The 57671-nt window shown below is 65.6% G+C and carries 50 protein-coding genes and 1 tRNA gene (2 of these 51 cut by a window edge); 27 read left to right on the top strand and 24 right to left on the bottom strand.

Annotated elements, in window-relative coordinates; all coding sequences use genetic code 11:
- The 4 genes in view from JOE66_RS16905 to JOE66_RS16890 are tightly spaced (at most 18 nt apart) and all read right to left on the bottom strand, a layout consistent with a single transcriptional unit that may run on beyond the window.
- Window positions 1-987 carry the 5' portion of an FtsW/RodA/SpoVE family cell cycle protein gene (locus JOE66_RS16905; RefSeq protein WP_372435499.1) on the bottom strand. It extends 426 nt beyond the left edge of the window, so 987 of the gene's 1413 nt are visible here — the first part of the coding sequence; the start codon lies at window positions 985-987; its stop codon lies beyond the left edge, outside the window.
- Window positions 980-2308 carry a Stp1/IreP family PP2C-type Ser/Thr phosphatase gene (locus JOE66_RS16900; RefSeq protein WP_205111408.1) on the bottom strand — a complete coding sequence of 443 codons (1329 nt, stop codon included), beginning with the start codon at window positions 2306-2308 and terminating at the stop codon, window positions 980-982. Before JOE66_RS16900 ends, JOE66_RS16905 begins: the two co-directional genes overlap by 8 nt.
- 18 nt (window positions 2309-2326) lie before the next feature.
- Window positions 2327-2998: an FHA domain-containing protein FhaB/FipA gene (locus JOE66_RS16895; protein WP_205111405.1), complete on the bottom strand. Its 672-nt coding sequence runs from the start codon at window positions 2996-2998 to the stop codon at window positions 2327-2329.
- Window positions 2995-3837 (bottom strand): FHA domain-containing protein, encoded by an 843-nt coding sequence (locus JOE66_RS16890; protein WP_205111403.1) that lies wholly within the window; start codon window positions 3835-3837, stop codon window positions 2995-2997. The genes JOE66_RS16895 and JOE66_RS16890 overlap by 4 nt, the downstream gene beginning before the upstream one ends.
- Before the next feature lie 208 nt (window positions 3838-4045).
- Here JOE66_RS16890 and JOE66_RS16885 point away from each other — a divergent pair.
- Window positions 4046-4132 (top strand) — tRNA-Leu (locus JOE66_RS16885).
- Between the two features lie 180 nt (window positions 4133-4312).
- Window positions 4313-4615, top strand: a complete 303-nt coding sequence (locus JOE66_RS16880) for a helix-turn-helix domain-containing protein (RefSeq protein WP_205111401.1) — start codon at window positions 4313-4315, stop codon at window positions 4613-4615.
- A 63-nt stretch (window positions 4616-4678) separates the two neighbouring features.
- Here the strand turns inward: JOE66_RS16880 and JOE66_RS16875 are convergent, their stop codons facing one another.
- Window positions 4679-5356, bottom strand: coding sequence for an HAD hydrolase-like protein (locus JOE66_RS16875; protein WP_205111399.1), 678 nt, complete (start codon window positions 5354-5356; stop codon window positions 4679-4681).
- A 90-nt stretch (window positions 5357-5446) separates the two neighbouring features.
- Here JOE66_RS16875 and JOE66_RS16870 point away from each other — a divergent pair, with 90 nt between their 5' ends.
- The gene (locus JOE66_RS16870) at window positions 5447-6613 is read left to right on the top strand and encodes an SLC13 family permease (protein WP_205111397.1); all 1167 of its coding nucleotides are present in this window, start codon (window positions 5447-5449) and stop codon (window positions 6611-6613) included.
- A gap of 12 nt (window positions 6614-6625) precedes the next feature.
- Here JOE66_RS16870 and nucS read toward each other — a convergent pair whose 3' ends face one another.
- Both nucS and JOE66_RS16860 read right to left on the bottom strand, forming a co-directional pair.
- On the bottom strand, window positions 6626-7321 hold the full coding sequence (nucS, locus tag JOE66_RS16865) for an endonuclease NucS (RefSeq protein ID WP_205111395.1): 696 nt from the start codon (window positions 7319-7321) through the stop codon (window positions 6626-6628).
- Between the two features lie 9 nt (window positions 7322-7330).
- Window positions 7331-8569 (bottom strand): MFS transporter, encoded by a 1239-nt coding sequence (locus JOE66_RS16860; RefSeq protein ID WP_205111393.1) that lies wholly within the window; start codon window positions 8567-8569, stop codon window positions 7331-7333.
- Window positions 8570-8677: 108 nt separating this feature from the next.
- On the opposite strand from JOE66_RS16860, the gene JOE66_RS16855 reads away from it, so the two are divergent.
- Window positions 8678-9751 carry a LacI family DNA-binding transcriptional regulator gene (locus JOE66_RS16855; RefSeq protein WP_205111390.1) on the top strand — a complete coding sequence of 358 codons (1074 nt, stop codon included), beginning with the start codon at window positions 8678-8680 and terminating at the stop codon, window positions 9749-9751.
- 36 nt (window positions 9752-9787) lie between these two features.
- Window positions 9788-10585 carry an MBL fold metallo-hydrolase gene (locus JOE66_RS16850; protein ID WP_205111388.1) on the top strand — a complete coding sequence of 266 codons (798 nt, stop codon included), beginning with the start codon at window positions 9788-9790 and terminating at the stop codon, window positions 10583-10585.
- 15 nt (window positions 10586-10600) lie between these two features.
- Here JOE66_RS16850 and JOE66_RS16845 read toward each other — a convergent pair whose 3' ends face one another.
- Entirely contained in the window at window positions 10601-11953 is a 1353-nt protein-coding gene (locus tag JOE66_RS16845; RefSeq protein ID WP_205111386.1) for an MATE family efflux transporter, read from the bottom strand.
- Here JOE66_RS16845 and JOE66_RS16840 point away from each other — a divergent pair.
- Window positions 11952-13931 carry a M13 family metallopeptidase gene (locus JOE66_RS16840; protein ID WP_205111385.1) on the top strand — a complete coding sequence of 660 codons (1980 nt, stop codon included), beginning with the start codon at window positions 11952-11954 and terminating at the stop codon, window positions 13929-13931. The two genes, JOE66_RS16845 and JOE66_RS16840, sit on opposite strands and share 2 nt — an antisense overlap.
- Window positions 13932-13995: 64 nt before the next feature.
- A complete protein-coding gene (locus JOE66_RS16835) occupies window positions 13996-14907 on the top strand; it encodes a serine hydrolase (protein WP_307827263.1) in 912 nt (303 codons plus the stop codon).
- Window positions 14908-15010: 103 nt separating this feature from the next.
- On the opposite strand, the gene JOE66_RS16830 is transcribed toward JOE66_RS16835, so the two are convergent.
- Window positions 15011-16339: a glutamyl-tRNA reductase gene (locus JOE66_RS16830; protein ID WP_205111384.1), complete on the bottom strand. Its 1329-nt coding sequence runs from the start codon at window positions 16337-16339 to the stop codon at window positions 15011-15013.
- 96 nt (window positions 16340-16435) lie between these two features.
- Between JOE66_RS16830 and hemE the strand changes: the two genes are divergently transcribed.
- The 12 genes from hemE (at window position 16436) to JOE66_RS16770 (ending at window position 27068) form a co-directional block, all read left to right on the top strand.
- Window positions 16436-17575: a uroporphyrinogen decarboxylase gene (gene hemE / locus JOE66_RS16825; protein WP_307827262.1), complete on the top strand. Its 1140-nt coding sequence runs from the start codon at window positions 16436-16438 to the stop codon at window positions 17573-17575.
- A complete protein-coding gene (locus tag JOE66_RS16820) occupies window positions 17568-19130 on the top strand; it encodes a protoporphyrinogen/coproporphyrinogen oxidase (RefSeq protein ID WP_205111382.1) in 1563 nt (520 codons plus the stop codon). The genes hemE and JOE66_RS16820 overlap by 8 nt, the downstream gene beginning before the upstream one ends.
- Before the next feature lie 32 nt (window positions 19131-19162).
- Window positions 19163-19525, top strand: a complete 363-nt coding sequence (locus tag JOE66_RS16815) for a YtxH domain-containing protein (RefSeq protein ID WP_205111381.1) — start codon at window positions 19163-19165, stop codon at window positions 19523-19525.
- A gap of 16 nt (window positions 19526-19541) precedes the next feature.
- Window positions 19542-19991, top strand: a complete 450-nt coding sequence (locus tag JOE66_RS16810; RefSeq protein WP_205111380.1) for a phage holin family protein — start codon at window positions 19542-19544, stop codon at window positions 19989-19991.
- Window positions 19984-20334, top strand: a complete 351-nt coding sequence (locus JOE66_RS16805; RefSeq protein ID WP_205111379.1) for a DUF3618 domain-containing protein — start codon at window positions 19984-19986, stop codon at window positions 20332-20334. The genes JOE66_RS16810 and JOE66_RS16805 overlap by 8 nt, the downstream gene beginning before the upstream one ends.
- Before the next feature lie 136 nt (window positions 20335-20470).
- On the top strand, window positions 20471-21238 hold the full coding sequence (hemQ, locus tag JOE66_RS16800; protein ID WP_371733938.1) for a hydrogen peroxide-dependent heme synthase: 768 nt from the start codon (window positions 20471-20473) through the stop codon (window positions 21236-21238).
- Window positions 21235-22425, top strand: coding sequence for a ferrochelatase (locus tag JOE66_RS16795; RefSeq protein ID WP_205111378.1), 1191 nt, complete (start codon window positions 21235-21237; stop codon window positions 22423-22425). The genes hemQ and JOE66_RS16795 overlap by 4 nt, the downstream gene beginning before the upstream one ends.
- A gap of 86 nt (window positions 22426-22511) precedes the next feature.
- Window positions 22512-23465 (top strand): hydroxymethylbilane synthase, encoded by a 954-nt coding sequence (gene hemC / locus JOE66_RS16790; protein WP_205111377.1) that lies wholly within the window; start codon window positions 22512-22514, stop codon window positions 23463-23465.
- Window positions 23462-24241, top strand: a complete 780-nt coding sequence (locus tag JOE66_RS16785) for a uroporphyrinogen-III synthase (RefSeq protein ID WP_205111376.1) — start codon at window positions 23462-23464, stop codon at window positions 24239-24241. The genes hemC and JOE66_RS16785 overlap by 4 nt, the downstream gene beginning before the upstream one ends.
- Before the next feature lie 53 nt (window positions 24242-24294).
- Entirely contained in the window at window positions 24295-25296 is a 1002-nt protein-coding gene (gene hemB, locus JOE66_RS16780) for a porphobilinogen synthase (protein WP_205111375.1), read from the top strand.
- Between the two features lie 28 nt (window positions 25297-25324).
- The gene (hemL, locus tag JOE66_RS16775; RefSeq protein WP_205111374.1) at window positions 25325-26677 is read left to right on the top strand and encodes a glutamate-1-semialdehyde 2,1-aminomutase; all 1353 of its coding nucleotides are present in this window, start codon (window positions 25325-25327) and stop codon (window positions 26675-26677) included.
- 4 nt (window positions 26678-26681) lie between these two features.
- On the top strand, window positions 26682-27068 hold the full coding sequence (locus JOE66_RS16770; RefSeq protein ID WP_205111373.1) for a hypothetical protein: 387 nt from the start codon (window positions 26682-26684) through the stop codon (window positions 27066-27068).
- 52 nt (window positions 27069-27120) lie between these two features.
- Here JOE66_RS16770 and JOE66_RS16765 read toward each other — a convergent pair whose 3' ends face one another.
- The 3 genes from JOE66_RS16765 to JOE66_RS16755 form a co-directional block, all read right to left on the bottom strand.
- Entirely contained in the window at window positions 27121-29238 is a 2118-nt protein-coding gene (locus JOE66_RS16765; RefSeq protein ID WP_205111372.1) for a hypothetical protein, read from the bottom strand.
- A 49-nt stretch (window positions 29239-29287) separates the two neighbouring features.
- Window positions 29288-30976 carry a hypothetical protein gene (locus JOE66_RS16760; RefSeq protein ID WP_205111371.1) on the bottom strand — a complete coding sequence of 563 codons (1689 nt, stop codon included), beginning with the start codon at window positions 30974-30976 and terminating at the stop codon, window positions 29288-29290.
- A gap of 81 nt (window positions 30977-31057) precedes the next feature.
- On the bottom strand, window positions 31058-32038 hold the full coding sequence (locus JOE66_RS16755) for an MDR family oxidoreductase (protein ID WP_205111370.1): 981 nt from the start codon (window positions 32036-32038) through the stop codon (window positions 31058-31060).
- Window positions 32039-32157: 119 nt separating this feature from the next.
- Between JOE66_RS16755 and JOE66_RS16750 the strand changes: the two genes are divergently transcribed.
- On the top strand, window positions 32158-33630 hold the full coding sequence (locus JOE66_RS16750) for an LssY C-terminal domain-containing protein (RefSeq protein ID WP_239518350.1): 1473 nt from the start codon (window positions 32158-32160) through the stop codon (window positions 33628-33630).
- A gap of 58 nt (window positions 33631-33688) precedes the next feature.
- On the opposite strand, the gene JOE66_RS16745 is transcribed toward JOE66_RS16750, so the two are convergent.
- From JOE66_RS16745 to JOE66_RS16720, 6 genes are all read right to left on the bottom strand, one after another.
- Window positions 33689-34471 (bottom strand): isocitrate lyase/PEP mutase family protein, encoded by a 783-nt coding sequence (locus JOE66_RS16745; RefSeq protein ID WP_205111369.1) that lies wholly within the window; start codon window positions 34469-34471, stop codon window positions 33689-33691.
- Window positions 34472-34493: 22 nt separating this feature from the next.
- A complete protein-coding gene (locus JOE66_RS16740) occupies window positions 34494-35486 on the bottom strand; it encodes a tRNA uridine(34) hydroxylase (protein WP_205111368.1) in 993 nt (330 codons plus the stop codon).
- Between the two features lie 139 nt (window positions 35487-35625).
- Entirely contained in the window at window positions 35626-36639 is a 1014-nt protein-coding gene (locus JOE66_RS16735) for a magnesium and cobalt transport protein CorA (RefSeq protein ID WP_205111367.1), read from the bottom strand.
- 95 nt (window positions 36640-36734) lie between these two features.
- Window positions 36735-38501, bottom strand: coding sequence for a phytoene desaturase family protein (locus JOE66_RS16730; protein ID WP_307827261.1), 1767 nt, complete (start codon window positions 38499-38501; stop codon window positions 36735-36737).
- 87 nt (window positions 38502-38588) lie between these two features.
- Window positions 38589-40901: a glycoside hydrolase family 3 C-terminal domain-containing protein gene (locus tag JOE66_RS16725; protein WP_205111363.1), complete on the bottom strand. Its 2313-nt coding sequence runs from the start codon at window positions 40899-40901 to the stop codon at window positions 38589-38591.
- Window positions 40902-41032: 131 nt separating this feature from the next.
- Entirely contained in the window at window positions 41033-41680 is a 648-nt protein-coding gene (locus tag JOE66_RS16720; protein ID WP_307827260.1) for a TetR/AcrR family transcriptional regulator, read from the bottom strand.
- 169 nt (window positions 41681-41849) lie between these two features.
- On the opposite strand from JOE66_RS16720, the gene JOE66_RS16715 reads away from it, so the two are divergent.
- The 7 genes from JOE66_RS16715 to JOE66_RS16685 all read left to right on the top strand — a co-directional run bounded on the left by JOE66_RS16715 (window position 41850) and on the right by JOE66_RS16685 (window position 50659).
- A complete protein-coding gene (locus tag JOE66_RS16715; RefSeq protein WP_205111361.1) occupies window positions 41850-43370 on the top strand; it encodes an ABC transporter substrate-binding protein in 1521 nt (506 codons plus the stop codon).
- A gap of 86 nt (window positions 43371-43456) precedes the next feature.
- A complete protein-coding gene (locus JOE66_RS16710; protein WP_205111360.1) occupies window positions 43457-44398 on the top strand; it encodes an ABC transporter permease in 942 nt (313 codons plus the stop codon).
- Window positions 44395-46176, top strand: a complete 1782-nt coding sequence (locus tag JOE66_RS16705; protein WP_205111359.1) for a dipeptide/oligopeptide/nickel ABC transporter permease/ATP-binding protein — start codon at window positions 44395-44397, stop codon at window positions 46174-46176. Before JOE66_RS16710 ends, JOE66_RS16705 begins: the two co-directional genes overlap by 4 nt.
- Entirely contained in the window at window positions 46173-47018 is an 846-nt protein-coding gene (locus JOE66_RS16700) for an ATP-binding cassette domain-containing protein (RefSeq protein WP_239518349.1), read from the top strand. Before JOE66_RS16705 ends, JOE66_RS16700 begins: the two co-directional genes overlap by 4 nt.
- On the top strand, window positions 47015-47962 hold the full coding sequence (locus JOE66_RS16695) for an alpha/beta hydrolase fold domain-containing protein (protein WP_205111358.1): 948 nt from the start codon (window positions 47015-47017) through the stop codon (window positions 47960-47962). The genes JOE66_RS16700 and JOE66_RS16695 overlap by 4 nt, the downstream gene beginning before the upstream one ends.
- Before the next feature lie 127 nt (window positions 47963-48089).
- On the top strand, window positions 48090-49544 hold the full coding sequence (locus tag JOE66_RS16690; protein ID WP_205111357.1) for an aldehyde dehydrogenase: 1455 nt from the start codon (window positions 48090-48092) through the stop codon (window positions 49542-49544).
- Window positions 49545-49555: 11 nt separating this feature from the next.
- A complete protein-coding gene (locus JOE66_RS16685; RefSeq protein WP_205111355.1) occupies window positions 49556-50659 on the top strand; it encodes an NAD(P)-dependent alcohol dehydrogenase in 1104 nt (367 codons plus the stop codon).
- 75 nt (window positions 50660-50734) lie between these two features.
- On the opposite strand, the gene JOE66_RS16680 is transcribed toward JOE66_RS16685, so the two are convergent.
- The 6 genes from JOE66_RS16680 to JOE66_RS16655 form a co-directional block, all read right to left on the bottom strand.
- A complete protein-coding gene (locus tag JOE66_RS16680; protein WP_205111353.1) occupies window positions 50735-52372 on the bottom strand; it encodes a (2,3-dihydroxybenzoyl)adenylate synthase in 1638 nt (545 codons plus the stop codon).
- A 2-nt stretch (window positions 52373-52374) separates the two neighbouring features.
- A complete protein-coding gene (locus JOE66_RS16675) occupies window positions 52375-54432 on the bottom strand; it encodes an acetate--CoA ligase family protein (RefSeq protein WP_307827259.1) in 2058 nt (685 codons plus the stop codon).
- On the bottom strand, window positions 54419-56023 hold the full coding sequence (locus JOE66_RS16670) for an FAD-dependent monooxygenase (protein WP_205111349.1): 1605 nt from the start codon (window positions 56021-56023) through the stop codon (window positions 54419-54421). Before JOE66_RS16670 ends, JOE66_RS16675 begins: the two co-directional genes overlap by 14 nt.
- Before the next feature lie 75 nt (window positions 56024-56098).
- Complete coding sequence (locus JOE66_RS17735; RefSeq protein ID WP_205111347.1) at window positions 56099-56947, bottom strand: PaaX family transcriptional regulator; 849 nt, start codon at window positions 56945-56947, stop codon at window positions 56099-56101.
- Window positions 56944-57387 carry a MarR family winged helix-turn-helix transcriptional regulator gene (locus JOE66_RS16660; protein WP_205111345.1) on the bottom strand — a complete coding sequence of 148 codons (444 nt, stop codon included), beginning with the start codon at window positions 57385-57387 and terminating at the stop codon, window positions 56944-56946. The genes JOE66_RS17735 and JOE66_RS16660 overlap by 4 nt, the downstream gene beginning before the upstream one ends.
- 36 nt (window positions 57388-57423) lie before the next feature.
- Window positions 57424-57671, bottom strand: partial view of a maleylpyruvate isomerase family mycothiol-dependent enzyme gene (locus tag JOE66_RS16655; protein ID WP_205111343.1) — the 3' portion only. Its footprint extends 514 nt past the window's final position; 248 of the gene's 762 nt are visible here — the last part of the coding sequence; its start codon lies off the right edge, out of view — the gene reads right to left on this strand; its stop codon occupies window positions 57424-57426.

The following is a 57671-nucleotide window of genomic DNA, read 5'->3' as shown; positions in this document are numbered from 1 at the left end:
CTGGTAGCTCCCACCATCGGTGTTGTACTGGGTGGGGTCGAACGGGTTCAGCCAGTTTGCGAACCTGTCATTGACGTAGGTGAGCACCTGGCTGGCAACCAGGGCACCTCCCAGGAACAGGCCGATCCCGAGAACCACCCAGCTGAGCCGTGCTGTTGCGACGTACAGCATCACGACGAAGAGTCCGAAATAGAGCAGCGCTGTACCGAGGTCGTGCTGGAAGATGATGACGGCCATCGAAGCGGCCCAGATGACGAGAATCGGGCCGAGATCCCTGGCACGGGGGAATCGCATGCCGAGGAATTTGCGCCCCACCATCGACAAACTGTCGCGGCGCGAGACGAGGTAGCCGGCGAAGAAGATGGCCAGGGCGATCTTTGCGACTTCACCGGGCTGGAACGAGAACGGCCCCACGCCGATCCAGACCCTCGCTCCGTAGATCTCCTTGCCGATTCCCGGCAGGATCGGCAGCAACAGCAGAACTCCCGAGATCACCATGAAGACGTAGGTGTACCGCTGGAGTACGCGGTGGTTGCGAATCACGACGATCACCGCCAGGGCCACGATGATCGCAACCGCGCTCCACACCACCTGGCGCGTCGAGGTGCTGTCCCAGCCCGTGGCGTTCTGTTCGAGGTCGATCCTGTAGATCTCGGCGATGCCGAGGCCGTTCAGCAGAGTGGCGATGGGCAGGATGAACGGATCGGCGTTGGGTGCGACGAAACGCAGTGCCACGTGCATCCCGATGACCAGGGTCGAGAGGCCGGCACCGAGAAGCGCCACCTGGCCGAAGTCGATTGCGCCCAGCGCACCGAGTTGCACCATGACGACGGCGGCGGCATTGATGATGCAGGCGAACAGGAGGAGGAAGATCTCGAGGTTCCGAAGCTTCTCAGGCACCCGGATGCGCCGCAGGGGCTTCTGCCGTGCCCCGGCGCTGGCGTATTCGGGCTTCGCCGTCAGCAGCGCGGTTTCTGTGTCATCCACCGGGTACCACCCCCGTCGGTGACGGCGTAGGGGTGGGAGTCGGGGAGGCCGTCGTCGGAGTGGTGAGGTCGCCGGTGGGGGGAACGCCGCTGAGGGCCGCGTCCTGCAGCCGTTGCACAACCGCACGCGCTGCCGCGATCGAATCCGCGCTGATCGTGTTCTTCACCTGAGACTGCGTATAGCTCGGCAGGGTGTCGACGGGGATGGAGGTCGTCTCGGAGACGTGGGAGAGCGAAATGGGCCCGATCGTCTGCTGAACGCCCTGGAACACCGCGACCTTACCGTCGGAAACCCCGACGAAGTACCTGGTCTGGGTCCACTGGTAGCTGAGGAGCAGCCCGATGGCGATGGCGATCACCACGACGATGCTGCCGATCAGCCAGGTGCGCTTGCGCCGGCGACTGCGCCGGCGACCTTCGTCGATGAGTTCGTCGAGGTAGTCGTCCGACTGCGCTTCGAAGTGGCTGGGCTGTACAGGACGCGAGTGCAGGCGGATCCCGGGAATCCTGGTGGTGCGCCGGCCAGGAGCGCCATCGAAGGCGATCGGCTTCGATGCGGCCCCGACCGTCTGGGCGATATAGGTGCTGCCGGTGAACGATTCGCTGATGTCGACGATCACGACGGTCACGTTGTCGGGCGCCCCATGGTCGAGGCTCTCGGTCACCAGCAGATCGGCGACCTCCTGGGGTGTGGCCGTTCCTGACAGTGCCTCGGCGATCTGCTCGTTCTCGACGACACCCGTCAGTCCGTCTGAACAGAGCAGCCACCGGTCACCCGGCCGGGTGTCCATGACCTGCAGGTCGACGTCAGGCGTCGAATCCACGTCGCCGAGCACCCGCATGAGAACCGACCGTCGTGGATGGACCTTGGCTTCTTCTGCCGTGATTCTGCCGTTGTCGACCAGTCGCTGAACGAAGGTGTGGTCGGTGGTGATCTGAGTGAGCTTGCCATCGCGATAGCGGTAGATACGCGAGTCGCCGATGTGCGCCAGAGCCACGCTGTGCCCCACTCGCACGAGGGCGCTGAGTGTCGTGCCCATCCCTGTGAGCTCCGGATGCTCGTACACCGCTTCGGCCAGGATGGCGTTCGCGCTGACGATCGCCTCCTGCAGGGCGAATTCCGCATCGACGGCAGAGCTGTACTCTCCGTCGATCTCCAGCAGCTTGTTCAGGGCCAGGGCGCTCGCGACATCGCCACCGGCATGCCCGCCCATGCCGTCGGCGACCGCGAACAGGGACTTGCCGGCATACCCGGAGTCCTGGTTGTTCGAGCGCACCTTGCCGACATGGGAGACGGCTGCGCTTGCGGTCACTAACGCCATTGTGTGGATTCCCTGCCGCTAGCGCCGGAGTTCAAAACTGGTTGACCCAATTTTGATCGGCGTGTTCAGCGGGACAGGGGTGGGTTGGGTGACGCGCTTACCGTCAAGAAAAGTCCCATTGGTCGAGTCGAGGTCCTGGATGACCCACTCGTTGTTCCAATTGAGAAGCCGGGCGTGATGCGTCGAAGTGTAGTCGTCGCGGATCACGACGCTGGAATCCGTTGAGCGACCGATGGTCAGCGGTTCGACGCCGAGTTCGATCTCGGTGCCGCCCTTGGTGCCCGAGGTGATCACCAGCTTGTGTGCGTTGCTTGTCGTCGCACGAGGATGAACCCCGGCGCTGGAACCCTCCAGGGGCGTGAAGACCGGGATCTTCGACTGCGGAGGCGGGGTGGGTGGGTGAGATGGGGCCAGAGGGGTCGCTGACGCTGCGGCACCGACGACGACGCCGGCAACGGGTGGCGCCACTCGCGCAGGCTGTTGCGCACCTACAGTGCCGACCCCGGCGCCAGCATTGGTGCTGGCGGCCGGAAAGGTGTCGGCAGTCGCTGCCACTGCAGAGGGGTCGCGCATCTTGCGCACGCGCTGGCCGAACAGGTCGGATCGCATCGCGTAGACGATCACGAAAACGAAGACCCACAGCAGCGCGAGGAATCCGAATCGCAGGATGAGCAGGGTGAGTTCACTCATAGATCCCACCGGAATCCGCCGGGCTGGGGGTTCTCCTGATCCACAGGTGAATCGTCGGGGATCGAAGGCGTGCTCGGGGGAGATGACTCCTGGTGCGCGGGCCGAGCTGCTGCTGCCGGTCGATCCATCGGAAGGGGACGTGCCATGGGCGGCAGCGAAGCGGCTACAGCGTCGTGGGTCTGCGCCAGCACACGGAAGACGACCCTGGTGCGCCCGATCTGAATCACCGAGTCAGGTTCGAGTATCGCCCTGCTGAAGGCCTGTCCATTCAGCTGCGACCCGTTCGTGGAGCCGAGGTCTCTCGCCTCTGCCGTGTGGCCGTCCCAGAGGACCTCGATGTGCTTTCGTGAGATGCCGGTGTCGTCGACGGTGATGTCGGCCTCACGACCGCGACCGATGACGGTGCGGCTCGCCGTGAGCGCGTAACGCTTGCCCCCGACATCGAGCACCGGGGTCCACGTGACGTCTCGCTGGATGGTCGAACTCACGATCTCGAGAACACCCGTGCTCAGCTTGGCGACCTCGGTGAGCTTCACACTGATGCCGCCGGCGAACTGGAAACTCTGGGCCGTGGCGTGCTTCTGCACGATCTCGATCAGGTCGTCGATGAGAGTGGGGCCGATGGCACTCATGCGCTGGAAGTCGCTCGTGCTCAGGTTCACCACAAAACTGTTCGGCACCAGGATGCGGTCGCGGGAGACAACCGCCGCCTTGGTGTCGAGCTCCCGCTTCAATGCGGAGCCGATCTCAACCGGTTGCAGCCCCGAACGAAAGGTCTTGGCGAAAGCGCCGTTGACAGCACGTTCGAGACCCTTCTCGAAGTTGTCCAGTATTCCCACTCGTCTCCCATGATCGGTGCGCCAGACGCAGGGGTCTGCACAAGGTTCCGGCCTGAATGCTATGACAGATGTTACTTGCCGTTGGTGTTAAAGCACTGCGGCGGCGAATTTGTGTGAACTTCGGTGTGTGATCGAGGCCTGTGGAGGAGGCGCCATGCTGCTTCGTCATTTCTGATTCCGCCCAAGGGGTGCTAACCTCGCTGAGTTGGCGCGAGTGGCGGAATTGGTAGACGCGCACGGTTCAGGTCCGTGTGTTCGTAAGGACGTGGGGGTTCAAGTCCCCCTTCGCGCACCAGCAGTTGAAGGCCCCGACCGGTATGACTCCGGCCAGGGGCCTTCTGCGTCCGTGCACCAGCGGGTAGGCAGGTGCACGGTATGTTTGGGGCACGACCTTTCGATCATCCTTGCCCGGTGCTTTAAAGCATCAGGTTCGAACACTCTGGCCAGCCATGGTTCTGGCAAGTATTCATGAGGTATGTCTGAACCTCAGTCCGAAGCCTCGCGCATTGTCGGCGAGCGCATTCGCGCAACCCGGCTGAAGCTCGGACTGAGCCAGGAAGACATAGCCGATCTGGCGGAGATGCACGTCACCAACGTGGGCAAGATCGAGCGGGGGCAGGCGAACCCCACGCTCTCGACGCTGGTGAGCCTGGCCGGAGCGCTCAATGTCGATGCCGCCGAATGGATTGTGAACCTGACCGCCGCGATGCTGCCAGAACGCACGCACACGGTGACGGCTGCTGACCTGATTCGGGAACGCCACCGCCTCGCGCGCTGAAGCACTCTGGGTCAGGTGACCATCCGGAGGTCGGCTGACGTGCCCATTCAGAGGTCGACTGGCTTAGATGAGAAGCGAACGCAGTTGGTCGACCGAATGCACGATGCCGATCGCGCCATCGGCCTCGGCCGGTGAGCCGTAGCCCCACTCCACCATGATCGGCGGGATGCCGTGTTCGGCAGCGCCTTCCATGTCGTGGATGCGGTCGCCGACGAGGACGAGATTCGAGAGGTCGACGTCGAGCGCGCGAAGACGGACCAGCGCCTCGTCGATCACATCGGCCTTGGCACTTCGCGTCTCGTCCTCGCTCGCACCGGTGATGACGACGAAGGCGTGCCCGAGATCGAGGTGCTCGAGGATCCGATGTGCCTGAACTTCTGACTTCGAGGTGGTGATGGCCAGCGGAATGCCGGCTTTGTGCAGGAACTTCACGAGGCCGACCATGCCGGGAAACGTCACGGCGTCGTCTTGCGGGCCTTCGCTGGCGGCGAGATCCCGGTACACGAGCAGCGCCTCTTTGGCCTCGAACTCATTCATACCGGCGACGAGTTCGAACCCGATGAGAATGGGCGGCCCGACGAAGTGCACCAGTTCTTCGGGCGGGGGCACCGGGCGCCCCAGCGCCGCCAGCGTTCGCGACAGTCTTCCGATGATTCCGGGTGCGGAGTCGGTGATGGTGCCGTCGAGGTCGAAGAGAATGCACGACCACGGCTTGTGTTTCGGGTCAAGTGGAGTAGTCATCCGGGCAATTCTAGGGCTCTGTTGTCACTGGCTCTTTTCCGGGCGAATTACACTCGCCAGATAGAACACGCATCTGCTCCCCAGAAAAAAGTGACCGCCGGCCTGGTCTTCACTCTGGTACTCGTTGTACTCGCTGCGATTGTGGTGGCCACGGGCATCCTGCCGGCTTCGGACTCAGTGGCGCTCCTGGACCGTGTGGGCCCGGTGCTCGGGTTCGTGGTGGGCATCACGATCGTCACCGAACTCGCCGCCGATGCCGGGCTGTTCGCCGTGCTCTCTGACCGACTTGCCCGCTGGGGTGGCCGCAGGGTGTGGATGCTCTGGCTCTTCGTTCTCGTTCTCGCAACGGTCAGCACGATCTTCCTGTCGCTCGACACGACTGCGGTGCTGGTGACGCCCGTCGTCGTGCTGCTCGCCCTGCACGCGAGGATCTCCCCGATTCCCTTCGCCATCGCCACGGTGTGGCTCGCGAACACGGCGTCACTATTGCTGCCGATCTCGAACCTGACGAACCTATTGGCCGCCGAGCAGATGTCGGGGGGCAGCCCGCTGGCGTTCGCGAGCGTGGTGTGGGCACCGGCCGCGGTGGGAGTCGTTGTTCCGGTGGTCATTCTCTCGCTGTTGTTCCGCCGGAGACTGCGCGGCAGCTACGAGGTGCCCGAACGAGCGCCGATAGCCGATCGCACGCTTCTGGTGATTTCGGCTGTTGTCGTCGTCATTCTGCTGCCGGCGCTCGTGTCGGGGGTGCCAGTGTGGATTCCCGCAGGGATCGGAGCACTGGTGCTTCTGCTCGCCTTCGTGGTGCGCCGGCCGACGACGCTGCGCTGGGGACTCATCCCCTGGTCTCCGGTCGCGATCGCCGCTGGACTCTTTGTGCTCGTCGAAGCCGCCCAAGTGCACGGGCTCTCGGATGCTGTCGCCGCCGTCTCCGGTTCGGGCGAGTCGTTTCCCGCCCTCCTCCAGCTCTCTGGGCTCGGCGCACTCTCGGCGAACGGCATCAACAATCTTCCGGCCTACCTCGTACTCGAACCGGCGGCTGGTTCGCCTGCAAGACTGGCCGCGCTGCTAATCGGCGTCAATCTGGGGCCGCTCATCACGCCATGGGCGTCGCTTGCAACTCTTCTGTGGCACCAGCGCGTGACGGCTCTCGGGGTCTCGGTGCCGTGGTCGCGCTTCGTCGTGCTCGGCCTGGTCGGCGTCGCCCTCCTGCTGCCGCTGGCAACCCTGGCCCTCTGGCTGACCGCCGGCGCCCCCTGACCTCGAAGAGCTTCAGAACAACCTGGAATCTCCGTCGTCGAGGCCGCGCATGGCGTCGTAGTCGAGCAGCAGGGTGCGTATTCCGCGGTCGTGCGCCAGCGTGCGGGCCTGCGGCTTGATCTCCTGGGCCGCGAAGATTCCCGTCACGGGAGCCAGGTGCGGGTCGCGATTCATCAGTTCGAGGTACCGGGTGAGCTGTTCGACGCCGTCGATGTCCCCGCGACGCTTGAGTTCCACAGCGACCGCGGCGCCCTTCGCGTCCCTCGCGAGAATGTCGACAGGGCCGATCGCCGTCATGTATTCGCGGCGAACGAGTGTGTGCCCCTCCCCCAGCAGTTCGATCTGTTCGGCGAGCAACTTCTGGAGATGTGCCTCGACGCCGTCTTTGATCAGCCCGGGGTCGATTCCCAGGTCATGGGAGGTGTCAGTGAACACTTCATGGATCGACACCAGGAGGAGGTCGGCCGTTTTCGCGTGCGTGACCTTCCAGAGTTCGGTGATGCCGACATCCCGTTGCTCGTCGTCTGGTTCGAGGATCTGCAGCGTGCAGGGCGGGCTCATCCAGTTGAGCGGTTTGTAGGAGCCGCCGTCGGAGTGCACCAGGATGCTGCCGTCGTTCTTGAGCATGAGCAGCCGTGTTGCCAGGGGCAGGTGGGCGCTCAGCCTCCCCGCGTAGTCAACGGCACATTTCGCAATAACAAGTCGCACCCCGAAAGCCTACGAGGTTCTGCGGGCGAACCTGCCGGTGAGTTCACGGGCCGCAGGGGCCGCGAGGGCCGCGAGGATGAGCAACGCGAGCACAACGTACAGCGCATTCAGGATGCCGAAGTGCTGGCCGAGAAACCCGAGCAGCGGCGGGCCGGCGAGAAAGGCGACGTAGCCGATGATAGCGACCGCGCTCACTCGGGCGGCGGCCGTCTTGGGGTCGTCGGAGGCGGCGGAGATTCCGACAGGGAAGCCGAGCGACGACCCGATGCCCCACAGCGCAGCACCCAGCATCGCTGACCACAGCGCGGGAGTGAGAATGAAGATGAGCAGGCCGATGGCGCCGATGAGCGCAGACCACCGCAGTACGGGCACGCGGCCGAGCCTGTCGAGGATGGGCCCACCCGCGACGCGGCCGATCGTCATCGCCACCACGAACACGCCGAACATCAGGGCACCGGTCGTGTTGCTCTGGTTGTGGCCGTCGACGGTGGCCAGGGCGATCCAGTCGTTGGCCGATCCTTCGGCGAAGGCCATGCCGAGCATGATCAGGCCGATCAGCAGCAGGCGGGAGTCGGCCCAGACCGCAAGGCCCTCCCTGACCCGTGCCGTGAAAGGAGTCTTCGCGCTGGTCGAGGGGTCTTCGGTGTCGACCTCGTGCGGGATGAATCGAACCACCGCAATGCCGGTGAGAAGAATGAGAACAGCCATCGCGACGAGATGCCAGGAGACAGGAATATCGAGGGCGGATGCTCCTGCGCCGATCAGCGCGCCGAGCACGGTTCCCAGGCTGAAGAAGGCGTGCATCAGCGGCAGGAGCGTTCGGCCGATCGCCCGCTCGGCTGCGGCGCCCTCGACGTTCATCGTGACGTCGAGGGACCCGTTCCCCAAGCCGAGTACGGCCAGGAAGACTGTTGCAAGAACAGGATCGGGCATTACGGCGGCCGAAATTCCGGCCCCGCCGATGCCGATGCCGTTCAGGCTGAGCGACAGGATCACGGCGCCGCGCGGGCCGAGCCTGGCGAGGAATTGCGGCGCGACGACGAGACCGAGAATCGCCCCGAACGACAGCCCGAGGATCATCAGGCCGACAGCTGAGGTGTCGAGACCGAGCTCGTCTCGCACGGCAGGCAGGCGCGACACCCAGCTGGCGATCGAGAGCCCGCTCAGGGTGAAGATCACGAAGAGAGCATTGCGCCAGGCAATGAGGTGCGAGCGGGTCGCCGTGTCGGGGGCGGCTGGCTTGGTCATGGTGATTCCTTGGGAACAGGCTCTGGGCTGGGCGTCTGGAGGTCTGGATCCGTCGTCGGATCTGTGAAAATCGAATCGATTCGATTCACGTGGACTACGCTATTCGATGTGAGTGCAAACAATCAACCTCACCCGGGCGCAACCCCGCGGCCGACCCTGGCCGATGTGGCCAAGCGTGCGGGAGTGTCGGGTTCTACAGCATCCATCGCCTTCAGTGGTGACGGGTCGATATCGGCCAAGACGCGCGACCGGGTGTTGGCGGCGGCCGAGGAACTCAACTATGCCGGCCCCGACCCGCGGGCGAGGTCGTTGCGGCAGGGCCGTTCGGGCATCGTCGGGGTGATTCTCGAAGACCGGGTTCTCCATTCCTTTCGCGACCCGATGATGATCGCGGCACTCGACGGTATTTCGCAGCAGCTCGGCGACAGCGGTGGGATGCTGCTGCTCACGTCGAACGGCGAAGGCGAGTCGACCATCCAGACCGCCGTCTTCGATGCCGCGATCTTCATGGGCTGCAGCCCGCACCTGGCACGCTCGATCGAGATCATGCGCCAGCGGAACGTGCCCATGGTGGCAATCGAGGGCCAGGCTTTCGCTGGTGTGCTGAGCGTGGCGCTCGACAATCGCGAAGCGTCGGTCACCCTCGCCCAGGTCGTTCACGATCTCGGCCATCGGCGGGTGGCGACGATCACGCTGCCTCTGGATTCGCTGCGCGAACGCCGCCCGCTCACCGATGAACTTGTCAGGTCGGCGACAACGGCGACCACACTGGACAGGCTCGAGGGTGCGCGCGAGGTGTACCCGGCCCTGACCGGGGTTGTCGCGGCCAACTCCTCGACCGATGAGGGTATGGCGGCGGCGTTGGTGCTTCTGGATGCTGCACCCGAGTTGCGCCCGACCGCCATCATTGCCCAGAGCGACCTGTTGGCGGTGGGGGCCATCCGGGCGGCGGAGTCACTCGGCCTCAGAGTGCCCGGTGACCTCACCGTCGTGGGTTTCGACGGCGCGAGAATCGAAGGAATGAACGACTACGACCTCACGACGATGGTGCAGCCGGCCATGGAGAAGGGACGGGCTGCCGGCTTCGCCGTGACCGAGCTGCTGGCCGGCCGTTCGGTCGGCGACGTCTCGCTCACGTCGGTTCTGCACATCGGCAACACTTCGGGCCCGGTAGCACAGTAGACGTCAGCTCTCGGCAGCATCTCTAAGGTGGAGAACATGCAACTGACAGTTCTCGGCACGGCCACCCCGTATCCGCTGCCCGGCAAACCGTGCTCCGGCTACCTGTTGCAGGGCTCTGGCCTTCGCGGTTCCGGCTCGCAGCAGCCGGGTGCAACAGCTGCTCCGTCGACGTCGATCTGGATCGACGCCGGCACCGGAACCCTGGCCGAATTACAGCGGTTCACGCGCCTCGAGGATCTCGACGCGATCTGGATCTCGCACCGCCACGCAGACCACACGGCCGATCTTCTCGTGGCCTACTACGCACTCCGGCACAGCTCGCTACGGCCAGCGGCGAAGATCCGAGTGATCGGCCCGGAGGCACTGGCCGACAGGCTTGCCGAATTCCTGGGCCCGGATGCTGTGCGGGGCTTGCATGAGGTGTTTGCGTTCACCGAGATGAGCGGCTGGGGCGAAACGGTCGTCGGTGGCCTCGAGTTGGCGTGGGGGCCTGTGGCGCACGGCGTTCCGGCGTTTGCACTGACGGTCAGCGATGGCAGCTCAGCGATCACGTACTCGGGCGACACTGCTCCCTGCACGTCTCTGGTGGAGATGGCGGAGGAGTCGGCGACGCTTCTGTGCGAAGTGGGATATTCCCGTCAGGCGCTGGGCGACGAGGCCGTGCACCACACACCGGAGGACGCCGCCAGGACGGCGGCCGCTGCGGGGGTAGAGACGATCATCCTGACCCACCTGGCCGACGACCTCGACCCGGCCGACGCGGTGAGGCGGGTGCATGATGCCTTCGCCGGCGCAATCATTCTCGCTGAGCCGGGTCACGCCTTCGTGGTCTGAATTCAACGCGTCTCGTCAGCGCGCAAGGCCGGGCACGATCCAGGCTGAAGTTCGGGCCCGGAGCCCGAGGGTGAGGGCCCGCGCTCCGATGTAGCCGTAGCCGAACGCTGCCCACAACCAGACGAGCGCCAGGTCGCCAGTGGGAGGGGCGGCGATCACGACGGCCAGGAGCGGGGCATAACAGGCCAGGTTGACCACACCGGTCAGGGCGAGGTACCGGGCGTCTCCCGCGCCGATGAGCACCCCGTCGAGCACGAAGACGAACCCGGCGAGGGGAATGCCCACTGCCATCGTGTAGACGGTGACGGTGAGGGCACGCTGTACGTCGACGCTCGGCGAGAATACGGGGCCGAGGAGGGTCGCTGCGCTCGCCAGCAGCAGTCCGAGCACGGCACCCGTACCGAGGCCCCAGAGCACCAGTCGCCGGGTGATCTGCTTCACGCCGACGGTGTCGGAGGCGCCTAGTCGATGGCCGATCAGCGCCTGGCCAGCGATGGCGAGCGAATCCAGAACGAGCGCGAGGGCTGTGAACAACGTCAGAGCGATCTGGAATGCTCCCAGCTGGGCTGTGCCGAAGGTCGCGGCGACCGCGACGGTGGCGAGCATCGCGGCTCGGAGGCTCGCGGTTCGCAGAAACAACCATCCGCCGGATGCCGCGGCAGAACCGATACCGTCGAAGCCAGGGCGGAGGCTCGCACCGCTCTGCCTGGCGGCTCGCACCGCAATGACGAGGTAGGCCCCGGCCATCGCCCACTGGGCGACCACGGTGCCGGCGGCCGAGCCGGCAATTCCCCAGCCGAAACCGTAGATGAAGACCGCGTTGAGGCCGGCATTCGCGGCAAACCCCGAGACGGCGACCACCAGGGGCGTCCTGGTGTTCTGCAGGCCGCGCAAGAGGCCTGTTGCAGCGATGACGAGCAGCATCGCCGGCAAGCCGGCCAGCGAAATGGTGAGGTAGGTGTTCGTTTCCGCGGCGATGGCGGGATCGCTCGTTAATATGCCGATCACGGCATGTGACGTGAGCGCCCCCAGCGCAACCACCACGATTCCGAGACCAAGTGCCAGCCACAACCCGTCGATTCCCGCCCTGATGGCCCCGGTACGGTCGCCGGCACCCAGCCTCCTCGCCACCGCAGGCGTCGTCGCATACGCCAGGAAGATGAGCAGGCCGATGGCCGTCTGGATGATCGCACTGGCGATGCCGAGCGCTGCAAGTTGCACCTCCCCCAGGTGGCCGACCATGGCCGTGTCGGTGAGAAGGAAGAGAGGCTCGGCGATCAGCGCACCCAGGGCCGGAACGGCGAGCCGGAGGATGTCTCTGTCGACCGGTGGGTTTCGCACAGGCACGCCTAAGTATGCTTGAGCCATGAGCTCATCGGGTATCGAAACCACCTCACTCGACCCTGCGACCCGCGCGCAGGACGACCTGTTCCGGCACGTCAACGGGCGCTGGATCGCCACGACCGAGATCCCTGAAGACAAGGCGCGCTGGGGATCGTTCTACCTGCTCGCCGAGGCGGCCGAGAAGGCCGTCCAGGAGATCATCGTCGAGGCGCAGGGCGCCGCGGAGGGTAGCGAAGAACGCAAATTCGGTGACCTCTACACGAGCTTCATGGACGAGGCGCGCATCGAGGAGCTCGGCGCCACCCCGATCGAATCGCAGCTGAACGAGGTGCAGTCGATCACCACGCTCGAGGACTTCGTGCGAACGGTCGGGCGTCTCGAGCGCCAGGGTGTCGGGGGCTTCTTCGGCCTCTTCGTCGACAACGACCCGGGCAACCCCGAACGCTACCTCGTGTTCGTGGAGCAGGGCGGCATCTCACTGCCAGACGAGAGCTACTACCGCGAGGAGAAGTTCGCAGCCATCCGTGAGGCATACCGTGCGCACGTGCAGCGCATGTTCGAACTCGCTGGCTTCGAAGGCAGTTCTGTGGACCGGGCCGCCCGGGTCTTCGCCCTAGAGACCGAGATCGCCTCGAAGCACTGGGACAACGTGAAGACGCGTGATGCCCAGGCCACCTACAACCTGTTGTCGTGGGCTGAGCTGCTCGCCCTGTTCGCCGGTTCCGCGGACGAGACCTCGCCCGCGGGGTCGCTCACCCTGTGGCGTGACGCACTTGATGCTCCTGCGGCGGTCTTCGATGAGATCGTTGTGCGCGAGCCCAGTTTTCTCGAAGGCCTCTCCTCCCTCATCACGGCAGACCGGCTCGAATCGTGGAAGGACTGGCTGGCCTGGAAGGTCGTGCACGGCGCCGCCGCGCTGCTTCCGGAGCAGTTCGTCGAGGAGAACTTCGACTTCTACGGTCGTACGCTGACCGGCACGCCCTCGATGCGCGCCCGGTGGAAGCGCGGCGTCTCCTTGGTCGAGGGCTCGATGGGCGAGGCCGTGGGCCGTATCTATGTCGAGCGGCACTTCCCGAAGACGGCCAAAGCTGCCATGGACGTACTCGTCGCGAACCTGATCGAGGCCTACCGCCAGTCGATCACCGATCTCGCCTGGATGACCCCGGAGACCCGCCAGCGGGCGCTGGACAAGCTCGACAAGTTCACGCCGAAGATCGGCTTCCCGGTGAAGTGGCGCGACTATTCGGCGCTCGATCTCAGTGCCGACAGCCTGTTCGCCAACGTGAGGGCTACGAGCGAGTTCGAGTTCCAGCGTGAACTCGGCAAGGTCGGAAAGCCCCTCGACCGCGACGAGTGGTTCATGACCCCGCAGACCATCAACGCGTACTACAACCCCGGTTTCAACGAGATCGTGTTCCCTGCGGCCATCCTGCAGCTGCCCTTCTTCGATGAGTCACGGGATGCTGCAGCCAACTACGGTGCAATCGGCGCGGTGATCGGGCACGAGATCGGCCACGGTTTCGACGACCAGGGTTCGCGTTTCGATGGCGACGGGCGCCTGACGGACTGGTGGACGGCCGACGACCGCGAGGCATTCGAAAGCCTGACAGCCTCCCTGATCGAACAGTACGACGCCCTGGCGCCAGCCCAGGTGCCCGATCACCATGTGAACGGCGCACTCACGATCGGCGAGAACATTGGCGATCTCGGTGGACTCGGCATAGCGTGGAAGGCGTACCTGATTTCGCTGGGCGGCCAGGAGCCCCCGGTGATCGACGGTATGACCGGCGCCCAGCGGTTCTTCTTGTCGTGGGCACAGGCCTGGCAGCAGAAATCGAGAGACGAAGAGGTGATCCGCCTGCTGGCGATCGACCCCCACTCGCCGAATGAATTCCGTTGCAACCAGATCGTTCGCAACATCCCGGAGTTCTACGAAGCGTTCGACGTCACCGTCGACGATGCCCTGTGGTTGGCCCCGGAATCCCGCGTCGCCATCTGGTGAATTCGGCACGAATCAATCTCGACCCAGCCAGCGACGCCACGACGTTGCCGAATCAGGATCGGCGGTGAAGCAACCCATGCGGAAGGATCGGCGCAAAGCCCAGCCGGAGCTGCCGAGCGGCCGCCGGTCGGCCGCCCAGACGCACGAGACCGACACGTTCAGGCGCGGTTTTGTTTCGCTGACCAAGCTCGCCCTCTCCGGGGTCCAGATCACGGCGTCGGCGCTCGACGTCACCACAGAGAAGGTGCTCTTCTCGATCGATGACCACCTTTCTGTGCCTACCGCGAGCCTCGGTAAGGTCATCCTGCTCATCGAGGTCGCGGCCCGGCTGACCCAGCGTGACGGGTCTGCCCACGGCCTGCTCGATCGCACCGTCGTCGATTCTGCTGCCGGTACGGGTCTCTGGCAACACCTTCAGATTCCGACGATGCCTGTCGCCGACCTCGCCGTGATGGTCGGGCAGTCCAGTGACAATCTCGCCACCAACGTCCTGCTGCGGCACATCGGGCTCGACGCGGTGCGGGCCAGGGGTGAAGCGCTGGGCCTGAACCGCACGTTCCTTCTCGACAAGGTCCGCGATCACCGCGGACCCGACGACGCACCCCACGTCTCCGTGGGGTCGGCTCGCGAACTCAGTACCCTGTTCCGCGATCTCGCGGAGGGTTCCGTCGTCGATGTGGCGACGAGCCAGCAGGTTCTCGCCTGGCTCGGGCTGAGCGCCGACCTCTCGATGGTGGCCAGTGCCTTCGGGCTCGATCCGCTCTCGCACGTGCACTCCGACCACGGGTTGCTCCTGGTGAACAAGACGGGGTCTGGCCCGGGCATCCGGTCAGAAGTCGGCATACTGCGAGGCCCTAGGGCCAGCGTCAGTTATGCCGTGACCATGCGGTTCAACGACGAGGAGCTCACCTCGCGTCTGGCCGTGCTGGACGGCATGCGCACCCTCGGCACCGACATTCTGGAGTATGTGTACTGACGAATCCATCGACTTTCCCGAATGCGCAGCTTTCTGCTCGAATTGTTGCACTTCGGGGGAGAGTCGATCGTCTCCGTGGCTGACGGAGGGGGCGAGCGGCGGGTCAGGCGGTCTGCGCGGGCGGGGCCTCGGGAAGCTGCGCCGGAAGGTGAGCGCCGAGGCTGGTCACGGGAGCGGCTGTCGGCTCCGGATGCACGCCGAACAGCGTCTCGAGCGCGGCGACGAACGACGCAGCCTCGCCGGCGCGTGCGAGTTCGCGAGCGTGGACGGAGGGGGTGTGCAGCAGCACGCCGACCAGGTGTCGCAGCGCCCGCTCGGTCTCCGGTGTGTGGTCGCCACGAGCTTCGGCGCGGGCGATCTCGGCGTCGAGCACGTCGAAGAAGTGGGAGCGCAGGGCCACGACCGCCGGGGTCACCTCTGCCTCGACGCGGGCAGCGCTGAACTCTGCAGCGGCCTCATCGACCATGGCCCGCGCGCTGGTGGTCGAGGCGAATTCGTCGATCGGGGCGTGCAGGCTGATCGTCTCGAGGTCGAGGAGTTCGACGCCGCCGATCTCGGCCACGGCGGGCTCGACGTTCCGGGGCAGCCCGAGGTCGATGACCAGTCGGCGCTGCAGGGCTCCGGCTGCGCCATGCGCCGCAGTGAAGTGTGAGACGGTCAACACCGTGACGGGTGACTGGCTTGCCGTCACGACGATGTCGGAGGCGGCGATGGCCTCGACCAGGCCGTCAGCGTAGACCTGCGGGATCGACAGGCGCTCGGCGAACGGCGCCGTGCGCGACGAGGGTGAGTAGACCGTGAAATCGGTGACGCCCCTCTCCTGCAGGGCCGTGAGGCTGACCCGCGCATACTTGCCGGTTCCCACCAGCAGCACCCGGGTCGCGCTCCAGTCCGTGACGCGGCTCTCTGCCAGCTCGAGCGCGAGCCTCACCAGCGAACGGCCGGCACCGCCGAGCCCAGTCTTGGTCTTGATGTCGCGGGAGGTGTGTGACGCCCGTTGGAAGAGCCGTTCAAGAGCCGAGGAGGTCGTGCCGTCGAGGCGGGCAGACTGGAGTGCCCGCTTCACCTGGCCGGCGATCTCGTCTTCGCCCACGACCACCGATTCAAGGCCGCTGGAAACGGAGAAGAGGTGCTCGGTGACGAGATCTCCTGAGAGAACACTGACAATGTCTGCCACGGCCGACGATTCGACGGCCGAGGCTGCGCTCACGGCGTCGATGACCTCGCGAGTGGCGATCCGGTGCCCGGCAGTGTGGGAGTCGTCGATGTCGAGGTACGCCTCGAAGCGATTGCAGGTTGCGAGAATGACCGCCCCCGTGATGAAGTCGCTGTTGCGTACAAGCGTGCGTGCGGCCGTCGGTGCGCCGACGGAGAGCTTCTCGAGCACGTCGAAGCTCGCATTCCGGTGGCTTGCAGTAAGACATATCAGCACTGACTCATGATATCCGCCAATTCCCCTGCGAAGCTCGGGACCATAGTCCTGCCCCGCGTTCGGGTTGTCGCAGACACCAGTGAGACACTGTTCGATGTGAACTCAGACATCAACACCGTCGACGCGCAGGTATTGCCGGCGTCGCACCCGCTACAGGACGGCCGCACCTCCTCGTCTCCTCTCGTCACGAGCTACCAGGGTCTTCGCGGGCCGGTCACCCCGGTGTGGTTCATGCGCCAGGCCGGTCGATCACTGCCGGAGTACCGGAGCCTGCGTATCGGCACCGAGATGCTCGACGCCTGTCTTGACCCGGCGATGGCGAGCGAGATCACGCTGCAGCCTGTTCGGCGTCACGGCGTCGACGCGGCCATCTTCTTCAGTGACATCGTGGTGCCGATGAAGCTCGCCGGCGTCGACGTGACCATCGTTCCCGGTCGCGGCCCCGTTCTGGCTCACCCGGTTCGAACGGCGGCGGATGTTCGTGCGCTCCCCGCACTCGACGAAGCCGCCCTCTCCCCCATCGCCGAGGCGGTTGCCCTCACCGTCGCCGCTCTCGGTGACACGCCGCTGATCGGTTTCGCCGGAGCCCCCTTCACCCTGGCTGCCTACCTCGTCGAGGGCGGGCCATCGAAGGACCATCTCGCAGCCCGCACGCTCATGCACTCCGACCCGGCGGCGTGGGCCGAGCTCATGGAATGGACGGCCACCATCACCGGAGCATTCCTGCGGGCGCAGATCATGGCCGGCGCCAGCGCAGCGCAGCTCTTCGATTCGTGGGCCGGGGCGCTGTCGCTCGCGGACTACACCTCGAAGGTCGCCCCCGCATCGGCGCAGGCGTTGTCGGGGGTGCACGGTCTCGGTTACACCAACGCATCGAGCTCCCCAGCAGGCGACCCGCGCACGGTGCCGATCGTTCATTTCGGTGTCGGAACGGGCGAACTGCTGAAGGCGATGCACGATGTCGGCGCAGACGTCGTCGGCGTCGACTACCGCATTCCGCTCGATGAGGCGTCGCGCCGTCTCGGCGGCACCGTGCCCATCCAGGGCAACATCGACCCGGCACTCCTCGCCGCACCGTGGCCGGTACTTGAGGCTCACGTCGTCGACGTGCTCGAGCGGGGTCTCGCAGCTCCTGCACACGTACTGAACCTCGGGCACGGCGTTCCGCCCGAAACCGACCCTGCCGTTCTCACCCGGCTCGTCGAGTTCGTGCACGCGCGTTCCGCCGATGCCTGACACGCCAGAGACCCCGTCCGCATCCGCTCCCGAGCCGCCACGGAGCTCGCAGAGCGTCATCGTCATCGGTGCGGGCATCGGTGGGCTGGTTGCCGCACGGGAGCTGGCACTGGGTGGCCTGCGCGTGACGGTTCTCGACCGGGCAGTGGCCGCCGGAGGGTGTGTCCAGACCCACACGGTGGCGGGCATCCGGCTTGACAGTGGGGCTGAAAGCTTCGCAACCCGCGGCGGAACCGTCGAGGCCTACCTGACCGGTCTGGGCCTCGGCGACGAACTCGTCACCCCGAATCGCTCGGGGGCCTGGCTACAGCTCGACGGCTTCGCGGCCCCGCTGCCGAAGAACACCGTTCTGGGCATTCCCGGCGTGCCGCTGGCGAATGACGTGCGGGCGATCCTCGGCTGGTCAGGGTCGCTTCGGGCCCAACTCGACCGGGTGATGCCCTTTCTGCGTGTGCGCAAGGAGACCGACCTCGGCGATCTCGTGCGTCGGCGCATGGGATCGAAGGTACTCGACCGGCTGGTGGCACCGATCGTCTCGGGCGTGCACTCCGCTCACCCCGACCTCGTGGACGTGCACTCTGTCGCGCCGGGACTGACGCGCGCGATGACCAACCAGGGCTCGCTTTCGGGTGCTGTCATGTCGCTCATCGCCAACCAGGGACTGGTCGCGAGGCCGGCGGTTGCAGGTGCCGGCGAGCGGCCGGGAATCGACGGTGCCCCGGGTGCCAGGGCTGGCTCTGCGGTGGCCGGCATCGACGGTGGAATGTATCGGCTCGTCGAGGCTCTCCAGGCCGAGTGTGCCCGCCTGGGTGTCGACGTCCGGCTCGGTCTCGGTGTGAGAAGCATTCAACGGGTCGCCTCTGCCGTTCCTGGCGCCGCTGAATGGATGACCGTGCTTGACGACGGCACCGTGCTCGGCTCGAATGGGGTCATCATTGCTGCCGGCTTCCGTGCCGCTCTCGAGCTCGCGCAGGGCGCCGGGCAGGCAGGCCCGGGTCACTCCGGTGAGCCAGATGCTCTTACAGGTGCGACCCAGACCGCGGACTGGCCCGGAGCGAGCGCCGTCACACTCGCGACTCTTGTTCTCGATGCGCCCGCGCTCGATGCGGCGCCACGCGGCACGGGTGTGCTGGTCGCCGACGGTGTCACGACGGTGAGGGCCAAGGCACTCACCCACGCGACCGCGAAATGGCCGTGGCTGGCCCGCGACACGGGGGGCCTGCACGTTGTGCGGCTCTCGTACGGCAGGGGAGGGGAACCCGTGCCCGTCGGCGAGGTGACCCGCCGCCAGGTGCTGGCCGACGCCAGTACGCTGCTTGGGATTCCGCTCAGCGAAGAGCAGGTGCGCGGGTTTGCCCTCACCGAGTGGCGGGACTCCCTGGCGTTCGCGACAGTGGGCCACCGCGCGCGGGTGGATGCCGTCATCGAGGCCGTGCACGGGCATCCGGGGCTCGAAGTGGTCGGCGCCTGGATCTCGGGCACAGGGCTCGCCTATGTCATCGATGGAGCTGCGGTCAAGGCCCGCGACCTCGCTGCGAGTCTCTTCAGCGCGTAGGGCTACGATTTACCTCTATAAGCAACTCAACGATGATCGGAGAAATCATGCGCGGAAAGCTGCTTTTCGTTGTCGGCCTCGCCACGGGCTACGTGCTCGGCGCCCGAGCGGGCACAGCCCGGTACGAACAGATCAAGGCTGGCGCAGACAAGGTGTGGATGTCGCAGCCAGTCCAGGCAGGTGTCACCCAGGTGAAGGGGTTCGCGAACCAGCGGATCGACTCCCTCTCCGGCAAGGCCGCAGACCAGGTGAAGAAGGTGCTGGGCACCGTGCTCGGAGTCAAGAAGACCACGACGACGGTCGTGACCACCAAGCCGACTGCGAGCGACGCCAGCGTCAAGGCCGGCAGTACCAGCCCGGCGACCCCCGCCGCGACACCTGAAGCCACCGTCTAGGGGCAGAGGAGTTCTCATGGCTGATCGCCCCGATGACGCGCAGCACGGCCCGACCCGCAGCGTGCCCAACCCCAAGTCCAAGCAGTCGCTGGCCGAACTGGTTTCGGCGCTCCCTAGCCTGCTGACGACCCTGGTCAAAGACGAGATCACTCTCTTCAAGGCCGAGCTCACAGCGAAACTGACGAAGCTGGGAGTCGGGGCGGGACTCATCGCCGCTGCCCTGTTCCTGCTGTTCTTCGTCTTTGCCGTACTGGTCGCTGCTGCCGTGCTCGGCATTGCGACGGCGCTCCCAGCCTGGCTGGCTGCCCTGATCGTGGCTGGCGCACTGTTCGTCGTTGCAGCCATCCTCATTCTCGTCGGGGTGCTCTCGATCAAGAAGGGCGTACCTCCGGTGCCCGAGGAATCGATCACCAGCATCAAGAAGGACATCAACGCGGTCAAGGGATTGGGTGAGAAGCATGAGTGACAACTCCACGGGTACCGCTCCTCTCGGCGCGGCGTCGAAGGCGGCTGCTGCGGGGCTTGCGAAGAACCAGCCGCCGGCGCCGGAGAAGCCCGCAGACACGCGAACACACGCACAGATCGTGAGCGATGTCGCCAGGAACCGAAAAGACCTGCAGGAGACACTCGACGCGATCGAGACCAAACTCAACGTGCCGAAGCAGGCGAAGCTTGCCGCGCGCCGGGTCGCGGCCCATGTAGAGACTCTCCGCGAGGAGAATCCTGCCGTCCTCGTGGCCGCAGCGGCCGGTATCGTCGCGGTGCTGGGCGCCGCAGTGTGGTTCGGCTTCCGCGCCACTCGGCGCTGAAGCCCACCGGCACCGAACACTCGACTCGTCTCCGGGAACCGCACACCTCCCTTCCTCCGGGCCCCAAGCCACACCACCATCGATCTGCACAGCACCCGCGAGATCCGCCCTGCATCCCGCGGCAGGAAAGAAGACAATGACACTCCCGACACCCGATCGGGCGACGCACCAAGCCGATGCACCGCTCGCACCCTCCACGATCGAATCCACCTCGGAACCCGCGGGTGAAATGGTCACCGGCTATGCGCTCTGGGCCGTATTCCGCCGCAATCCAGAGGCTCCCGTCTCGTTCGACGGGTACGACGTGCCGTCGATCGTCGCCGAACTCGACGACGCTGTTCTGAGCATCGAGAGCGAAGAGGTGACCCTCCGTGGTTTCTACGACGTCTCTGGCCTCCGTGCCGACGCCGACATCATGGTCTGGATTCACGGCAGCGTTCCAGAGACGCTCCAGTGGGCCCTTCGCCAGCTTCGCCGCACGGCCCTGTTCACCGGGCTCCTGCCGGTGTGGAATGCCATGGGCGTGCACCGCGATGCCGAGTTCAACAAGCGCCACATGCCCTCGTTCATGCTCGGCAAGCCACCGCAGAGCTGGGTCACGGTCTACCCCTTCGTTCGCTCGTACGAGTGGTACCTGCTGCCGGAGGCCGAACGCAGCCAGATGCTGCGGGACCATGGCATCAAGGGTTCGGCCTTCCGCACGACCCTCGCCAACACGGTCGCAAGCTTCGCACTCGGCGACTATGAGTGGATCCTTGCCCTCGAAGACGAGAACCTCCTGAATCTCGTCGACATGATGAGAGACCTCAGGCAGACGGATGCCCGGCGGCACGTGCGCGAAGAGGTGCCGTTCTTCACCGGCCGTCGCATCAGCACCGCCGAGATCGTCGAGGTGCTCCAGTGACCGCAGTCGAGTCGCAGCCACTCGTTCGAAACGCGACAGCCGCGGCCTCGACGGGGGCCGAGCACATCGAGGTGCCGGTAGCCTACGACGCGATCCTCCTCGCCTCGTTCGGCGGGCCGGAGGGCCAGGATGACGTCATCCCGTTCCTGAAGAACGTCACGCGTGGGCGCGGCATCCCCGACGAGCGCCTCGAGGAGGTGGCACACCACTACCGGGCCTTCGGCGGGGTGAGCCCGATCAATGAACAGAATCGCCAACTGAAGGCCGCCCTCGAGGCTGAACTCGCCTCCCGCGGTATCGACCTTCCTGTGCTCTGGGGCAACCGGAACTGGGCGCCGTATCTGAGCGAAGCGCTGCTCGCGGCAGACGCGGCGGGTTACACGAAGCTGATCGCCATCGGCACGAGTGCCTACAGTTCGTATTCGAGCTGCCGACAGTATCGCGAGGACTACGCGAGGGCCCTCGACGAGACCGGGCTCGGTGAGAGGCTGCAGATCGACAAGATCAGGCAGTTCTTCGACCACCCCGGCTTCGTCTCACCGTTCATCGACGGCGTCACGTCCGCGTTCGAGCAGATCACCGAGGCACTGCCGGGAATCGACCTCGGCACCGAGGTGGAAGTGCTGTTCACCACGCACTCGATCCCGACGGCCGACGCCGACCGGTCCGGCCCACCTGAGCGTGGTTTCGGTGCGGGTGGTGCCTACGAGGCACAGCACCGCGCTGTGGCCGAAGTGGTGATGGCTGCGGTGGGGGTCGGGCGATCATCCATGCCGGATTGGAAACTCGTCTTCCAATCGCGAAGTGGCCCGCCCACCCAGCCCTGGTTGGAGCCCGACATCAATGACGCCATAGCCGAACTGCCGGCCCGTGGCATCCGTGCGGTGGTGATCGTGCCCCTCGGGTTCGTCAGCGACCACATGGAGGTCAAGTGGGACCTCGACAATGAGGCCACCCAGACCGCTGCGGATAACGATTTGTACAGTGTTCGGGTACCGACGCCTGGTATTCACGCACAGTATGTGAGCGGGCTGATTGACTTGGTGCTCGAGCGTGTGAACGGAACACCGACAGCGGAACGCCCGTCGCTGACGGAGCTCGGCCCCTGGTACGACGTGTGCCGTTCGGGGTGCTGTGAGAACGTGCGACTGGGGTTCAAGCCAGCCCTGGGCGGGCTCGCACCCTGAGTACAGGCGAACCAGGGCGACACCCGCCGCTCAGGTTCACCGAGAACACTTTGACCCGATTGACGAACTGAGACGCGCCCCATCTGATGAACCGTAAGCTCACGATCGCGACACGAGGGAGCGCCCTCGCCCTCGCCCAGACAGGCATGATCGCCGAGCAGCTGACCCGTCTGACGGGCGTCGAGGTCGCCATCACGGTGGTCACGACAGAAGGTGACACCTCGCGTGCGTCGCTGTCGAGCATCGGCGGCACGGGGGTGTTCGCCAGTGCCCTGCGGGCGGCGCTGGTTGCCGGCGAGTGCGACCTGGTCGTCCATTCGCTCAAAGACCTCCCTACGGCGCCGTACCCGGGCCTGGTGCTGGCTGCAGTGCCTCAGCGCGAAGACCCGCGCGATGCTCTCATCACCCGCAACGGCCTCACTCTGGCGGATCTGCCGGAGGGTGCGACCATCGGTACGGGGTCGCCGAGGCGGGTGGCGCAACTGCTCAGTCTCAGGCCGGATGCAACGGTTGTCGACATTAGAGGTAATGTCGACACCAGGCTGGCAAAGGTGTCGAGCGGGGAACTGGACGCCGTGGTGCTTGCCGCAGCCGGTCTCACCAGACTGGGCAGACTCGATGCCGTTTCTGAGTTCTTCGACCTCGCCGTCTGGCCGACTGCCCCAGGCCAGGGAGCCCTGGCAATCGAAACGCGCGAGGAGGACGACATTCCCCAGTTGGCATACATCCGGCACGACGAATCTCGGCTGTCGATTGCTGCCGAACGCGCCGTTCTCGCAACGCTCGAGGCGGGCTGCAGCGCCCCAATCGGAGCCACCGCGCGCCTCGAAGCCAATACGCTCACGCTGACGGCAGTGGTCTACAGCGCTGACGGTGCCGAAGAGCTGGGCGGCGAACGGTCGGTGGAACTTCCGTCGGGCGACGAGGCCACCCATCGACAGCTCCGGCTCGAGCTGGCGTCAGCACTCGGCCACGACGTGGCTCTGCAACTTCTCGATGACGGCGCCTCCGACCTGGCGCAACTGGGGGGTGGCCGATGACCATCTCTCCCGGCACCAAGCCCCTTACCGGTTGGCGCGTGTTGGTTCCTCGCGGCGGCCCTTGGGGCCACGGAGTCGCCTCCGACCTCCGCGCGGTGGGCGCAACCCCGATCGTCGCCCCGCTCATCAATTTCGCGCCGACCGAAGACGCAGCAGCACTCGAAAGTGCGCTCGAAAGGCTTGCTGGGGGTGCCTTCGACTGGCTCACCGTCACGAGTGCGACAACGGTCGACGTGCTATCGGCGCACCGCGCGATCGTCCCCGTGACGACCCGCATCGCTGCCGTCGGTGAAACGACAGCAGCAGCCCTATCGCTGGCGGGGTACAAGGTCGACCTCGTGCCGCTCGAAGACAATTCGGCCAAGGGCCTGCTGAGTGAGATGAAGCAGTTCGAGGAGGCAGGGGCCTCGCTACGCATCCTCACCCTGCGCAGTGAGATCGCGAAGCCCGTTCTCACGAACGGGCTGGTCAAGCGTGGGCATTCGGTCGAATCGGTGGTCGCGTACCGCACCATCGGGGTGCCTGTCGATCCAAATATTCGTGAAGAGGTCGCCGCGGGGTTCATCCGCGCCATCCTCGTCACCTCGGGCAGCGTCGCCGAACAGGTGCAGCTGCAGCTCGGGCCGATTCCCGAAAGCACGATTGTGGCCTGCATCGGGCCGGTGACGGCGCAGGATGCACGCTCCTACGGCCTGCGCGTCGACGCGATCGCCCACGACCGCTCGAGCGAGTCGCTGATCCAGTCGCTCATCGACGCGGCACTAGCCCCCCGATAGGACATGCCTTCCCGCAGATCGGCCCCACAGCTAGTACGCGTAGGGTTTATCGCATGAGTACTTTCGCCCTGACCCAGACGAGCGACCTGTCGATTCGGCCTCGTCGGCTGAGGTCGACGCCGGCGATGCGACGGCTCGTCGCTGAGAACCGGCTCCACACCGCTGATCTCGTGCTGCCGCTCTTCGTGCGCGAAGGCGAAGCCCGGCCGATCAGCTCGATGCCCGGTGTCATGCAGCATTCCTTGGATTCCGTGCGGAGCGTCGTGACTGAGGCTGCTGCGCTCGGCTTGGGCGGCGTGATGCTCTTCGGTGTCCCCGACACGAAGGACGCCATCGGGTCGGGAGCGACGGATCCCGACGGAATCCTCAACCGTGCCACCCAGGTCGTCGTCTCCGAAGTGGGTGACTCGCTCGTGGTTCAGACCGACCTCTGTCTCGACGAATTCACCGATCACGGCCACTGCGGTGTGCTCGACGCCCAGGGTAGGGTCGACAACGATGCGACACTGCTCCGTTACCGCGACATGGCCCTGGCGCAGGCCGGGAACGGTTCCGAACTCCTCGGACTCTCGGGGATGATGGACGGCCAAGTGGCTGCTGTGCGCGATGAACTGGATTCGAACGGGTTCCAGGACACCGCAATCCTTGCTTACTCCGCAAAATACGCCTCTGCCTTCTACGGCCCCTTCCGGGAGGCCGTGGGCTCGTCCCTCCGGGGAAACCGAAAGACCTACCAGCAGGATCCGGCAAACCGTCGGGAGGGTGCGCGAGAGGCCCTCCTCGATGTCGAGCAGGGTGCAGACATCGTCATGGTGAAGCCGGCGATGAGCTACCTCGACGTACTGGCCGACGTCGCGGCGGTCTCGCCCGTTCCCGTCTGGGCATACCAGGTCTCCGGCGAGTACTCGATGATCGAAGCCGCGGCAGCCAACGGGTGGATCGAGAGGGAGAGGGCCATCGTCGAGTCTGTCACGAGCATCCGCCGTGCAGGCGCCGACGCCGTGCTCACCTATTTCGCCTCAGAGATCGCTCGAACCCTGCTCGACCAGTCCTAGCCAGCCGCTGAAACCAAGGTCACTCCACATGTCTGAATCCGACGTCCTGTTCGCTCGCGCAAGCGTCTCCATTCCGGGCGGGGTGAACTCGCCGGTGCGCGCGTTCCGATCCGTCGGTGGCACGCCGCGGTTCATGGTGTCGGCCAGCGGCCCGCACATCACCGATGCCGACGGGGTCGAGTATGTCGACCTGGTCAACTCATGGGGGCCCGCGATTCTCGGGCACGCCCACCCCGAGGTCATCGCGGCCGTGCAGGCGGCGGCGGCGCGTGGATTGTCGTTCGGCGCTTCAACGCCCGGCGAGACCGAGTTGGCCGAGGCCATTCGCGCACGCATGTCGTCAGCTGGGGTATCGCCGGTCGAGAAGGTGCGCCTGGTCTCCACCGGCACAGAAGCGACAATGACCGCCATCCGTCTGGCGAGGGGGTTCACTGGGCGCGACATTCTCGTGAAGTTCGCCGGTCACTACCACGGCCACTCCGACTCCCTCCTGGCCGAGGCCGGATCGGGGCTGGCAACGCTGGCATTGCCGGCATCTGCCGGTGTCACGGCCGCTACAGCGGCCCAGACCCTCGTGTTGCCGTACAACGACCTCGACGCGGTTCGGGCGGTGTTTTCCGCGCACGAGGGCGCGATTGCGGCCGTCATCACCGAGTCGGCTGCGGCGAACATGGGGGTCGTGGCTCCTGATCCCGGCTTCAATGCCGCACTCGCTGACATTGCGCATGCGAATGGGGCCCTCCTCATCGTGGACGAGGTTCTCACCGGTTTCCGGGTCGGCCCAGCCGGCTGGTGGGGCCTCGAGACGTCTACCTCCGCGCACGTGAATTCCGAGACTCCGTACGCTCCAGACCTCTTCACCTTCGGCAAGGTCGTCGGCGGCGGTATGCCACTGGCGGCGCTCGGCGGTCGGGCAGATGTGATGGACTACCTGGCACCACTCGGCCCGGTGTACCAGGCCGGAACACTCTCGGGTAACCCGGTTGCCGTGGCGGCAGGGCTTGCGACCCTGCGATTGGCTGATGAGAGCGTCTATGCGAAGCTCGACAGTGCAGCATCCCTCATCTCGAAGGCCGTCTCGGAAGCACTTGACGCCGAGGGTGTCGCGCATTCTGTGCAGCGGGCAGGAAGTCTCTTCAGCTTCGCGTTCGGCGACTTCTCTGCAGGTGGGCCGCGCACCTACGCCGAGGTGCAGTCGCAGGAGTCGTACCGCTACGCACCGTTCTTCCACTCGATGCTCGACGCGGGCGTCTCGCTGCCTCCGTCTGTTTTCGAGGCCTGGTTCGTCTCTGCCGCCCTCGACGACAGTGCGATGGACCGTATCGTGTCTGCGCTCCCGGGCGCGGCTCGTTCCGCTGCACGGGAATCACCGGCAAAATAGAGTCATGTCAGTTCTGTTCGTTCACCCCGATCGCCTCGAGATCAGGTTGACGCGAGCCGAGAAGATCATGTCGTTGCGACGCAGCGACATCGACGTGCCGCTGGAGAACATCCGGTCGGCCGCCCTCACCGACGACCCGTGGGTCTGGGTGCGCGGCATTCGCGCGCCGGGAACCGCGATTCCGCTCACGCTGGCCGTCGGCTCCTGGAAGTATCACGACGGCAAGGACTTTCTGCTGATCAAGGGCACGCGTACGTCGGTGGTCATCGACCTGCAGGATTCGGAGTTCTCGCGCATCATCGTCACGACCCGTCATTCGTTGAGTCTTCTCAAGGCGCTGCGGTTACCGCCGCTCGAAGCGTCTGATGCACAGGAGATCGCGGCCGACTGAAAGCTCGGGCAGGCAGATGATGCCCGCTGTGGAGGGCTGCGCCAGCCTCGAGTCAGTGCGAAGTCCGGCCGAGGGCCGACCGTCTCTGCTTTCGCACCACCGTGAGTTCGCTGTCGGCGACCCGCGCGACCGCACCCTCCGCCGAGAGGAGCTCGACGCTTCGTTCATACCACGGTTCTGCCTCGGTGAGCTGGCCGACTGATCTCAACAACCGCGCTGTGAAGAGACTGGCATGCCCGGCGGATGATCGTTGCCCCATCCGTTCGTAGAGAGCACTCGCGCGCGAGGCAGTGCGGACTGCGTCGTCGTCGTCCCCGAGGTCATCGAGGGCGTGAGCGCGTGACTCCGTGATGTTCGCGAGCAACCCGTCCACATCGAAGGCGAAGTCGGCGGCCAGGTCGATCGCTTCATCCAGAGCATCGAGGCCGGCGCGGTCCCCGCTGGCGCACTGTGCCTGGCCGAGGAGATGAAGCGTGTCGACGATCTCCCACGATCCGGGGGGAAGAAGGCGCGCACAACGCACCGCGTGGGCCAGGACATCGACGGCTGACTGGTCGCCTTCGTCGAGCAACAGCCGGCCCAGCGCGAGTCCGAGCCTCACCGCTCGTCGCGGCGCCTGCGCCGAGCTGGTGAGCGAAAGCGCCGCGCTCCAGCTTGCGTAGGCTGCGTTGTCGTCGTCTGCGAGTCTCTGCGCGTGCCCCAGCCAGTAGAGGATCTCGCTGCGCTCCGTCGAAGGCAACCCCATCTCGACCACGAACGCGAATACCTCCGTCAGTTCTGCGCAGGCTTCTGGCCCGCGCTCCGCAGCAATGAGGGCTCGGGCGAGGCGAAACCTCAGGAAGGGGGAATGTGGATGGCAGATCTGCTCCGACTCGGCGAGAGCCCGTCGCCACGCTTCGATCACTCCGGGGGCCGTTCCCAGATCTTCGAGAAGCAGTGCGAGAACACCACAGGCCTCGATGATGCCCAGGCTGTACCCGAGTTCGAGGCTCAGAACGAGTGCCCGGTCAGCATCGGCGATCGCCTCGAGCAGACGCCGGGCATCCCGGTGGCCCCCTGTTCTCGGCTGCGCCAGCGCCGTGAACCACCCCCGTGCACCCAATAGGTCACGTTCAGAGCCGAGCGCACGGGCCCGCATCAGAAGTGCACTGGCCCGAAATGCCCGGTCAAGCGGATGCCGCAACAGCCTGTCGAGGGCCGCTCGGGCTCCATCACGGTTGTGGACTGCGAGTTGCGCACGGGCAAGGTGGTAGAGGGGTCTCTGGACCCTCTCATCGTCGGGCTGGTAGCCGCAGAGCTTGATGGCTGTGAGAAGAAGGTCGACGGCCTCTTCTGCCACTCTCAGCTCGGCGAGGGCGGTCAGGATGCTCACCTGTGCCTCTGCATCGAATCCCTTTCGTCGCGCCTCGCCCAGAGCCCGTTCGAGATCGCCTCGCCGTACCTGCGGTTCGACCCCGAAGAGAAGCAGTCCGAGCTGGAGCTCCACTTCAGCAAGGTCGAGCCGCTCGTCTTCGATGAGTACGTCGACGCGCCACGAGCACAGGCGCTCTGCCTGCTCGAGATCACCACGCTCGACGGCCATCCGAATCTCGAGAGCATAGAGCTCGGCCGTGAGACGCGCGATGCCCGACCGCATTGTCCCCGGCCGGGCTGGGGCGTCGAGGCAGTCGCGGCAGCGGGCGATGGCAGACCGGGCACCTTCGTCATCGCCGATCGTCGCCCGCTCACGGGCCCGCTGAAGCCACGCAGGTGCGTCTTCGAGCGCGATCGGTACCGGTGGCGGCGCAGCTCGGAGCGCAGTGGCTCCGGCGGCATCGTCGCACCGGTCGCGGGCAGCCGGTCCGCCTGTGACGGGATGCTCCTGGTCTTCTTCGCGCGAAATTGCGGGTGGCTCATGCACAAGGTCGAGGTCACCGATCCGGGCAGGGAATGTCGTCGGATCTGAGAGGTGGAGCCGTCGGCAGTGCGTGAGGGCGGTGTTACTGATGGCCGAGTCTCCCGTCAGCGCAGCAGAGCGGATCAGTCGAAGGCGCGCCTCGTAGCCCAGTCGCTGGTCGCCTAGTGCATCGGCGAGCGAAATCGCTTCGTCGATGAGCTGTCGTTCCAGTGGGCCGGCAGGGAGGCGATCGCTTGCGCCCAGCAGTCGCCTTATGTGGTTTTCGGGTCGCATGGGGTTCGGATTCCGGGGCGGAGAGCCCTTATGTCGAAGTGCTGGCAGATCAGAACGGCGACCTGCCGAGGGTCTGCCCGGGGCTCCAGTTGGTGCGTACACCGATCTCGGGAGAGACATCGGGTGCAGGAAGGGAGGGTCTGACCGTCGGAGTTTCACGGCGTGCCGGGCGCTTCTGGCGAATGGCGCTGCGGGATCTCGGTTCACGAACCCGGGGCGCACGCTCTGCCCGCGGTTCAGTCATTGCCGGCAGCACCGCTGTGGGTTCAGCAGGCACAGGCTTAGCAGGTAGAAGCCCAGAAGGTTCGTCTGTCGCTGCTTCTGCTGAGATGGCACGTTCAATGCCGCGCCCGAGGCGCTCGAGCGGACCCCGACCGAGCAGCAACCGCCAGAGAATACAGAACACGGGCACGGCTGCGACCCCGAACAGGCTGGCGCTCGGGGGCAGATCACGCTGGGCCGCAACAGAGACCATGGCCCCGACAACGAGCAGGATCGAACCGGTCAGTGCGAGAGAGCCAGTCGCAGCCAGGGGGGCGAGCCCCCAGCGGAGTGCGGGAGCGACGAGGAGAAGTGTGGCAACCACGGCGATCACAGATCCGCAGACCCCGACGAACACGAAGACGTTCGAGCTGGCAGGCGCGTTGGCGAGCACTCCGACAGCACTGGGTGGTGTTGCCGCAGAGTGGCTGAGGGCCCAGCTCGCACCGAGGCCCACTCCTGCTGTGAGGCCCCCTGCGCCCCACAAAACCAGTCGCGTGACGATGCGCGTGAGAGTGAGCTTTGCGATGGCGAGGCCGACGATGAAGAGAACGATCCAGAGCACCGTCGGCGTGCCGAGCGTGCTCGACGCGAAGGCGGCGCGGGCAAACGACGCTGGGTCAAGACCGAGCGAGCCGAGCCGCTGTGAAAACACGGATGGCGCAACAGAACCGGTTGTGTCGAAGATGCTCGTGACGATCGGTGGAACGACGGCGAGAATGCCCGAAATCGTGAAGAGGAGCCATTTCGGCCAACGGACCATCACGATGGCAACACCAGTCAGCGCTGCGATCACCTGCAGGGCCCCTCCCAGCTGCGCGGCCAGCTGCGCGGCCAGCTGCGCGGCCATCACCCCGCGGATTCCGGTTGTTTTGGTCGCCGAGTGACCGATCACCACGTCAGACAACGCCACGAGGGCGGCGCCGGCGCCGAAGCACACGACAGCCCGGAACAGGAGTCGGAGGCGAACCTGCACGCCGCGCGGGCCGGGAAGGGGCTGACGCCCCCCTGCTGACAGGGACACCGACAGACCGGCACTCACGGCGAAGAGCAGCACCACAACGGCGGGGATGAGAGTCAGCATCGAGACGTTCGCGCTCCAGCTGAAGCCCACAATCGACGGCGGCACCGGGGCTCGAGGGACAGCGCCCGGAAAAGGCTCTTCGCTGCTAGCGAGACCGGTGCCATTCGACACCGATAACAGCAGATCAGGGAGCGCGAGCAGCGCTGCAGAGCCCACCAGGGCGAGTCCACGCGTCACGTCGATTGCGACGATCCTGTTGGAGTCACCGAAGATCCGTTCAGGTGCGCGCCGCCACCATGATGTCTCATTGGCCGTCGGGTGCTCGGGTCTGCCCGTATCGTGGCCCGGGACGTGTTGCTCCTGTGACTGGGAGGAGGTTCGCGCAGACTGTCGCAGCGCAGACCGCGGCAACCGGGCGATGCCGACCGAATACGAAGGGGTGGGCTCGGGCATCCACTGATCGTACCCGAGATTTGCTCAGTAGTGAAGTTTGCTCAGCAACCCAGTTCGGGTGTCAGGGTGCGTCTCGTCTTGTCAGCAGCGAACGTCGACCACGGTTCGCCCCCGAATCGAGCCGGCCAGAATCTGGGCTCCTGTGGCGATGACGTCACTGAGGCCGATCGTGGTGGTCATCGAGTCGAGCAGTTCGCCGTCGAGTTCGTTCGCCAGGGCCGCCCAAGCCTGTTTGCGAAGAGCTGCCGGCGCCTCGACCGAGTTGGCCCCGGTGAGGGTCACCGAGCGAAGGATGAACGGCATCACTGTCGTCGGAAGGTCGGCGCCCTGCGCGAGGCCGCACGCCACGACGGTGCCGCCGTAGCTCGTCTGGGCGAGCACATTCGCGAGCGTCGAACTGCCGACCGAGTCGATCGCGCCAGCCCACCGCTGCTTCTGCAGGGGCTTGCCCGCCTCGGAGAACTCGGAACGATCGATCACGGTGGTTGCGCCCAGGCCGCGAAGGTACGCGCCCTCGGTCTCCGCGCGCCCGCTCGACGCCACCACGGTGTAACCGCGCCCCGCGAGCAGGGCGATGGCGATGGAGCCCACGCCGCCGGCGGCCCCCGTGACGAGGATCTCTCCCGAACCCGGCACGACCCCGTTCCGTTCGAGGGCCAGAACGGCGATCATCGCGGTGAATCCGGCGGTACCGATTGCGGCGGCGCGCTCCGCCGTGAGGCCGTCTGGCAGCGCGACCAGGGCGTCTGATCGAACGCGCGCCCGTTCAGCCAGCCCGCCGAAGTACTTCTCCCCGATGCCGTCTCCGTTGAGGATGACGCGCTCGCCGACGGCGAATACCGGGTCTGCGGAGTGCTCGACAGTGCCGACGAGGTCGATCCCCGGAACCAACGGGAAGGTACGCACCACTCCGCCACCGTTCTGGCTGAGAGCGAGTCCGTCTTTGAAGTTGACGCTGGAGTATTCGATCGCAATGGTGACGTCGGCTTTAGGGAGAAAGTCGTCGTCGACGTCGCGAAGTGTGGGAGGGGTATCTCTGTCGACCACCAGTGCTCTGAACATGCTCCCAGCCTAATCAGGCAAGCCTCGCGTATCGCCAGGCTTGCCCCATTGACTCATGAAATGCTCCGCGCCGCTCGCAGTGGATGCGCTGTGACAGCGTCGTGCCCTACGGTTGACTCATGTCAGCCAGCGTGAGCACGGCGGAACCGTCGCCCGCCGTCCCCCGTCGCCCTCGACGCTCGATCATGGCATTCCTCGACACCATCTACTTCTTCCTCGGCGCCATCGCGGCCGGCTGGCTCGCGTACCTCGTTCTCACAGAGTCCGTGAGCAATGGGCTGCAGTACATCTGGTTCCTGTTGATCTTCTGGCTGTTGCTCGCCTACCTGCTGCTGCCGCGCATCCACAGCATGCTGACCCTCATCTATGTGCCCGACTACTTCATCGGCCGGGCCCGCACCAACGAGGGTCTTCTCGGTGACCCCGTGAACCTCGCGCTGTTCGGTTCTGAAGCGCAATTGCACACGGCGATGCTCGCGGCGGGTTGGCATCGGGCCGACGACGTCGGCTTTCGCAGTTCGCTCCGCATCGTGACGTCGACGCTCTTCCGGCGCAGCTATTCCGATGCTCCCGTGAGCCCCCTCTACTTGTTCGGCAACATGCAGGACTTCACCTACCAGCAGGAGGTCGCTGGAAACCCTGCGAAACGGCACCACGTACGTTTCTGGAAGACCCCCGGTGACTGGTTGCTACCCGGTGGTTATGAGGCCGAGTGGATGGCCGCGGGCACGTACGACCGCAACGTCGGCCTTTCGCTGTTCACCCTCCAGGTGACGCACCGCATCGAGAAGGAGACCGACAAGGAGCGGGATCACATTGTCTCGACCCTGCGCGAGGCAAACCCTGACGGGAGGTTCTCTGTCATCAAGAACTTCTCAACGGGCTATCACTCGGTGAACGGAGGTGGTGACGCGATCACCACCGACGGCGATCTTCCGATCATCGATCTCAGTGCTGTTCCGGTGTCGGCTGAGGGCGTAGAACAGGCAGCAGAGGTGACGGATGCGCCGATCCCCGCCGACGCCACCCGGCTGGGCCGCGTGGTTCTCGACACCGCGCGCAATTCGGGCTCCTCGAACCGGGTCAAACGGCCCATCTCGATCTACATCAGTTTTCTCATCATGGTCATCCGTGGAGTCGTCGGACTCACCACCGTCATCGCCATCTTCGCCGGCTGGGCCGATTCGGTGAAGTCGATTGTCGTCGACCTCCCCTCGGGCAACACCGTCGAGAGCGCCCAGTTTGCCGATCTGGTGCTCTGGATCGTTGTCGGTTTTGCGATCGCAGCGGTTGTCGGGTACTTCCTGCTCGCCCAGTTGATGTTCCTGGGGTACAACTGGGCGAGATTCACGGCGATGACGCTCAGCCTGTTCGCGGTCGCCATAGTGGCCATCGATTTCGTTCAGACCCGGGTCAACGTGACACTTGCGACTGGGCTCATCAACCTCTCCTTCGACATTCTCGTGCTCTTCGCGCTGTCGAGTTCGGACGCGCGGGTCTTCTCCTCGGAGCGGCGCGAACGCCGACGGGCGCGCCGTGCCCTTGCGCGCGCCTCGAGGTCGGTGAATGCGCGGGAAGCCCTCGCCGCCTGATACTGGCGCTGAGGCCTGGCCCGGACGCAGCAGTCGAGTGACTCCGTCAGCCAGGAGGTCAGTTCAGTGCGCGCGCGTTGTCGGGAAGTGAACCGTTGCCGTAGAGGGTGACGGCGAGGTCGGCCAGGGCGGTGAGCGCGACGCGCTGGCTCCACGGGCCGTAGGAGATCCGCGCGACGCCGAGTTCTTCGAAGACCGAGGGCGAAAGCGAGCCGGGAATGCCGATCACGCTGACGCGCTGCCGACCGAGCCCGCCGACCAGCCGCTCGACCGTGACGGCATCGAGCTTGCCGGGTACGAACACGCAGGAGGCCCCGGCCTCGAGGTAGGCCCGCCCTCGCGTTATGGCGTCGTCAACGACCACCTCGTGGGGGCGATCCCCCGCCCGAAGGAAGGCATCGGTACGGGCATTGAGCACGAAATCGATACCCTCGGCCTGGCTGGCCGCCACGACCTGGGCAACTGCGCTCACTGCTTCGCCGAACGGTTTCATCTGGTCTTCGAGGTTGGCGCCGACGATGCCGACTCCGATCGCCTTTCGAACCGTCTCACCCGGGGCACCGTAGCCCGCTTCTAGGTCGGCGGAGACCGGCAGGCGCGTCGACGCGGCGATGCGGCCGACCATGTCGATCATCAGGTCGACCGGGATCTGCTCTCCGTCGGCGTAGCCGAACAGCGCGGCGATGCTGTGGCTCGCCGTCGCGAGAGCCCTAGTCTCGGGAATGTCGGCGATCACCTTTGCGCTGACCGCGTCCCACACGTTCACCACCGACAGGATGTCGGGTGACAGGTGCAGTCGGAGGAGTTCGTCGGCCTTGGTCTGGATCGGAGGAGTACTCATGCGGCCAGCCTACGTCGAGCGTTCAGCCGAGAGGAGGGCTTGTAAGGGAAGCGCTGTGAAGCTCGCAGACTGCCAGTGCTGTGGAGGAGCAGTCGTCGCAGATCACCAGCTGGGCGCGGCACGAGGGGTCGGCGCAGTTCTGCATCGAGCTGGTGGGCGAACCACAGCGGTAGCACGAACCGATGGGCCGGGCATCCGGAGAGAAATTAACAGAGAGGCGATTGTCGAACACATACAGCGACCCCTTCCAGAGGCCGGTGTCACCGAAGGTCTCGCCGTAGCGCACGATGCCGCCGTCGAGCTGGTACACGTGCTCGAACCCGCGCGAGGCCATCAGCGAGGAGAGCACTTCGCAACGGATACCGCCGGTGCAGTAGGTGACGACCGGTTTCGACTTCAGATGGTCGTACTTGCCGCTGTCGAGTTCGGCGACGAACTCTCGGGTGTTGCTCACCTCGGGCACGATCGCGCCGTCGAAGCGCCCGATCTCGGCCTCGAAGGAGTTGCGCCCGTCGAAGAACACGACCTCGTCGCCCGCGGCTTTCTGCGCATCGACGAGGGTGTGGAGGTCTCGCGGCGAGAGCTTGGTGCCACCACCCACGACACCGCGATCATCCACCCTCAGTTCGCCGGGGGCGCCGAAGCTCACGATCTCATCGCGAACCTTCACGCTCAGCCGGGGGAAGTCGACAGAGTAGCCGTGCGGGGCGACGGCGCTCGAGAGCAGCATCGGCCGGCCCGCCTCGGTGTCGGCCGATGGGTCTGCCGCCAGGCCGCGGCCATCGCTCCACTTCACGTCGAGGCCGGCGAACCCGGTGTACTCACGGGTCTTGCGCACATAGAGCTTCATCGCCGAGAGTTCACCGCCGAGGGTGCAGTTGATACCCTGTGTGGAGATCACAATGCGGCCGCGGAGGCCCAGGCTCTCGCAGAGATCACGCTGCCAGAGCCGAATCGCTTCGGGGTCGGGCAGTGGCACGAAGGCGTAGTACAGGATGATCTTCGAAACGGCCACGCAGCGATTTTACCTGCCCGTGCTGGGGTTGGGCCGGACTGGGGCGGGGCCGTGCTGCGGCGGGATCGGGCTGCGGGCCCGGGTGGCTGGAGCGTTGAGCGGCGGGAGGAAAAGAAAGAGGAGTGCGAAGCTCGAGCGGTCAGAGCCAGCCGCGACGCTTGAATGCCACGTAGAGGGCGACGCCGGAGCCGAGCATGAGTGCCACGGCGAAGGGGTAGCCGAGAAACCACTTCAACTCGGGCATGTTGGTGAAGTTCATCCCGTAGATCGCGGCGACCAGTGTCGGGGCGAAGAGCACCGCAGCCCAGGCGGAGATGCGCTTCACCTGTTCGCCCTGCGCAAGGCTGGTCTCGGTCATCCGGGACATTTCGTCGTTCTGCTTCTGGGCGATGAGGGTGGAGTGCACCGTCAGGGAGTTCTCGAGAAGAGTGCGGAGAGCCTCCGAGCGATCGATGATGCGCAGAACGTGGTCGAGCACGTCGCGGAGGTGGCGCCGGATCTCGAGGTCGGCGTCGTCCTTCAAGTCGTCGAGCAGGGGGCGCAGCATTTCGTCGAGGGGCCGGGTCGCGCGCTGGAAGTCGATGACCTCGCGCAGCAGATCGTAGATGCGCCGCGAGACCTCGCGATCGCCGTTGAAGAGCTGGTCCTCAATCTCGTCGATGTCGTTCTGCAGGCCCGCAATGACCGGGGCGTAGCCGTCGACGATGTAGTCCATGATGCCGTAGACGATGGCATGGGGCCCCGCCGCGAACAGTTCGGGCTCACCCTCGAGGCGCCTGCGCACAGCCCCGATGTCAGGAAAATCGGCGTGTTTCACCGAGACGACGAAGTCCGGACCCATGAAGAGGTGCACCTCGCCGAATTCCACCTTCTCGGTGTCGTCGAGGTATTTCGCGGGCCGTAGCACGATGAACAGAGTGTCGCCGTAGCGCTCGAGCTTGGCCCGTTGGTGCCCGGTCAGTGCGTCGGTCACCGCGAGGTGGTGCAGGCTGAGCTCGTCGGCGACCTGCTGCAGTTCGGCCTTGTCGGGGTGGAACATGTCGATCCAGGCCACGCCGTGGTTCTCGCGCATCACCTCGAACGTCTCTTCGAGGTTGCGCGGCTCGACTGCGCGCCGGCCGTCGACGTAGATGGCGTTGTCGACAATGGTCATGGAGTGAGGCTACCTGCCGCTGGTGCGCGTCGACATCTGCCGGGCCGGTGGCGTGATTGCGTGGGGTTCTCCCTGTGGCCGGAGGAACGCGATGACTAGGGATGTGGCACGGACGCGCGCGCTTCGAGCACTGCCATCGCCGCGCTGTGGCCACCCAGCGCGCTGACCGCACCGCCGCGGCGTGACCCCGAGCCGCACAGTAGAATCCGTGGGTCGGCGGTCTCGACTCCCCACCGCTCGGCGGGGGTGTTGAGGGTGGCATCGTCGTCGACGAAGGGCCACGAGAGGGGCGCGTGGAAGATGTTGCCTCCGGGCATCCGGAGCGCGTCTTCGATGTCGAGGGTGGTCTTGGTCTCGATGCACGGTTGGCCGTTCGCATCTCGCATCAGGCAGTCTTCGATGGGTTCGGCGAGAACGCTGTTCAGCGAGGCGAGCACCGCAGCCTGCACCTCGGCACGAAACGCGTCGTTGCTCTCGCGGGTGATGAGCCGATGCGGCGTGTGCAGGGCGAAGACGGTGAGCGTCTGGGCGCCCGCGGCCTGCAGGGCAGGCGACAGGATGCTCGGATCAGCCAGGCTGTGGCAGTAGATCTCGCACGGCAGCGGTTCTGGCAGGCTGCCGCTCGCGGCCTGGAAGTAGGCCCGGTCGAGCTGGGAGTATGTCTCGTTGATGTGGAACGTGCCGCCGAAGGCCGCCTCGGGTGTGAGGGAGGAGTCGCGAACGCGCGGCAGGCGGGTGAGCAGCAGGTTGACCTTCGCCTGCGCTCCCTCGGGCGCGGCCGGGACCGAGTCCGTGCCCGTGTCCGAGTCCTCGGGACTTTCGGCGGAGCTGAGCGAGACTGGTCCCGTATTGCGCTCATGTCGGCCCAGCTCCGCCGAAAGCCCAGTCGATCCGGCGGGTGGGGCGGCGGGCGGAGTGGAAGGTGCGCGCAGACGTTCGAGCTCGGCGGGGGCGACGTTCGCCAGCACGGTTTCTGCCCCAACGGTCACGCGCTCGCCGCTTGCTGCCGCATAGGTCACAGTCGCGGGCACGGATGCTGAACCGCCGTCGATCGCGAGGACCTCCGCCCCCGTCACGATCGTGGCTCCGGCCTCGCTTGCTGCACGAAGAAGCTCATCGGTGACGGCACCCATGCCACCGATGGGCACGTTCCAGAGGCCCGTTCCATTTCCGATCAGGTGATACAGGAAGCAGACGTTCTGGGCGAGGCCCGGGTCGGTGGCGCGCGCGAACGTGCCGATCAGCGCGTCGGTGAGGATGACGCCGCGCACGAGATCGTTCTGCAGGTGCCGCTCGATGACGTCGCCGATGGGTCGTTCGATCATCGCCTCCCAGGTCTCGTCGTGCCCGACCAGGGCTCGGGCATCCCTGCGGCGCAGCAGCGGTTCGGTGAGCGTCGGCCAGAGGGCGCCGGTGAGCTGGGCGCAGTGTTCGTAGAAGAGGGTGAAGAGCTCGGCATCGTCACCCGCGCCGATCGATTCGAACGACGCCCTCGTTGCCGCCGCGTCGTGGGTGTCGATGAGGAGGCCGCCGTCTCCACCGGGAACCGGTGTGTACGACGAATAGCGGCGCTCGGCGAAGCTGAGGCGAAGACCGAGGTCGTCGACGATCTTCTGGGGGAGCAGGCTGACCAGGTACGAGTAGCGGGAGATGCGAGCATCCACACCCTCGAACGGCGAAGTCGAGACAGCGGCCCCTCCCGTGTGGGCCAGCCGCTCGAGCACCGTCACCGACAGGCCGGCTCGTGCGAGGTAGGCCGCCGCGGCGAGCCCGTTGTGACCTCCCCCGACGATCACGATGTCTGGCGAATGTTCCGAGGGGTCGTGCAGAGGTGTGGGAGCAGTCGTTGCGAATTCGGTCACGCCTCCGAGCCTAGACATAGCGGCGGCAGAAGCAGTGGCCGGATCAGCGTCGAATCTGCGCCGGATGCGGGCCGGATCCGGGTCGGATCAGGCCTCGAAGCCCGCAATCGCCTCGTCGAGTTCGGCCTCGGAGAATGCTGCCCCGGGGAACCGTGACAGGCGAACCAGCGGGATTGCCCGCAGCATCCGGCCGTGCTGTTCGTCGAGAAGCATGTCACCGAATCCGGTGCCGCTCAGGCGCTCCTCGAGCCACTGTCGTCCCTGCGAGTGAGCGAAGAACTCGTCGACAGAGGATTCCTTCGACAGCGTTGGCAGAGAATCGGTGCCCGTCAGCTGGATGGTCGTCGAGAGACGGATGTCGCGGCTGGAGGCGCCGACGAGAACGCCGAATTCCCCGCCTTCGATCGTCCAACCCTGGTGGGCCACGTCCCAGAAGGCGAACGCGCGTGCCGTCAGGTCGATCTCGACGGGTGAACTCTCGCCGGGGGCGAGCGTGAGGCGAGCAAAGCCTCGGAGTTCCTGTGCCGGTCTCTCGACAGTCGCCTCAGGATCGGTCACGTAGACCTGCACGATCTCTGAACCCTCGCGTTCTCCCGTGTTCGTCACCGTGAGCCGAACAACGACCCGCGGCTCCGGACCGTCTGAGTCGACCGCAACCGAGAGACCTGAATAGCCGAACGTCGTGTACGTGAGTCCATGCCCGAATGGATACGAGACCGAGAGGTCACGGGTGTCGTACCAGCGGTAGCCGATGAGCAGCCCCTCCCCGTAGCGCACCACGCCGCGCTCGCCGGGGAAGTTGCCGATCGTCGGGGTGTCGAGGTGACGCTCGGGGATCGTCTCGGCGAGCTTGCCCGAGGGGGAGACAAGACCGAAGAGGAGTTCGGCCGTCGCACTCCCGCCGGCCTGGCCCATCAGCCAGCCTTCGAGAACGGCCTTCGACAGGTGCTGCCAGCCCGAGACGGTGACGGCTGAACCATTGGAGAGTACGACGACGACGTTCGTGTTGGCCTCGGCAACGGCGTGAAGTACAGCCAGCTGGTTGGCGGGCAGCTCCATGTGCTCGCGATCGTATCCCTCGGACTCATACGAGGGTGGCAGCCCGAGGAACACCACGGCGACGGCAGCGTTCGAGGAGGCCGCGACGGCAGCGTCGATGAGAGCCGCGTCGCTGCCTTCAGACTCGATCTCGTAGCCGGGTGCAAACAGTACCTCGCGCCCTCCGTCCAGAACACCACGGATGCCATCGAGTGCGTTGTCGACGGAGGTCGGGTTCACGAGAGACGAGCCGGCGCCCTGGTAACGCGGCGTGCGGGCGAACTCGCCTATCACGGCAATGGGACCCCCCTGATTCGACAGCGGCAGGATTCCGCCGTCGTTCTTCAGCAGGACCGCGCTCGCCTGGGCGGCTTCGCGCGCAAGTTCGTGGTGGGCGCCCACGTCGAATGCCTCGAGTGGTTCGCGATCCTGAGATCTTGCAACCAGCGTGAGAACGTTCAGAACGGCAGAATCGACGTCAGATTCGCTGAGCGTTCCCGCCGTGATCGCGTCGTTGACGCGGGTGGCACCGGATCCCCCGGAGGCGGGCATCTCCAGGTCGAGCCCTGCCGCGACCGCCCTGTCGCGGTCGTTGACCGCGCCCCAGTCGGAGATGACAAGGCCCGCGAAGCCCCACTCGTCGCGCAGCACGCTGGTGAGCAGCCTGTGGTCTTCTGAGACGTAGGTGCCATTGATGCGGTTGTACGAGCACATGACCGTCCACGGGGTGGCCTCGCGAACCACGGTCTCGAAGGCCGGAAAGTAGATCTCGCGAAGAGTGCGTTCGTCGACGTCGACCGACACGGTCATCCGCTCGGTCTCCTGGTTGTTCGCCGCGAAATGCTTCAGCGAAACCCCTACGCCCTTACTCTGCACTCCTGCCGTGAATGCAGCAGCCAGTGTGCCGGCAATGAGGGGGTCTTCAGAGAAGTACTCGAAGTTGCGGCCGCACAGCGGTGACCGCTTCATGTTGACGCCGGGGCCGAGAAGCACAGCAACATCGGCAGCCCTGCACTCGTCGCCGAGTGCTTCGCCGACCCTGCGCATCAGGGTCGTGTCCCAGCTCGATGCGATTCCGGCGGCCGAAGGAAAGCAGGTGGCGGGCAGTGAGCCGTTCAGGCCCAGATGGTCGGCATCCGCCGTCTGCTTGCGCAGGCCGTGCGGCCCGTCGGTCACCATGATCGAGGGAAGTCCGACCCTCGGGATGCCCTGGGTGTTCCAGAAGTCCGATCCGTCGAGCAAGGAGATCTTCTCGTCCAGTGTGAGCTGAGAGAGAATCGCCAATGCGCTCGTGCGGTGCAGTGCGTCGGCAGGGCCGACCGTCTCTCTTCCGCCGGTGTCGGCAGAGCCAGTGTTCGTCATGGGACTCCCGTGTCCTCTGCGCCTGTCATTCAGGCGACATCAAGGACCATACACCAAAACCGAATGAGTGATCGGTATTTGTTCGCACCGTACAGCCAGCAGGGGAAGAGGTCCGAGGTCGGGTGCCGGGCTCAGAGTTCGAGCGTGGTGATGTTCGTGAGGTGCACACGCAATTCGTCGGCCATGTCGAGAACCGTGCGATCCAGGAGCCATTGCACCTGGAGGCCATCCATCAGCGCAATTGTCGAACTCGCTGCCCTGGCCGGATCCACTCCGTCTTTGAGCAGCCCCTTTGTGCCGAGGTCGGCGAAGGCCTCCGCGAGGAGGTTTCGAGTCACGACATATCGCCGCACGAAGTAGTCGTGTGCAGGATGATCGGGTGAGGTCGCCTCGGCAGACAAGGTGCAGTAGAGCTCGACCACTCCCGGAGTCGAGGCGTTGTACCGGGCCAGTGCCACCAGGCCCCGAACGGAGGTCGGGCCATCGATCGACTGGCGCGGTACGAACTGGTCGGCCATGGCGTCCCGTCGTTCAAGCACCGCCTCCAACAGCCGGGACTTGCTGCTGAAGTGGTGCAGCAGACCCGCCTCGCTCATTCCGACGCGCACCGCGATGTCGCGAAGCGATCCCGAGCGATAGCCGCCCAGCGCGAAGACCTCGAGTGCAGAGTCGAGGATCGCGGAGCGAGTCGCCTCGGTCTTCGCGTAACTACCGCGAAGTCGGCCCTTCGGAACCATCGCAGCTGTCGCTTCGTCCGTCGCTTCGTTCGCCACGCTCACCGGTCCTCACTTTCGGAGAACATCACCCTAGCCGACTCGACGAGTCTGGGGACCCCGCTCACGATTGAGACGAAAAACAACGAAAAACTAGTGGTCACTAGAAATTCATGGTAGCTTCCTCAATCACACGCGGTCCATCGACGGAGCGCAACAACAATTAAGGACAAAGATGTTCCGCTGGAAGGCCACAGCAGCCGCTCTCGCAGTCGTCGCTCTGACGCTGTCAGGGTGTGCCGCGACAGACGATTCGACAAACACCGCCTCACCATCCCTCGTGATCAGCACGATCATCGCTCCGAACAGCTTCAGCACGACGCAGGCGGAGTGGGGCAACCGATCGCTCTTCTACCAGTCGGTGTACGACACGCTTCTGCTTCAGACGGCCGAAGGCACGATCGAGCCGTTCCTGGCGACGAGCTACACGTACAACTCCGACAACACGGTGTTGACGCTCGCGATCCGTGACGACGTGAACTTCACCGACGGGACTCACCTGACGGCGGGAATCGTCAAGCAGAACCTCGATCGTTTCAAATCGGGCGGCGGTCCCTACTCCACAGATCTCCTGAACGTCGCCTCGGTTGATGCCCCGGACGACAAGACCATCGTCATCACGCTCTCACAGCCAGACCCCGCGATGGTGAGCTACCTCGCGAAAGAGGCGGGCCTCGTCGAGAGCCCGGCGACATTCGATGCTGCCGACGCAGCGACGAACCCGATCGGCTCTGGGCCGTACGTTCTCGACACCGCCTCGACGGTCACCGGGACCAGCTACGTGTTCACCAAGAACCCGAAGTACTGGAACCCCGATCTGCAGCACTACGACAAGCTGACAATCAAGGTGATCTCCGACCCGACCGCCGCGGTGAACGCCATCAAGGCGGGTGAAGCGAACGCGGTTCGCCTGCCCAACAGCCTCAACTTCCCCGAGGTCGAAGCGGCCGGGTGGAGCCTCAACCTGAACGAACTCGACTTCGAGGGACTTCTGCTGCTCGACCGTGCCGGCACGCAGAACCCTGCGCTGGCCGACGTGCGGGTGCGCCAGGCGATCAACTACGCGATCGATCGACCGGGACTTCTCCAGGCCCTGCAGCAGGGAAACGGTGACGTCACCACGCAGGTGTTCAAGGCGACCTCCGCTGCCTACGACCCGGCGCTCGACAACGCGTACCCGTTCGACACCAGCAAGGCGAAAGCACTTCTCGCCCAGGCCGGATATGCAAACGGTCTCACCATCTCCATGCCGAGCACCGTGGTCCTGGGAGCGACCTCGTTCTCGATCATCGCCCAGCAGCTGGCCGATGTCGGAATCACCGTGCAGTACACCGACACGGCTCCTGAGAACTACATCTCCGACATGGTCGCTCCCAAGTACCCAGCGGTCTTCATGGCGCTGGAACAGAACCCGGACTGGCAACTCATTCAGTTCATGTTGTCGCCCACCGCCACCTTCAATCCATTCAAGTCCAGCGATGCTACGACAGAGGAATTGATCTCGGCGATCCAGCACGGAGACACGGCGACGCAGGCTGCCAAGGCGAAGGAACTGAACACGTACATCGTCGACCAGGCCTGGTTCGCACCCTTCTTCCGGGTCAAGTCGTCGTTCGCCTCTGACGCGCAGACGTCGGTCACCGTCATGCCGACGAACGCCTCACCCGCGATCTACGACTTCAAGCCCAAGGGCTAGATCACGCACGGCGACGGGGGATCGGCCGTCGACAGACAGTCGATCCCCCTTAGCATGCCTTTAGAACGATTAGGAATCCCCATACCGTGACCCGATTCATTCTGCGTCGCCTGATCTCAGGCGCGGTGCTCATCTTCGTGATCTCCGGCATCGCGTTCGTACTGCTCTATGCAAGTGGCGGCGACATCGCCCGGCGCATTCTGGGGCGAAACGCGAGTGCAGAGCTCGTCAGCCAGAAGGCCTCCGCCCTGGGCCTTGACCGCTCGCTCTGGGCGCAGTACACCGACTGGCTGTCGCACGCTGTGCGCGGGGATTTCGGCCGTTCGTGGTTCACCGGCGAGCTCGTTGCCACGGGAGTCACCAGCCGCCTGGCTGTCACGCTCTCGCTGATCATCGGTGCCACCCTGCTGGCAGCGATCGTCGCGCTGGTGCTCGGTCTGCTCGCCGCCACACGAGGTGGCTGGGTCGACCGCGCGGTGCAGGTGGTCTCGGTGCTGGGATTCGCCATCCCCGGATTCCTGGTGGCCCTGGCGCTGGTGCTCGTCTTCGCGGTCGGCCTCAAGTGGTTCAAAGCGACCGGGTATATTCCCATCACCACGTCGTTCACAGGATGGGTCTCCTCTGTCACCCTTCCCATACTGGCGCTGGCGCTGGTGGTGGTCGCGGCGCTGGCGCAGCAGATTCGTGGATCGGTGAAAGACACTCTCAATCGTGACTACATCCGCACGCTGCGGGCCCGTGGCCTCGGGCCAGCGCGAATCGTCGGAAAGCACGTTCTGCGAAATGCCGGGGGTCCAGCGCTCGCCGTGCTCGCCATCCAGTTCATCGGGCTGCTGGGTGGGGCGGTGATCGTGGAGCAGGTCTTCGCGATTCCCGGCCTCGGGCAGCTCGCCGTGAACTCCACGGTCAAGGGTGACATTCCCGTCGTGATGGGCCTGGTCACGGTGACCGCAATCGTCGTGGTCGTCGTCAACGTCATCATCGACATCGCCCAAGCCGCCATCAACCCGAAAGTGAGGCTGTCATGACCGAATATGCAACGCCCGCGCCGGTCACCAGCCAAGCACGATCCGGTCTTTTCAGACGGATGCTCCGCAATCCGGTTGCGGTGGCATCCCTCGCCTTTCTCGCCCTCGTGGCCTTCGTCGCGATCTTCGGCTCTGCGATCGCCCCCTATGACCCGAACCTCTCGTCCTTGAAGCTCATCCTCGCGCCACCGAGCCCGCAACACCTCCTCGGCGGTGACTCCGCCGGGCGCGACATCTTCTCTCGCCTGCTGGTGGCGACCCAGATCAGCATTGGAGCGGCACTGCTGGCCACTGTTGTCGCGTTGGTCATCGGTGTCACCGCCGGCCTCATCGCCGGCTACTACGGTGGTGCGTTCGACTCTGTCGCCTCGTGGGTCACCTCTCTCGTGATGGCCATGCCGGCCGTCATCGTGCTGCTCGCAGCACGAGCGATCATCGGCCCGTCGGTCTGGCTGGCCATGGCGATCTTCGGTGCACTCCTCTCGCCCGCGTTCTATCGGCTGGTGCAGTCCTCCGTCGTCTCGGTGAGGAACGAGCTCTACGTCGATGCGGCGAGGGTCTCTGGCCTGAGCGACGCGCGGATCATTGGGCGGCACATCTTCTCTGTCGTGCGAGCTCCGATCATCATCCAGTGCGCCATCGTCATCGGAATCGCCCTGGGCATCCAATCCGGCCTCGAGTTCATCGGGCTCGGCGACCTGAGCGTTCCCACCTGGGGCTCGATGCTCAACGACGGCTTCGCCAACATCTTTCGCGCGCCCATCCTCATGCTCTGGCCCTCACTCGCCATTGCGCTCACATCGATGGCCCTCGTGCTCGTCGCCAACGTGGCGCGCGACGAACTGGAGCGGGCCGGCACCAAGCGCAAGAAGGTTCGGGGCAGGAAGGCGACGGTCGGGCACGCAATGTCGACAGATGCTGCCCCGACAGAGCCGCTTCCCGATGGCACGCTCCTCGCCATCCGGGATATCGTCGTCGGCTACGACCAGCCGAAAGGCACCGTCATCGAGGTCGTCCACGGGATCGACCTCACCATTCGCCGTGGCGAGATCCTCGGTCTCGTCGGCGAATCGGGTTCGGGAAAGACGCAGACGGCGTTCTCTGTGCTGGGGCTGCTGCCCGAAGGCGGGCGGGTTGTCTCTGGCTCGATCGTCTTCGAGAACGTTTCGCTCGCCGGAGCGCCGGAGAGCGTGTTCCGCACCGTTCGCGGGGGGCGAATCGGCTACATTCCGCAGGAGCCGATGTCGAACCTCGACCCCTCGTTCACCATCGGCAGCCAACTGGTCGAGCCGATGAGGGTCGTTCTGAAGCTCTCACGCGCAGAGGCGAAGAAACGAGCGATGGATCTGCTTGCCCGTGTGGGCATCCCCGACCCGGCCCGGACCTTCGCCGCCTATCCCCACGAGGTGTCAGGGGGTATGGCGCAGCGCGTACTCATCGCCGGGGCCGTCTCGTGCGACCCCGAGCTCCTGATCGCCGACGAGCCTACGACCGCGCTCGACGTCACCGTGCAGGCGGAGGTGCTCGACCTCATTCGTGATCTCCAGCGCGAACTGAATCTCGGGGTGCTGCTGGTGACCCACAACTTCGGCGTCGTCGCCGATCTCTGCGATCGGGTCTCTGTCATGCAGGCGGGCCGCATTGTGGAGTCGGGCACTGCTGCCTCGATCTTCGCCAACCCGCAGCACCCCTACACGCAGTCACTCCTCGATTCCATTCTCGAAGACGGCCCTGCGCGATCCCCACTCGTCTCCATCACAGCGGAGGATGCATCATGACGACTCTTCTCGACGTTCGCGACCTCGAAGTGACGTACCCCGGCAAGGGCGTCGGCAAGAAGCCGTTCCAGGCGCTCAAGGGCGTGTCGCTCGACATCCAGCCGGGGGAGACCGTCGGCCTGGTCGGGGAGTCGGGGTCTGGCAAGACCACGCTCGGCCGGGCGATCCTCGGTCTTGCGCCGGTGACCGGTGGGAGCATCCGCTATGGCGATCGCGAGATCGGAACCCTCTCCCGTCGCGCCCGTCGCGAACTGAGTTCCGAGATCCAGGTGGTGTTCCAGGACCCGTACAGTTCGTTGAACCCCGCCATGACTGTCGGCCAGATACTCAGTGAACCCATCACGGCACGTGGCGTCGATACGAAGCAGGCGAAGAGTCGAGTGCAGGATCTCCTCGACCAGGTGAACCTCCCGCCCGACGCGATCAACCGCCTTCCTCGGGAATTCAGTGGGGGCCAGCGCCAGAGAATCGCCATCGCCCGGGCTCTGGCCCTCGAGCCGCGGCTGATCGTCTGCGATGAGCCCGTCTCTGCGCTCGACCTCTCCACGCAGGCCCGGGTGCTCGACCTGTTCATCGAGATCCAGGAACGCACGGGCGTCGCCTATCTGTTCATCTCGCATGACCTCGCGGTAGTGCGGCACGTCAGCCACCGGGTCGCGGTGATGTACCACGGCGAGATCGTCGAGAGCGGCGACGGTGACCAGGTGACAGCCAGGCCCGAGCATCCGTACACCCAGCTGCTGTTCATGGCGGCACCGGTCCCCGACCCGGCGCGGCAGGCTCTGCGTCGCGTCGAGCGGCATCATCTGCTCGAGTCAGCCGCCGGGGCGGTGAAAGCATGAGCGACATCGATCCCGGCGCTGCGATCGGTCGCGCGATGATCGAACAGCTCGAGACCTCCGGGCCAGCCGAAGACCCGCGCACCGACATCGACACCGAATCGCTGCTATCGCGGTACCCGAACCTGGCGGCCGTGACGGTGACCGAGGTCCAGATCGACGGCCCGCATGGGATGCCCGTCCTGGCGCGCCGGTACACAACGGGTGCGGCGTCGACCGTCGGCCTCGTGTGGGTGCACGGGGGCGCGTTCATCGCCGGCGACCTCGACATGCCCGAATCGAACTGGGTTGCGCTGGAACTCGCGTCCCGTGGGATCCCCGTCCTTGCGTTGGACTACCAGAAGGCGCTCAACGGTGTGAGGTTCCCCGTGCCCTCAGACGAAGTGCTTGCCGGGTGGCTGGCCGGTGTTGCGGGGGATCCTGGCATTCTCGGTGTACCGACCGAGGGAGTGCACCTGGGTGGAGCGAGCGCAGGGGCGAACCTCGTGGCGGGAGTCGCCCTGCGGCTGCTCGAAACGGGCGCACCCCAGCCGGCATCCCTGATCCTCGTCTACCCTCTGGTTCATTCCGAGCTGCCCGACCCAGGCACGGAGGCGGCCGCCGCCCTGCAGACGTTGGCGCCGAGCGACCAGATCACGCCGGGGATGGTCGACGTCTTCAACCTCAACTTCGTCGGGGATGAGCAAGCGCTGGGTGACAGCATTGCGTTCCCGGCGAATTCCGACCAGCTGGGAGGGTTGCCCCCGACTCTCATTGTGAACGCGGAAGCCGACAATCTCCGCGCCTCGGGGGAGGCATTCGGCGCGCAGCTGGCGGCAGAGGGCGTGTCGGTCACGCTGGAGTTCGTGGTCGGAACGATTCACGGATTCCTTGATCGGCCGGGATTGCCTGCTGCCGTCGACACGCTTGATCGACTTGCCGAGTGGATGGAATCCACTCGGTTGTGAGCGTGGACTGCGGGCCTCGGTGGGAGCTCACCGAATATATGTGACAACTCATTGCGTCCCGTAGAGAAAACGTTAGATAATGTTCGCGAACTACCTTCAACGTCGATCAGGTAAGGAAAACACCATCGTGCAGACACAACTCATCATCGATAACAAGCACGTCGATGCATCAGAGGGTCGAACCTTCGACCGCACCCATCCCCTTTCGGGTGATGTCGTCACCACTGCAGCTGCCGCAAGCGTCGGCGATGCAATCTCGGCAGTCGAATCCGCGGCCAAGGCCTTCGTGGAATGGTCGCAGACCGGCCCGACCGAACGCCGCAACATCTTCCTCAAGGCAGCCGACATCCTCGAACGCCGCACGCCCGAGTTCATCGGTGCCATGACGAACGAGGTCGGCGCCAACGGACTGTGGGCCGGCTTCAACGCCTACCTGTCTGTCAGCCTGTTCCGCGAAGCAGCCGGGCTCGTCACGCAGATCCAGGGCCAGACCATTCCCACCGACAAGCCGGGCACACTCTCGATGACCGTGCGGCAGCCGGTCGGTGTCGTGCTCAGCATGGCGCCCTGGAATGGAGCCGGCGTGCTGGCAGCCCGTGCCATTGCGTACCCGATCATGTGTGGCAACACGGTGGTCTTCCGCGCGTCGGAGACCAGCCCGCAGTCGCACGCGATCATCGCAGAGGCGCTCCAGGAGGCCGGGCTCCCCGACGGCGTGCTGAACTTCATCACGAATGCTCCCCAAGACGCCGGCGAGGTGGTCGGGGCGATCATCGCCCACAAGGCGGTGCGTCGCATCAACTTCACCGGCTCGACCAAGGTGGGTCGTATCATCGCGCAGAAGGCCGCGGAGCACCTCAAGCCGGTTCTGCTCGAGCTCGGTGGCAAGTCGCCGTTCGTGGTGCTCGACGATGCAGACATCGACAGCGCAGTCAGGGCTGCCGTCTTCGGTTCGTTCCTGTACCAGGGCCAGGTCTGCATGTCGACGGAGCGTTTTGTCGTCGACGAGTCCGTGGCGGAGGAGTTCGTAGCGAAGTTCGCTGCCAGTGCAGCAGAGCTCGAAGTCGGAGACCCGGCCACGAACGAAGCCTGCATCGTCGGGCCGATGATCGTGGCTGAATCCGGCCCGCGCATCAACGCGCTCATCGCTGACGCCGTGGCCAAGGGCGCGACGATCCTCACCGGCGGTGACGCCGACGGTGCATCCATGCGACCGACGATCATCGACCACGTCACACCGGAGATGAAGATCTACGACGAAGAGACCTTCGGGCCGATCACGACCATCGTTCGCGTCTCGGGCTTCGAAGAGGCTGTGCAGGTGGCGAATGACTCGGAATACGGTCTGTCGGGTGCGGTGTTCGGCAGGGATGCCCAGCGCGCACTGCAGGCGGCGCTGCGGATCCAGGTCGGCGTGATCCACGTGAACGGCTCCACCGTGCAGAACGAGGCACAGGCGCCCTACGGTGGCACGAAGAACAGCGGCTACGGGCGCTTCGATGGTGGCCAGGCCGTCATCAACGAGTTCACCGAACTCAAATGGGTGACCGTCGAGCCCGCCGACCAGCTGTACCCGTTCTAGGAAGGTCGGAGATGAAGGTAACTGCTGCCGTCGCACGGGAGAAGGGCGCGGAACTCGAACTCGAGGAGCTCGAGCTCGATGAGCTGCGCCACAACGAGGTCAGGGTGAGGATGGTGTCGGTCGGCATCTGCCACACCGACGCCATCGTGCGCGACCAGGTCTACCCGACGCCGCTGCCTGCGGTGCTGGGGCACGAAGGCTCGGGCATCGTCGATGCGGTCGGCGATCTCGTCACCACCGTCAAGCCCGGAGACCACGTCGTGCTGGCCGCTGCCTACTGCGGGCACTGCGACCAGTGTCGTGCGGGTCGCATGGCCTATTGCGAGAACCTCTTCGCCGCCGACTTCGGAGGCAGGCGTACCGACGGCACGACGGCCTACACCGACAAGGACGGTGTCGCGATCTCCTCGCACTTCTTCGGGCAGTCCTCGTTTGCGACCTATGCGAACGTTGTCGAAGAGAGTGTGATCAAGGTCGACGACGATGTTCCGCTCGAGCTTCTCGGCCCGCTGGGCTGTGGCCTGAACACGGGTGCCGGGACGGTGCTGAATGAACTTCGGCCGGCCCCCGGATCGAGCCTGGCCGTCTTCGGCACGGGAGCGGTCGGCTCGGCGGCCATCATGGCCGCACGGATCGCGGGCTGCACCACGGTGATCGCCATCGATGTGCACGACTCCCGCCTCGAGCTCGCCACAGAACTCGGGGCCACCGACACCATCAACTCCTCGAGCGAGGATGTCGCGGCACGGATCTCCGAGATCACCTCGGGCAAGGGCATCGACTACGCGGTCGACACCACGGGCATCCCTTCGGTTCTCAGAACCGCAGCGGAGTCTCTGGGGATCCGGGGCACTGTGGTTCTGGTCGGGGCCGCGGCGCCGGGCACCGAGGTGGAGTTCGAGATCGGGCTCTCGCTGGTCAAGGGCTGGACCTTCAAGACCGTGGTGCAGGGCAGTTCGGTTCCTCAGGTCTTCATTCCCCGGCTCATCGAGCTGTGGAAGCAGGGTTCGTTCCCGTTCGACAAGTTGATCAAGAAGTACGAGTTCGCCGACATCAACCAGGGTTTCGAGGACTCCAAGCGCGGAACGACGATCAAACCGCTGATCGTTTTCTGACCTTCTGCGAGAACAGAAAGAGGGTGGGCGCCTGGCGGGTGCCCACCCTCTTTCTTGTCTACCGTCAGGCGGTTGTCAGAGCCGCCCGATGACGTCGTCGCGCAGCGCCTTCTTGTCGATCTTGCCGACCTTCGTCAGGGGCAGTGATTCCACCACGACCAGCTTCTCGGGCATCTTGTAGGCAGCGATCCCGATCTCGGCGAAGGTCTCGCGCACGTACTCGAGCGTGAGCGATGCGTCGGGCCGCAGGGTCACGTAGATACAGAGGCGCTCGCCGAGCGTGGCATCGGGCATGCTCACCGCGGCGGCCAGATCGATCGCCTCGATGCGATAGAGCAGGTTCTCGATCTCCTCCGCCGAGATCTTCTCGCCGCCCCGGTTGATCATGTCCTTCTCGCGGCCGTGGACCACGAGGTAGCCGTCGGGCCGGCGAACCACGATGTCACCGCTGGAATACCAGCCTTCTGGGGTGAAGGCGCGCGTGTTGTGCGCTTCGGCGAGATAGTAGCCCCGCGGGGTGTACGGGCCGCGGGTGAGGATGAGCCCAGGCTCCCCGTCGGGAAGATCGTTGCCGTCGGCATCCACGATGCGTACTTCGTCGGCCGGGGAGACAGGGCGCCCCTGCGTCGTGCAGATGATCTCGTCGGGGTCGTCGAGTCGGGTCATGTTGATGAGGCCCTCTGCCATGCCGAAGACCTGTTGCAAGGTGCAACCGAGGTCAGGTCGCACCCGGACGGCGAGCTCATCGGCGAGGCGCGAGCCCCCGACCTGGAGTACCTCGAGCGATTCGAGCTGCGCGCTGCCGTTCTCCTTCGCGTAGTCGATCCAGCGCTGGGCGACCGCCGGCACGGCCGACGCCACGGTCACACCTTCGTGCGCGATCGTGGCGAAGGCGCGGGCCGGTTCAGGGCTCGGCAGCATGACTGACTTGCCTCCGAAGAACAGCGCGCCCAACACGCCGGGGCACGCGAGGGGGAAGTTGTGGCTTGCTGGCAGGGTGCCGAGGTACACGGAGTCACTGGAGATGCCGGTGGCGCGAGAGGTGGCGAGCACGTTGTAGGCGTAGTCGTTGTGCGTGCGAACGATCAACTTCGACAGACCGGTGGTGCCGCCCGAGAGCAGGAAGCAGGCTGGGCTGTCGGGGTGGGGGGCGATCGCGTCGAGCCGAGCCGCCCGGGTGCTGTCCGGGTGGTAGTCGATGAGGAGTTCGTCAAGGTCTCCTGTCGCACCGCTGATAAGCACGTGCTGCACCGACGGCATCAGCGAAGCGATCTCCTCTGCAAGTTCCCGGTGGTCGAAGTCGCGGATGACATCGGCGCTCGCGATGGCCGTCGCCTGGGAGAGTTCGGCCAGGTAGAGGAGCTCGTGCCTACGGTGGGCCGGCAGGGTCATCACCGGGATGATGCCCACCCGGAAGCAGGCGAGGGTGAGTACCACGAACTGCCAGTTGTTGGGCAATTGCACGAGAACGCGGTCACCCGCCTTCAGCCCCAGGGCGAGCAGGTTCTCTGCACCCGCATCCATCTGGTCGACCAGCTCCCGGTAGCTCAACCGGGTCGTGCCGCTGACCAGCGCGCACGCATCCGGAGCCTTTCCGGCGGCCTCGACGATGTACGAAGCGATCGTGCGGTCGGCCCAGTAGCCCTCCTCTCGGTAGCGCCTCTGGAAGTCTTCGGGCCACGGGACGGTGCCCGGGAGAATGGAAGTTGTCATGGTCATTGTGCCTCCTGCGCGATGACGACAGCGTCGAGCGCGATGAGTCCTGCACCGGTGAGGCGCAGGGGATTGATTTCGATCTCTGAGATGCCCGGGCTTGCGCAGAGCAGCGCGCCCAGACGGTTGAACACTCCGGTGAGGGCGGCAACATCGACTTTCGGGCCATTGCGGAAGCCCCTGAGGAGCTCGCCGGTGATGAGGTCGTCGATCATCGCATCGGTCATCCGTTCGTGCACCGGAACAGTCCTGATGGCGACATCGGCCAACAGCTCGGCCTCGACGCCGCCCATTCCGAGCACCACGGTCGGCCCGAAGACCGGGTCCCGGCGCGCTGCGACGATCAGATCCACTCCCTTGGGAGCCATCTGTTCGACGAGGAACTCCCGGGCCCCCGAACGGATGAGGGCGTCGAGCGCCGTATCGAGTTCGGCGCTCGTCGTGACGCCCAGCACAACTCCACCGATGTCTGATTTGTGCAACACGCTGGCGTCGACGAGCTTGACTGCCACGGGCCCACCCAGCTCAGCCAGGGCGGCCTGTGCCGCATCCCGGTCATGGCAGCGGCGACGCCCGGGAGTGGCTATGCCGATGGAGTCGAGCAGTCCCTTCGCGGCGATCTCGTCGAAGCCGCCTGCCGGAACCACCACGGCCTCGGCCGGGCCACCGGAGGCAAGCCTGTCGGCAGAGAACGAGGCCAGGTGCCGTGCCCGCGCGTCTGCGGCAACGGCGATTGCAGCGGTGGCAAGCGCAGATGGCCCGGCGACGGCCGCGACACCGTGCTCGCGCGCCGATTCCATCGCGGATTCCAGCTCGCCCAGCGGCCCGTCGATACCGACGATGACCGGAACCGAAGCGTCGATGCCTGCCGCATGCACTGCGGCCGGCAGGTCGAGCACCGGCTCAGTCAGCGCGTAGGCCGCAACGATCCCGATCGACGGGTCGGCCGCCACGGTGGCCAGCACAGCCGGAAAGCCCGGCCCCGGCCGGCCCGTGTCGACGGGGTTCGCCTGGAAGGTCAGCGGGGGGAGGAGGGTTGCGAGCGTCGCGATCGTCGACGAGGCGAGCCGGGGCAATTCGAGCCCGGCCCCGGTGATCCGGTCTGCAATGATCAGGCCTGGCCCTGCCTGGCCCGTCACGAGCCCCACGCCGAGCGCAGCACTGGGTTCCGCCCGGAGCTGGCTGAGCACGGTGCCGGCCGTCACGAGATCGTCTTCGTCATCGACGATCACGGCACCGGCCTGTGAGAGCAGATCGCGGGTCGTTCGCCAGGAGGTCGCGAGCGAGCCGGTGTGCGAGGCCGCGAATTCTGCGACGTCATTGCGGCCGACGACGAGCGCGACCACCGGCTTCAGCCGCGCCAGTTCGCGAACTGCCCGAAGCAGAGCCTCACCGTGTGTGACCGATTCGATGTGCAGGAGAACGGCCTTCGTCGAGTCGTCGTGGGCCAGGTAGTCGAGCACGTCTGGTGCGCCGACGTCTGACGCGGCCCCGAGCCCCACGCCGAGGCTGACGCCGACTCCCGCACGCTGGAGTTTGAAGGCGAGAACGTGGTTGATGCCCCCGCTGGCCGCCACGATCGCCACGCTGCCGGGCTTCACCTCTGAGACCCCGGGCACGAAACTTGCCCGAAGTCGTCTGCGAGGCACAAAGAATCCCGAGGTGTTCGGCCCGAGCATCCGGATGCCCGTGTCGAGCACGGCCGCATCGACGGCTGCCCCGAACTCACGCCCGGGGCCACCCGCCTCGGCGAACCCGCCCGCGCACACCAGGGCGGCCCTGATGCCGTTGCGTGCGCTGTCGCGCAGGACTTCGGCCGTGGCCGAGGCAGGTACGCACAAGACGGCGAGGTCGATCGGCGCGTCAGTTGACCCCACCGCCGACTCGATGCTCGCGTGCAGGCCCGACGCCGGATTCTGGGAGTTCACCAGCGAAACGGGTACCCTCGACGCTCCCAGGGCCCGCGCCATGACCGAGCCGAGTTTGTCGGGGTTCGCCGAGGCGCCGACGACGACGATTCCCGAGGGCGCGAAGAGCGGGTCGAGCTCACGCCACGACACGGAGCGGCTCTCGTTCGTTCGACCTGGAGGCCACGGCATCGGCGCGACCGGCGAGAAGGAGCGTGGTCGCGACGACATCACCCGCCTCATCGTCGAACAGCACGGTCGGTATGCCCTGCTGCAGGCGCAGGCGCTCGGAGAGCAGCACCCGTGTGACCGGGTTCGGCCCGTCCACGAGCACGATGCTCGCGCCGCTCCGAACCGGAGTCTCGAGAGCGGCGAGCTCTTCCTCGCTTGCCGGCGCCGTCATCACCACTGCGCTGCCCGCGGGCACTGGGCCGTCGATGCCCTCGCCCGTCACAACGGGGATCTCGGTGCCATGCTCGTCGGAGAGCATGGTGGCACCGTCGTGGTCAGTGAATGACAGCTTGCGCGACGCCAGCGAGACGCCGTTAGCGAGGCTCAGCGGGGTCCGCAGCGGAACGTCGCCGTGGCGAGCGAGCCAGTGCTGCTCGATCGCCGAGGCGAGGCCCGGATCTCTCTGCCGGATGCGCTCGAGATCGATGCTCCGCGAGAAGAAGTGAAAGGTGAACTCGAGCGGGTCGAACGAGTCGTAGTACTCCCCGAAGTGCTCCCACCAGCTGAGGCTGGGCCGGGCAGAGTTCTGGATCTTCGCAACCTGGGGCTGCCTGATCTCCTCGTACTCGGCAAAGGCGACCGCGGGGTCGTCTGGATGATCGGCAATGCTCCTGGCGAGCACGACGGCGTCTTCCATGGCCATCTTGGTGCCTGAGCCGACCGAGAAGTGTGCCGTGTGCACGGCGTCTCCGAGCAGCACCACAGTGCCCGAATGCCAGCGTCCGGTGCGGCGGGTACGGAAGTTCGCCCAGCGCGAATTGTTCGCGACCAGCTTCTCGCCGTCGATGTCTTCTGCGAAGAGCTTCTGCAGGAAGTCCATCGACTTCTGGTCGGAGACACCGGGGGGAGAGGTGACGTCGAATTCATCGAGCCCGGCCGCCTTCCAGGTCGCCGCGTCGGTCTCGACGATGAACGTGCTCAACTCGTCGCTGATCGGGTAGGCGTGAACCGCGAAGTTGCCGAATTCGCTGCGGCGATGCAAGAAGGTCAGGCCGTCGAAGAGGTACGTCGTTCCGAACCAGATGAACTTCGCCGTAGCCACGTCGACCTCGACGCCCAGGTCGGTGTCGAGAGACTCGCGAACGAAGGAGTTCGCGCCATCGGCACCGACGACGATGTCGTAGTCCGTGAACTCATCGAGCGATCGGATGCTGTGACCGAAGTGGGTGGAGACACCGACCTCTGCGGCGCGGGCCTGCAACAGCCCGAGCAGGGTCTTGCGGTGGATGGCAGCCATGCCGTTGCCGGCGAACGTCACCGTCTCGCCCTTCAGGGTGACGGCGATCTGGTCCCAGTGCTCGCCGAACTCCGCCAGGCCATTGCGCAGCACGGGGTCCGCCTCGTCGATGCGGCGCAGCGTCGAATCCGAGAACACAACGCCGAACCCGAAGACATCGGTGGCCTGGTTGCGTTCGAACAGGTCGACCTGGGCGTCGGGGAGATACTGCTTCAGTAGTGCGCTGAAGAAGAGACCGCCGGGGCCGCCTCCCACGCATGCGACACGAATCGTCATTGATTGCACCTGCTCTGTCTGTTGATGTCTTGCCTTCAATTATGCATCAACTTTAGGGGCTTGGAGGTATTTTCGTCACATAAAAGACGAGACGCAGGATTCGGCCTGCTCGGCGAGGGCTGCGTGGAGCCTCTCGAAGGTATCGAACGCTGTGCGCCCCGGCCAGCCGACGGGCTCCAGAACGGTCGGCAACTGCGGATCCCGAAAGGGAAACCGGCGAAAGCTCTGGGTGAGGTGCGTTCTCGCGAGGAGGGCAGCCGGAGGGTCGAGTGTGGCCAGCTCCGAAGGCACCAACAGGTGCCCGAACTCGTCGATGTAGGCCCGGTAGTCCTCCGCCAGCGAGTCGAGATCCCAGCAGCGGCGCACCAGGTCGAGGCTCTGCTCCTCAGACATCGCCTCGCACCAGAGAATGTCGAAGCGGGCGGCGGGGTACTGCGCGGAGATGGCATTCGCCGCCTGTGCCCGGTCGTGCGTCGCCACCCAGGTCGACGGCGACAGCTGGCCGAATCCCGCCCAGGCGAGGCTCTTCTTCAGCATCTCGCGAACAGCACGTTCGGATTCCGGCACCTGGTAGATCACCATCGTCCAGCGGGAGTCCCAGCTCTCGTCGGTGCGGGCGAAGATCTTCTCCCGGCCCTCATCGAGGAGGTCGACCAGCTTCGGCGTCATCCAGTAGATCGTCTCGCGACCGTCTTTCGTCGTCGTGAACCAGCCCTCCCGGCGCAGGCGTGACAGGTTCATGCGCACGGTGGCGGGCTCGATGGAGAAGAGCGAGAGCAGTGCCGTGAGATGCGCGAGCCGGACACCCTGCCCGGTATAGCGCAGATAGTCACCGAAGAGATCGAAGATCACCGCGCGGGGCTTCCACGACCAGGGTGGAGTGGCAGGCGAGATCGTCTGGGTGGGGGTGGTGGTCTCGCTCACGGCACTCTCTGCCCTCTGTCGAGCACCACGCGAAGCAGTCGACGGAGATCGCTCGCCTCCTGGTCAGTCAGGTCGGCGTTCAGGACTGCGTCGACCCGCTCCACCCGGGGTTCGAGTCGCGCGAGTTCACGTTGCCCGTCTGTCGTCAATGCGAGCACGTTGCGGCGAGCATCCGCCTCGTCGCGTGAGCGTGCCAGAAGCCCTCGTCGCTGCAGCCGGGCCACCACGTGGGCGATCGTCGAACGATCCAGGTCGAGCTCTTCGCACAGGCGGGTCTGGCTCGCTCCGGGCAGGCGCGAGAGCACGAGGAGAACGCCGTACTGAACGCTGGTGACCTCGCTCGAGACCTCCGTCTGCCAGGCGGCCGCATGCGCCTGCTGGGCACGCCGGAACAGAAAGCCGGTGTAGTCCGACGGAAGGTGCGACTTCGGCGCGTTCACCACGTCATTCTTGCACGGCTCCAAGCGATGGGGTCGTCAGAACCATCGGGGTGCAGGGGGTGCCGGGTCGCCCGCAGTGGTGGTGACCGCGTGGAACGGGCGGCCTGCTGCCCAGGCGGCGAGTTGGGCCGCAGTGCCGGCCAGCTCGAGCACCGGATGATCGGGCACGGGTGACCCAGGGGGCACAGTGACGGCAGGGCGGTCCGACGGCGCGAAGACGAACTCGGGGATGCCTTCGGCCTCCCGCCTCCGGGCCCACGCTCCCTGGATGTCGAGCAGGAGGG

The organism is Subtercola frigoramans, from assembly GCF_016907385.1.
Lineage (GTDB): Bacteria > Actinomycetota > Actinomycetes > Actinomycetales > Microbacteriaceae > Subtercola > Subtercola frigoramans.
This window is presented reverse-complemented; position numbering and strand designations above follow the sequence as displayed.

Bases quoted from the DNA above. Each gene is read 5' to 3' on its own strand.
- JOE66_RS16745 (WP_205111369.1), bottom strand. From the start codon at position 34,471: ATGAGTACTCCTCCGATCCAGACCAAGGCCGACGAACTCCTCCGACTG.
- JOE66_RS16715 (WP_205111361.1), top strand. From the start codon at position 41,850: ATGTTCCGCTGGAAGGCCACAGCAGCCGCTCTCGCAGTCGTCGCTCTG.
- JOE66_RS16700 (WP_239518349.1), top strand. From the start codon at position 46,173: ATGACGACTCTTCTCGACGTTCGCGACCTCGAAGTGACGTACCCCGGC.
- JOE66_RS16770 (WP_205111373.1), top strand. From the start codon at position 26,682: ATGTCAGTTCTGTTCGTTCACCCCGATCGCCTCGAGATCAGGTTGACG.
- JOE66_RS16670 (WP_205111349.1), bottom strand. From the start codon at position 56,023: ATGACGATTCGTGTCGCATGCGTGGGAGGCGGCCCCGGCGGTCTCTTC.
- JOE66_RS16880 (WP_205111401.1), top strand. From the start codon at position 4,313: ATGTCTGAACCTCAGTCCGAAGCCTCGCGCATTGTCGGCGAGCGCATT.
- hemQ (WP_371733938.1), top strand. From the start codon at position 20,471: ATGACACTCCCGACACCCGATCGGGCGACGCACCAAGCCGATGCACCG.
- JOE66_RS16860 (WP_205111393.1), bottom strand. From the start codon at position 8,569: ATGACCAAGCCAGCCGCCCCCGACACGGCGACCCGCTCGCACCTCATT.
- JOE66_RS16760 (WP_205111371.1), bottom strand. From the start codon at position 30,976: ATGCCCGAGCCCACCCCTTCGTATTCGGTCGGCATCGCCCGGTTGCCG.
- hemB (WP_205111375.1), top strand. From the start codon at position 24,295: ATGAGTACTTTCGCCCTGACCCAGACGAGCGACCTGTCGATTCGGCCT.
- JOE66_RS16820 (WP_205111382.1), top strand. From the start codon at position 17,568: ATGCCTGACACGCCAGAGACCCCGTCCGCATCCGCTCCCGAGCCGCCA.
- JOE66_RS16695 (WP_205111358.1), top strand. From the start codon at position 47,015: ATGAGCGACATCGATCCCGGCGCTGCGATCGGTCGCGCGATGATCGAA.
- JOE66_RS16735 (WP_205111367.1), bottom strand. From the start codon at position 36,639: ATGACCATTGTCGACAACGCCATCTACGTCGACGGCCGGCGCGCAGTC.
- JOE66_RS16810 (WP_205111380.1), top strand. From the start codon at position 19,542: ATGGCTGATCGCCCCGATGACGCGCAGCACGGCCCGACCCGCAGCGTG.
- JOE66_RS16685 (WP_205111355.1), top strand. From the start codon at position 49,556: ATGAAGGTAACTGCTGCCGTCGCACGGGAGAAGGGCGCGGAACTCGAA.
- JOE66_RS16900 (WP_205111408.1), bottom strand. From the start codon at position 2,308: ATGGCGTTAGTGACCGCAAGCGCAGCCGTCTCCCATGTCGGCAAGGTG.
- JOE66_RS16755 (WP_205111370.1), bottom strand. From the start codon at position 32,038: ATGTTCAGAGCACTGGTGGTCGACAGAGATACCCCTCCCACACTTCGC.
- JOE66_RS16750 (WP_239518350.1), top strand. From the start codon at position 32,158: ATGTCAGCCAGCGTGAGCACGGCGGAACCGTCGCCCGCCGTCCCCCGT.
- JOE66_RS16895 (WP_205111405.1), bottom strand. From the start codon at position 2,998: ATGAGTGAACTCACCCTGCTCATCCTGCGATTCGGATTCCTCGCGCTG.
- JOE66_RS16850 (WP_205111388.1), top strand. From the start codon at position 9,788: ATGCAACTGACAGTTCTCGGCACGGCCACCCCGTATCCGCTGCCCGGC.
- JOE66_RS16725 (WP_205111363.1), bottom strand. From the start codon at position 40,901: ATGACGAACACTGGCTCTGCCGACACCGGCGGAAGAGAGACGGTCGGC.
- hemC (WP_205111377.1), top strand. From the start codon at position 22,512: ATGAACCGTAAGCTCACGATCGCGACACGAGGGAGCGCCCTCGCCCTC.
- JOE66_RS16705 (WP_205111359.1), top strand. From the start codon at position 44,395: ATGACCGAATATGCAACGCCCGCGCCGGTCACCAGCCAAGCACGATCC.
- JOE66_RS16840 (WP_205111385.1), top strand. From the start codon at position 11,952: ATGAGCTCATCGGGTATCGAAACCACCTCACTCGACCCTGCGACCCGC.
- JOE66_RS16785 (WP_205111376.1), top strand. From the start codon at position 23,462: ATGACCATCTCTCCCGGCACCAAGCCCCTTACCGGTTGGCGCGTGTTG.
- JOE66_RS16815 (WP_205111381.1), top strand. From the start codon at position 19,163: ATGATCGGAGAAATCATGCGCGGAAAGCTGCTTTTCGTTGTCGGCCTC.
- JOE66_RS16845 (WP_205111386.1), bottom strand. From the start codon at position 11,953: ATGGCTCAAGCATACTTAGGCGTGCCTGTGCGAAACCCACCGGTCGAC.
- JOE66_RS16765 (WP_205111372.1), bottom strand. From the start codon at position 29,238: ATGCGACCCGAAAACCACATAAGGCGACTGCTGGGCGCAAGCGATCGC.
- JOE66_RS16875 (WP_205111399.1), bottom strand. From the start codon at position 5,356: ATGACTACTCCACTTGACCCGAAACACAAGCCGTGGTCGTGCATTCTC.
- JOE66_RS16805 (WP_205111379.1), top strand. From the start codon at position 19,984: ATGAGTGACAACTCCACGGGTACCGCTCCTCTCGGCGCGGCGTCGAAG.
- hemL (WP_205111374.1), top strand. From the start codon at position 25,325: ATGTCTGAATCCGACGTCCTGTTCGCTCGCGCAAGCGTCTCCATTCCG.
- JOE66_RS16680 (WP_205111353.1), bottom strand. From the start codon at position 52,372: ATGACAACTTCCATTCTCCCGGGCACCGTCCCGTGGCCCGAAGACTTC.